We start from the raw sequence: 56,640 nt of genomic DNA on the forward strand, positions 1-56,640 counted from the left end.
TCGGCGGTAGAACAGCAGATGAACGAACTGCTGGCAGAATACCTGCTGGAAAACCCAACCGACGCGAAAATCGTGGTCGGCAAAATCATTGATGCCGCTCGTGCGCGTGAAGCTGCGCGTCGCGCCCGTGAAATGACCCGTCGTAAAGGCGCGCTGGACTTAGCTGGCCTGCCGGGCAAACTGGCGGACTGTCAGGAGCGCGACCCGGCGCTTTCCGAACTGTACCTTGTGGAAGGGGACTCTGCGGGCGGCTCTGCGAAGCAGGGGCGTAACCGCAAGAACCAGGCGATTCTGCCGCTGAAGGGTAAAATCCTCAACGTTGAGAAAGCCCGTTTCGATAAGATGCTTGCTTCCCAGGAAGTGGCGACGCTTATCACCGCACTTGGTTGTGGTATTGGTCGTGACGAATACAATCCGGACAAACTGCGTTATCACAGCATCATTATCATGACCGATGCGGACGTCGACGGCTCGCACATTCGTACATTGCTGTTGACCTTCTTCTATCGTCAGATGCCGGAAATCATCGAACGCGGTCATGTCTACATTGCTCAGCCGCCGCTGTACAAAGTGAAGAAAGGCAAGCAGGAGCAGTACATTAAAGACGATGAAGCGATGGATCAGTACCAAATTTCTATCGCTCTGGATGGTGCATCTTTGCATACCAACGCCAGTGCACCAGCTTTAGCTGGTGAAGCGTTAGAAAAACTGGTGTCGGAGTACAATGCGGCGCAGAAAATGATCGTTCGCATGGAACGTCGCTATCCGAAAGCAATGCTGAAAGAGCTTATCTATCAGCCGACGCTGACGGAAGCCGACCTCTCTGATGAGCAGACTGTTACCCGCTGGGTGAACGCGCTGGTCAGCGAACTGAACGACAAAGAACAGCACGGCAGCCAGTGGAAGTTTGATGTCCACACCAATGCCGAGAAAAACCTGTTCGAGCCGATTGTTCGCGTGCGTACCCACGGCGTGGATACTGACTATCCGCTGGATCACGAGTTTATCACCGGCGGCGAATATCGTCGTATCTGCACGCTGGGCGAGAAACTGCGCGGTCTGCTGGAAGATGATGCGTTTATCGAACGTGGCGAGCGTCGTCAGCCGGTAGCCAGCTTCGAACAGGCGCTGGACTGGCTGGTGAAAGAGTCCCGTCGCGGCCTCTCCATCCAGCGTTATAAAGGTTTGGGCGAGATGAACCCGGAACAGTTGTGGGAAACCACAATGGATCCGGAAAGCCGCCGTATGCTGCGCGTTACCGTTAAAGATGCGATTGCCGCCGACCAATTGTTCACCACGCTAATGGGCGACGCCGTAGAACCGCGCCGTGCGTTTATCGAAGAAAACGCCCTTAAAGCGGCGAATATCGATATTTAAAATGCGAGCGTGCCTGATGCGCTACGCTTATCAGGCCTACGAAACCTCTGCAATATATTGAATTTGCAATGTTTTGTGGGCCGGATAAGGCGTTCATGCCGCATCCGGCAAGAAGCTATAAGTAATAAAAGGGCGGAGATGATCTCCGCTCTTTTTATTTCTGCAATCCGCAATTATCATCCCGCAGAACTATACTTTTTGAGTCAACACGTAACGCTTTACAGGTGAATATCATGGGGCTTTTTGATGAAGTTGTCGGTGCCTTTCTGAAAGGCGATGCGGGAAAATATCAGGCGATTTTAAGTTGGGTTGAGGAACAGGGAGGCATCCAGGTGCTGCTGGAAAAACTGCAAAGTGGCGGTTTAGGTGCCATTCTCTCAACCTGGTTAAGTAATCAACAGGGCAATCAGCCGGTGAGCGGCGAGCAACTGGAGTCGGCGCTCGGCACAAACGCGGTGTCCGATCTCGGGCAAAAACTCGGCGTAGATACCCGTGCTGCTTCCAGCTTACTGGCGGAACAATTGCCGAAGATTATTGATGCTCTTTCACCGCAGGGTGAAGTGTCACCACAAGCCAATAACGATCTGCTTTCCGCAGGCATGGAGTTGCTGAAAGGGAAACTCTTCCGCTAAGCAAAAGGGGAGCACGCAACACGCGTTGCATCCCCCTTTTCCCTCGGGTGTTGTACTGATTTTTGAGCGGAATCGCGTTAGCATGAGTCAGGAACCAATCTACCTGGGGAACTCATGGCTATCAAACTCATTGCTATCGATATGGATGGCACCCTTCTGCTGCCCGATCACACCATTTCACCCGCCGTTAAAAATGCGATTGCCGCAGCTCGCGCCCGTGGCGTGAATGTCGTACTGACGACGGGGCGCCCTTATGCAGGCGTTCACAACTACCTGAAAGAACTGCATATGGAACAGCCGGGCGACTACTGCATTACTTACAATGGCGCGCTGGTGCAGAAAGCCGCTGATGGTAGCACCGTGGCGCAAACAGCCCTGAGCTATGATGACTACCGTTTCCTGGAAAAACTCTCTCGTGAAGTCGGTTCCCATTTCCACGCGCTGGATCGCACCACGCTGTACACCGCCAACCGTGACATCAGCTATTACACGGTGCACGAATCATTTGTTGCCACCATTCCGCTGGTGTTCTGCGAGGCGGAGAAAATGAACCCTGACACCCAGTTCCTGAAAGTGATGATGATTGATGAACCCGCCATCCTCGACCAGGCCATCGCGCGCATTCCGCAGGAAGTAAAAGAGAAATACACCGTGCTGAAAAGTGCGCCGTACTTCCTCGAAATCCTCGATAAACGCGTCAATAAAGGCACTGGCGTGAAATCGCTGGCGGAAGTGCTTGGCATTAAACCGGAAGAAATTATGGCGATTGGCGATCAGGAAAACGACATCGCAATGATTGAATACGCAGGCGTTGGTGTGGCGATGGATAACGCTATTCCTTCGGTGAAAGAAGTGGCGAACTTTGTCACTAAATCCAACCTTGAAGATGGCGTGGCGTTTGCAATCGAAAAGTATGTGCTGAATTAATCTGTGGGCGGGCAAACAGCATAAACGCGTTTGCCCGCTTACTGATTATTGGTTTACTGCATATACAACCAGAAATTGCAGCGGTGCAGTAATGATGTCCAGCGTAACAGTCACTGGCAGTAATGCTGCGGAAACACCATCCGGAATGCCTCTGGGTGAATAGTATTCATAAAATCGCACTTTAAATGGATGGTAGAACGCCATCACCTTTGAGTAATCCATGTTTTTATTTTTCTCATGGATTGTGCCTTTTAGGTTTTCCAGTGACCTGGTACAGTGTTGAACACCACAGGCAAAATCATAATGCGTTGCCAGTGCCTTTTCTTCTTCGTTATTCCAGTAGTAGTAAAGCGATATTGTGCCGGTAAATTTCTTTTTCCCCGCATTTAAAACAAATCTTGCGTCATCAGCAACCTGAATATTGTGCCGGTTAAGTGCTGGATCATTGAGCATCTTAACGATGTCATCGGCACCATCAGTGATAAGGTAATCCAGCGATTCCCCTACAAAAACATAGCCTTTTGTTCCATTACTATCCTTTGCCTGCGATAGCCCCGTGATGGTGTCTGACTGCGATTGATACTTTCCTGAAGTACCCTTTGCGGTATGGGAAACCAGGGCATACGAGATACAGCCCGAAAGCATCAGCGCCAGTGGGAATAAACCGGCAGCCTTAAAAAATCCCTTAAAATTCAAATTCATGATTAATCCTTTAAACAAGATCGCTAAGCCGTTGAAAGCATACTCTTCTTTCCCTCCTGTTTAGCGCCTGATCTCCCTTTTCAGATTTCTGCCCGATATAAGACCTTTTCTTATGAGGTGTTTTTTTGTGGACTAATATCTGTTGCAAGGCTATGGCTTCGCACCTGCACTGGTTTATATCTCCGCCGTCGCGTTGATTGGCGCGCTCTCTTACATCCTGCTGGTGGGCGATGTGAAGCGCGTTGGATAATCTTTCAACTGTGAAATATGCGCCACACCACTGCGCATAATCCACTTTCTTAAAGCCGGTGCGGTCAGGCATCGGCTTTTTACTATCTTGCCGAAGAGTTTTAAACGCAGTTTGCGGGTGGCGCGCCAGTAAGCGGCGTTGCTCTTCTCCGGCTGCTTCAGTAACACCGAACGCAGAATCTCTGCGCTATCCAGCGCATAGCTAATCCCCTCCAGCGAGCTGGCGCTGATAAATCCCGCCGCTTCGCCAATCAGAAAGGCGTTGTCCTTACCGCAGACAAAATCCTGCCAGCGCGAGGGAAACAGCACCGTGCATTTTTCGCTTTTCACCGCCTTACCAAACTGGAACTGAAAGGCGTTCATTTTCTCTTTCAGCGCCGCGAAACGCGCCTGACCGTCTTTCATCGGATAGGCACCGCCAAAGATAAAATAACCGTCTTTGCTGATACTCCATGAATAACAGTCCGTTATCGCATTATCAAAGATGCAGGAGTAGAACGGCACCGGATGCTTCTCTGCGAACCACTGCTGGATAGCGACATATTTACGAATCTGATGATCCGGATAAAGATGTCGCCGCACCATCGAGTTTGCGCCATCGGCACCCACCAGATAACGGGCGGTAATATGCTGCTCCCAGCCGTCTGCGCGAAAAATGACATGCCATTTATCATCCTCATGCCAGATTTTTCGACACAGGCTGTCGTGGTAAACCTCAACGCTGGCGGGGATCAGCGACTTCATCCACAAGTCGAAGGCATGGCGATTAATATTGATATAGCTCCGCTGGTAGTTACGCGTGAGCGATGCGGCGACGTCGACGGTTTTGACGCTAAAAATCTGCGGATTGGCGATCACATCGACAGGAAGCGTCAGTCCATCGCGAATAAAAGAACGCTGCGCGTCCGGTGCCAGCAGACCACCACAAGGCTTGCTGAAACCTTCAGTACCGCACTGGTGCTTTTTATCCAGCGCGATCACCTGCATTTTGCCTGCTAACTGCCGCGCCAACGCCGACCCCGCCGGGCCGAGGCCAATAATCGCCACGTCGAAATGTTCCATCTTTTTACTCACATTCATCACGATGGCAAAAGACTATTGTCTGAAAGTGAAGTCCTTGTGAAGTATGATGGCGGGAAACGTTTTGTATCAGGATCACGCCATGAAACAACTCACCAACGCTTCACGAAATCACCTGCTCACCAATACCAATACCTGGACACCCGACAGCCAGTGGCTGGTGTTTGATGTGCGTCCTTCTGGCGCGTCGTTTACCGGCGAGACCATTGAGCGCGTGAATATCCATACCGGCGAGGTCGAGGTTATCTACCGGGCGTCACAGGGCGCACACGTCGGCGTGGTGACCGTTCATCCGAAGTCAGAGAAATATGTCTTCATCCACGGCCCTGAAAATCCTGATGAAACATGGCATTACGATTTCCATCACCGCCGTGGCGTGATTGTTGTGAGTGGAAAGGTGAGTAATCTCGATGCAATGGATATTACCGTTCCGTACACCCCAGGGGCGCTACGCGGCGGCAGCCATGTGCATGTTTTTAGCCCGAACGGTGAAATGGTGAGTTTTACCTATAACGACCATGTAATGCATGAACTCGATTCGGCGCTGGATTTGCGAAACGTCGGGGTTGCCGTACCGTTTGGCCCGGTCAACGTACAAAAGCAGCATCCGCGTGAATACAGCGGTAGCCACTGGTGCGTGCTGGTGAGTAAAACTACGCCCGCGCCGCAGCCTGGCAGTGATGAAATCAATCGCGCTTATGAAGAGGGATGGGTAGGAAATCACGCGCTGGCGTTTATTGGCGACACGCTTTCGCCAAAGGGCGAGAAAGTACCGGAGCTGTTTATCGTTGAGTTACCGCAAGATGAAGCTGGCTGGAAAGCAGCTGGTGGTGCGCCGTTAAGCGGAACGGAAACAACCCTGCCCGCGCCGCCGCGTGGCGTCGTGCAGCGACGTTTAACCTTTACACACCATCGGACTTATCCGGGGTTAGTCAACGTCCCGCGCCACTGGGTGCGCTGTAGTCCACAGGGTACGCAAATCGCGTTTTTAATGCGTGATGATAACGGCATTGTGCAACTGTGGCTTATCTCGCCACAGGGAGGCGAGCCGCGCCAGTTAACCCATAACAAAACGGATATCCAGTCTGCATTTAACTGGCATCCATCAGGAGAGTGGCTGGGAGTTGTGCTGGATAACCGCATTGCCTGCGTACATGCGCAAAGCGGTGAAGTTGAGTATTTAACTGATAATCACGCCAACCCACCTTCGGCAGACGCCGTGGTCTTCTCGCCGGACGGTAAATGGCTGGCGTGGATGGAAGCAGGTCAGCTGTGGATCACCGAAACGGGTCGCTAGTCAGTTCGCTGGCATTCTGGCTGGTGGAATAACGGCATTGATGGCTTGCGCGTCGGCTTCGCTTTTTTCCACGCGCGAGCGCACCGAACTGTCTTTGCGGAACGCATCCCACGGCAGCAAAAGTGTGTCCATGACTGCGGTAAATGGCATATCGAGAATCGCCAGCGATTTGGTTCCCCAGTTTGTTGTGTCATCGCCAATCATGGTGACACTGGCGCGGGTGCCGGGATACGTTCCCTCCTTACCTCCGGTATGGGACATTACGCTGGAGCATCCTCCGAGTAATGTCATTCCGCTGCATATCATGGACGCTAACAACACATTTCTTATCATAATAAATTCATCTGTTAATCGTGGGTGTTGGCATGATGTGTTATAGCGATCCCTTGCCGAAAATAACATCATCATCATGTCGCACTGTGGCGGCTATCGCACTTTAACGTTTCGTGCTGTCCTCCAGTCTATGCAATAGACCACAAACTGCAAAAAAAAGTCCGTTGGAAAGGCTTGAAAAGTGCATATCCAGACCCATTTTTATACCGTAGCTGATGAGAACGCGCCTGATGGGTGTTCTGGCTACCCGACCTGTCCATTGTGGAAGGTCTTATATTCTCGCTGATTTCAGGAGCTATTGATTATGCGTAACTTTGATTTATCCCCGCTTTATCGTTCTGCTATTGGATTTGACCGTTTGTTTAACCACTTAGAAAACAACCAGAGCCAGAGTAATGGTGGCTACCCTCCGTATAACGTTGAGCTGGTAGACGAAAACCATTACCGCATTGCTATCGCTGTCGCGGGGTTTGCTGAGAGTGAACTGGAAATTACCGCCCAGGACAATCTGTTGGTGGTGAAAGGTGCCCATGCTGACGAACAAAAAGAGCGCACCTATCTGTACCAGGGCATCGCAGAACGCAACTTCGAACGCAAATTCCAGTTAGCCGAGAACATTCATGTTCGTGGCGCTAACCTGGTGAACGGGCTGCTGTATATCGATCTTGAACGCGTGATTCCGGAAGCGAAAAAACCGCGCCGTATCGAAATCAACTAATTCTCTAAGGCCGCCAGGCGCGGCCTGACATTTCTATGCTCGCCGTCAGGGAGCATATGCGAATCTTCGGATTTGCAGGTACTTACTCGCTTCTTAGAAGGAGAAATGACTATGCGTAACTTCGATTTATCCCCATTGATGCGTCAATGGATCGGTTTTGACAAACTGGCTAACGCATTGCAAAACGCCGGTGAAAGCCAGAGCTTCCCGCCGTACAACATTGAGAAAAGCGACGATAACCACTACCGCATTACCCTGGCGTTGGCTGGTTTCCGTCAGGAAGATTTAGAGATTCAACTGGAAGGTACGCGCCTGAGCGTAAAAGGCACGCCTGAGCAGCCAAAAGAAGAGAAAAAATGGTTGCATCAAGGGCTTATGAATCAGCCATTTAGTCTGAGCTTTACGCTGGCTGAAAATATGGAAGTCTCTGGCGCAACCTTCGTTAATGGTTTGCTGCATATTGATTTAATTCGTAATGAGCCTGAACCCATCGCTGCGCAGCGTATCGCTATCAGCGAACGTCCCGCGTTAAATAGCTAATTAGCTATTCTTTTTGCCCCGCCAGCCTGGTGGGGCTTTTTTTATCAACCATCTTCAACTCTGTATTAATTTTCGTCAGGTTAAGATGTTCCGGCACTCTCTTTCCCGTGATAATGTGCGCCATAAGGCAAATCTGCTTCACCGATTCAGCCATAATCCCTGGTAATTAAAATGTTATTTCAAGAGAAATGGACGATGAGTGATATAGCATTAACAGTCAGTATTCTGGCTTTGGTGGCGGTCGTCGGTTTGTTTATCGGCAACGTCAAGTTTCGCGGCATAGGATTAGGCATTGGCGGCGTGCTGTTTGGTGGGATCATCGTTGGCCATTTCGTTTCTCAGGCTGGGATGACATTAAGTAGCGATATGCTGCATGTTATCCAGGAATTTGGCCTGATCCTGTTTGTTTATACCATCGGGATTCAGGTGGGGCCGGGCTTCTTTGCCTCATTGCGCGTCTCCGGGTTACGCCTCAACTTGTTTGCTGTTCTGATAGTCATTATCGGCGGTCTGGTTACCGCAATCTTGCATAAACTTTTCGATATTCCACTGCCTGTGGTGCTGGGGATTTTCTCTGGCGCGGTCACCAATACGCCAGCATTGGGGGCAGGTCAGCAAATCTTACGCGACCTCGGCACACCGATGGAGATGGTCGATCAGATGGGGATGAGTTACGCGATGGCGTATCCATTCGGCATTTGTGGGATTTTGTTCACCATGTGGATGCTGCGGGTTATTTTCCGCGTCAATGTTGAGACTGAGGCCCAGCAGCACGAGTCCACGCGAACCAACGGCGGTGCGCTAATCAGGACGATTAACATCCGTGTTGAAAACCCTAATTTGCATAATTTAGCCATTAAAGATGTGCCAATTCTTAATGGCGATAAAGTTATCTGCTCACGATTGAAACGAGAAGAAACCCTAAAAGTACCTTCGCCAGATACCATTATCCAACTTGGCGATTTGCTGCATCTGGTGGGACAGCCTGCGGATTTGCATAATGCACAGTTGGTGATTGGTCAGGAGGTGGATACTTCGCTATCAACGAAAGGCACCGATTTGCGCGTCGAACGCGTGGTGGTCACCAATGAAAATGTGCTCGGTAAACGTATTCGCGACCTGCACTTTAAAGAACGCTATGACGTTGTTATCTCGCGCCTGAACCGTGCCGGGGTTGAACTGGTCGCCAGTGGCGATATTAGCCTGCAATTTGGCGATATCCTCAACCTGGTGGGGCGGCCTTCTGCTATTGATGCCGTTGCCAATGTATTAGGTAATGCGCAGCAAAAACTGCAACAGGTTCAGATGTTACCGGTGTTTATTGGTATCGGTCTTGGCGTGTTGTTAGGCTCCATTCCCGTGTTTGTGCCTGGATTCCCGGCGGCATTGAAGCTGGGGCTGGCGGGGGGGCCGCTGATTATGGCGCTGATCCTTGGGCGTATTGGCAGTATCGGCAAGCTGTACTGGTTTATGCCACCAAGCGCCAACCTCGCGCTGCGGGAGCTGGGGATCGTACTGTTCCTCTCGGTAGTGGGTCTGAAATCCGGTGGGAATTTTGTCGATACCCTGGTCAATGGCGAAGGACTAAGCTGGATTGGTTATGGTGCCCTGATCACCGCTGTTCCGCTGATTACAGTCGGCATTCTGGCGCGGATGTTAGCCAAAATGAATTATCTCTCGATGTGCGGAATGTTGGCTGGCTCTATGACCGATCCTCCGGCGCTGGCGTTTGCCAATAATCTTCATCCTACCAGCGGTGCGGCGGCGCTCTCTTACGCCACGGTCTATCCGTTAGTCATGTTCCTGCGTATTATCACCCCCCAATTACTGGCGGTGCTCTTCTGGAGTATCGGTTAACTCTTTTCCGGGTGGAGTCGCCGTAAATGGCACTCCACCTGGTATTTCTGAACATCATCGAGTCATTTACACTCTCACCATTTTGGTTGTGACTGGTTTGTATTCTTCAGTACGGCTGACGGTGCATAACCAAATTTATGCTTAAAGGCTTTGCTAAAATGAAAGGAGTCGAAGAAGTTGAGTGTATCAGCGACTTCGCCAACCGAGTTCCCTTCTTGCTTTAAGAGTGAGAGCGCCAGATCCAGACGCGCATCAAGGTAATATTCTTTCGGTGTCTTACCGGTGTAACGTAAAAACAGGCGACGCAACCAGGTCTCGCTACAGGGGATGGTGGCGGCCATATCGGCAACACTCCAGCGTTGTTGCAGGCTGGCATGTAAAGTGGCAATTAATTTTTCAATTTGCCGCCGTTGCGGATCTTTTTTGCCGTCCGCGTACATAAGACAAATCCACTGATAAATAATTTTCGTCAGAAAAGCGACCGCCAGATTATTTTTTATTGTTTCTGGTGAAGTAATTAACTCAGCAACTTCGGTGAGTTCCTGATTATAAAATTCGCCATTATAAATAATGCTCTGCTGGCCGACGGGAATATCCATCATGCTGGTGGGGGTAAATTCCATCCAGTACTGTTCCCAGACTAAACCTTCACAGTGATAAGAGTGAATATCCATCGGCTTTAAAAATATAATACAGTTGCCATGCAGTGTTATTTGCTCACCATTCTTTAAAAGAATTTTTCCACATCCTTGCACGGTATACACCGCCACCCAGGAGTTGGCGATAAGCGGTTTCTTCTTGTCTCGCGGCCAGATTACGCGGTAATGCTCATCGGCATAGGTGTGCCAGAGTGAGATTAGAGAAATTCCGCTGGAGATCACATTTTCGTTAATCAATAAGGGAATATTGTATGGAGTATCGTTTTTTACATCCGAACTTTGCAATTTTCCATTCATTTTAATATCCCTCCGTCGAATTATGCTCACAACCTGAACTTAACAGAAAACAATCCGTTCAGGGATATGACGTTTGTATTTTAAGAATCTGACTGCCTGACCCGACGCATTTTACCTCTCCCTATATTCATGCGTCCGGGACATAAACATAAATAAGGGCTATGAGATGAATTCGTTACAAATCTTGAGTTTTGTCGGTTTTACGCTGCTGGTGGCGGTTATCACCTGGTGGAAAGTTCGTAAAACGGATACCGGATCGCAACAAGGCTATTTTCTTGCAGGGCGATCGCTAAAAGCACCGGTTATTGCCGCTTCGTTAATGTTAACCAACCTTTCCACGGAACAACTGGTCGGCCTTTCCGGGCAAGCCTACAAAAGCGGCATGTCGGTGATGGGTTGGGAAGTCACTTCTGCGGTGACGCTGCTCTTCCTCGCGCTGATCTTTTTGCCACGCTACCTGAAGCGCGGCATTGCTACCATCCCCGATTTCCTTGAGGAGCGTTATGATAAAACTACGCGCATTATCATCGACTTCTGTTTCCTCATTGCCACCGGCGTCTGCTTTCTGCCGATTGTTCTCTACTCCGGCGCGTTGGCGCTCAACAGCCTGTTTCACGTGGGTGAATCGCTACAACTTTCCGATGGCGCGGCTATCTGGTTACTGGTGATTTTGCTCGGTCTGGCGGGGATTCTGTATGCGGTGATTGGTGGGCTGCGCGCAATGGCGGTGGCGGACTCCATCAACGGTATTGGGCTGGTTATCGGCGGTTTGATGGTGCCAGTATTCGGCCTGATCGCGATGGGTAAGGGCAGCTTTTTGCAAGGTATTGAACAACTCACCACCGTTCACGCCGAGAAATTAAACTCAGTAGGCGGCCCGACCGATCCTTTGCCGATAGGTGCCGCATTTACCGGTTTGATTCTGGTAAATACCTTTTACTGGTGTACTAATCAGGGCATCGTGCAACGCACGCTGGCGTCAAAAAGCCTGGCGGAAGGGCAAAAGGGGGCGCTGTTAACGGCGGTGCTGAAAATGCTCGACCCGCTGGTACTGGTGCTGCCAGGGTTGATTGCGTTTCATCTGTATCAGGATCTACCGAAAGCCGACATGGCCTACCCGACGCTGGTCAATAACGTTCTGCCAGTGCCACTGGTGGGTTTCTTCGGCGCGGTGTTATTTGGTGCGGTGATCAGTACCTTCAACGGCTTTCTGAATAGCGCCAGTACGTTATTCAGTATGGGTATTTACCGGCGCATCATTAACCAGAATGCCGAGCCGCAGCAGCTGGTCACCGTCGGGCGCAAATTTGGTTTCTTTATCGCCATCGTTTCGGTGCTGGTCGCGCCGTGGATCGCCAACGCGCCGCAGGGGCTGTATAGCTGGATGAAACAGCTCAACGGTATTTACAACGTGCCGCTGGTTACCATCATCATTATGGGCTTTTTCTTCCCGCGCATTCCGGCGCTGGCGGCAAAAGTGGCGATGGGGATTGGCATAATCAGCTACATCACCATCAACTATCTGGTGAAGTTCGACTTCCATTTCCTCTATGTGCTGGCCTGTACGTTCTGTATCAACGTGGTGGTGATGTTGGTGATCGGTTTCATTAAACCTCGCGCTACGCCATTTACTTTCAAAGATGCATTCGCAGTGGACATGAAGCCGTGGAAAAACGTCAAGATCGCCTCATTTGGCATCCTGTTCGCGATGATTGGCGTCTATGCCGGGCTGGCTGAATTCGGCGGCTACGGTACGCGCTGGTTAGCGATGATCAGTTATTTCATTGCCGCCGTAGTGATTGTCTACCTGATTTTTGACAGCTGGCGGCATCGTCACGACCCAGCCGTAACCTTTACTCCCGACGCGAAGGATAGCCTATGAAACGCCCCAATTTTCTGTTCATCATGACCGATACCCAGGCCACCAATATGGTCGGTTGCTATAGTGGTAAGCCGCTGAATACGAAAAATATTGATAGCCTGGCGGCGGAGGGGATTCGCTTTAACTCCGCCTACACCTGTTCGCCGGTTTGTACACCTGCGCGCGCCGGACTGTTTACTGGCATCTACGCTAACCAGTCCGGGCCGTGGACCAACAACGTCGCGCCGGGCAAAAACATCTCCACCATGGGGCGCTACTTTAAGGATGCTGGCTATCACACTTGTTATATCGGCAAATGGCATCTCGACGGTCATGATTATTTCGGCACTGGCGAATGTCCGCCGGAATGGGACGCCGATTACTGGTATGACGGGGCGAACTACCTTAGCGAACTGACCGAAAGAGAGATCAGCCTGTGGCGTAATGGCTTAAACAGCGTCGAAGATTTAAAGGTGAACCATATCGACGAAACCTTTACCTGGGCGCATCGCATCAGCAACCGGGCAGTGGATTTTCTGCAACAGCCCGCGCGCGCCGAGGAACCTTTCCTGATGGTGGTTTCGTATGACGAGCCGCATCACCCGTTCACCTGTCCGGTGGAGTATTTAGAGAAATACGCTGATTTTTACTACGAACTTGGCGAGAAATCACAGGATGACCTGGCGAACAAACCGGAACATCACCGCTTATGGTCGCAGGCGATGCCCTCGCCAGTCGGTGATGACGGGCTTTATCACCATCCGCTCTATTTTGCCTGCAATGACTTTGTTGATGACCAAATCGGACGAGTCATCAATGCCTTAACGCCAGAACAACGTGAAAATACGTGGGTCATTTATACCTCCGATCACGGTGAAATGATGGGCGCACATAAGCTCATTAGCAAAGGCGCGGCGATGTATGACGACATTACTCGCATCCCGCTGATTATCCGCTCGCCACAAGGAGAGTCGCGACAGGTTGATATGCCTGTCAGCCATATTGATTTACTACCGACAATGATGGCGCTGGCGGATATTGAAAAACCTGACATATTGCCAGGGGAAAATATCCTCACAGCGAAAGAGCCACGCGGCGTGATGGTGGAATTTAACCGCTACGAGATTGAGCATGACAGCTTTGGCGGCTTTATTCCGGTGCGTTGCTGGGTGACGGATGACTTTAAACTGGTGCTCAACCTCTTCACCAGTGATGAACTTTACGATCGCCGTAATGACCCAAATGAAATGCATAACCTGATCGATGATATTCGTTTTGCCGACGTTCGCAGCAAAATGCATGACGCCTTATTGGGTTACATGGACAAAATTCGCGATCCGTTCCGCAGTTACCAATGGAGCCTCCGTCCGTGGCGCAAAGATGCGCAACCGCGCTGGATGGGGGCGTTCCGCCCTCGCCCACAGGATGGTTATTCTCCAGTGGTACGCGACTATGACACCGGTTTACCGACGCAAGGGGTGAAAGTCGAGGATAAAAAACAGAAGTTCTGACGATGATGCCCGCTGGCGGAAACCTGGCGGGCAATATTCAGGCTGCTTAAACCAGTGAACTGCCAGTCAGGAAAGAAAAAATCAGGAATATCAGTAGAAGGCTGCACACGATGCCGATACCAAAAAGCAAGGTATGGAAAGCCAGCGTCCCGCCGCCAAATACCAGAGCGCCGCGAATGCTCCAGCGATTTTCCTTACGCATACCGCCAACAAATGCGCAAAGTAGCGCAGCAATGGCCAGTGCGATACCGCCTTGATCGAGGATTTTATCGACATCAGGCGTTTCTTTTTTTTCCACGGTGGTAATTTTTTCGCCTTTTATTCCGGCGAGAAGACCTCTTTTAATTTCAGCCGTTTTGTCCGCCACGATGCTTTCAAGCGTTAGCGGTGGCGCGGAAAAAGGGCCGAATGAAAAGTGGATAATCCCCATCATTAAGGCGATGGCACCGAACAGCATGCCCAATGAACTGATTTTATTTTGCGCTATGATACCCATCTGACCTCCTTGTAGCGGATGGCAAAAGCATATCAAGAAAACATCAACCGAAATTCCTAAAAAGAGACGGATAAAACATCGCTATTGTGAAATTGCAAAGGAGCAACAATGAAAATTTCCCGCCTCGGAGAAGCGCCTGATTACCGCTTTTCGTTGGCTAATGAACGTACATTTCTGGCGTGGATCCGTACTGCACTAGGATTTCTGGCAGCAGGTGTGGGGCTGGATCAACTTGCGCCAGACTTCGCCACGCCCGTCATTCGCGAGCTGCTGGCGTTATTGCTATGCTTATTTTCTGGCGGACTGGCAATGTATGGCTACCTGCGCTGGTTACGCAATGAAAAAGCGATGCGTCTGAAAGAAGATTTACCCTACACAAACAGCTTATTAATCATCAGTTTAATATTGATGATCGTGGCGGTGATCGTTATGGGACTGGTGTTGTATGCCGGATAGCCGCAAAGCCAGACGGATTGCCGACCCAGGCCTTCAGCCGGAACGCACATCGCTGGCATGGTTTCGTACCATGCTGGGCTACGGTGCGTTGATGGCGCTGGCAATCAAACATAACTGGCACCAGTCAGGCATATTGTTCTGGATTTCTATTGGCATCCTCGCCCTTGTGGCACTAATCCTCTGGCGCTATACACGAAATCGTAATTTAATGGATGTGGCTAATAGCGATTTTTCCCAAATTTGCGTAATCCGTGACAAATTTATGATCTCCCTCGCGGTGTTATCTCTCGCAATACTGTTTGCTGTTACGCATATACACCAACTTATCGTATTAATTGAGAGAATCACATGACAGGAAGTCAGGTTATAGATGCTAAAGAGGACAGGCATAAACTGGTTGTAGAGTATAAAGATACATTACAACCAGGTGATTTTTATAAGAATTTAAAACAGAGGGGCATCCGCGCCGTGCAACTCATTCCCCATATAGAATTTAATGACCGAGGCGAGCTGACGGCAGCGTCGGTGACAACCGAGTTATGGGGACAATTTTTAATCGCCCTGTTCGAGTGTTGGGTGCGGACAGATATCAGTCGTATATCAATCGAGCTTTTTGATGTCACGCTGCAAAAATGGTGCGGGAACGAAAGCCAACAACCACAGAGGGGGTGTCAGGAGTGTGACTGGTATCTCCTTTGCCCTCATGCCGGGGATGGTCAGCCGGATAAGGTACTTTGTGCTGGCTATCAGGCTTTTTATTCCCACTCCGCGCCGCACATGCGGGTAATGCGCGACTTGATAAAGCAGCATCGTTCTCCTGTGGAGCTGATGACGATGCTGTGGTGACGTAAGTTAAACGGGCTGTCCCTGCTGCGACATCCGCGTCGCCAGCGGCAGCCAGCACAGCACAATTAACATTCCCATTAAGGTCATCAATAGCCCCAGGCTTCCCTGGCCGGTTTGCGGCAGCATCGCGGAGAGCGACGCCAGCACGCCGGAACCAATGTTTTGCAGACCGCCGACCAGTGCGCCAGCCGTGCCCGCCAGGAAGGGGAAAGGCTCCATCGCGCCGCTAGTTGCCAGCGGAAACAGCATCCCGGCACCGAAAAAGAACAATGCTGCGGGAACGAGCAGTGTCCAGACACTCATTACGCCAAACCAGCTGGGGATCCACATCATCAGTCCTGCCAGCAGGCAACAGATAACGGACTGCCACATTAACGAAGAGAACCGTTTATTCGGGCGTCCGGCAAACCATGCACCGAAAAATGCCGCCGGAATTGGCAGAATAAACAAAATACTGACTGTCATACTGCTCAGCCCTAATACTGCGCCCATCAGCACCCCAGAACAGGCTTCGAAAGCGGCAATCCCTGCCAGACCGCCAATCAGCATCAGTAAATAGCAGTTAAAACCGCCATTTCCAAAGAGCGTTTTATAGCTGGTGAGCAGACGCGTACGCGGTGCATCGACAGGGCGCGTTTCTGGCATCCAGCGTGCCATACTGAAGGTCACACCAGCACAAAGCACCAGTAAAAACAGGTAACAGGCTCGCCAGTTCCACATGGTATCCAGTAGACCGCCAATGAGTGGTGCGAGCAAAGGGCTGACGAGAATACCCATATTTAACATGCTATTAGCGTGGCGTAGCTGTGTCCGTTCATACAAATCACGCGGCAATGTACGCGCCATCACACCACCAACACCGGTTCCCATCCCTTGCATTGCGCTGGCAGTAATCAATACCGTCAGGCTGGAGGTGGTGACCGCAACCAGCGTTGCTAACATAAAAATGGACATTCCGATGAGGATCACCGGGCGGCGACCTACCCTGTCGGAAATTGGGCCATAAAATAGTTGTGAGACACCGTAGGTCAGCAGATAAGCGCCCATTACGCTCTGCACCGCCCCTTCACGGACGTTGAGATCGCGCGCCATATCGGCAATAGCAGGAATATAAATAGTTTGCGCCATCTGACCGACGGCCACGAGTAATACCAACATCAATAATAAATTGACGTTTCTATGCCTTTTCATTATCACAGACGCTTATAAAAATATATTTAGAATAAGTTACTACGCATTCGAATAAATGCGGGAGAGAAATCTATCACATTGATAAATGTTAGCCAGATATATATGAGGAATAGTAATAAGAAAAACGGCAGAATATATAAACAAAAGCGGCAATAAATGTTGCCGGAATAGGGATAAAACCTTAACGCCACATCCGCCAGCATCGCATCCGACACCCATTTGCAAGCAGAATATAAAAGGGGAGCGGTTTCCCGCTCCCCTTTAGTGCGGCTTGAATCTGAATTACTTAAGATATTTCAGAACAGCATCAAGCAGTTGCAGTGCTGCAACAATGAGTTTGAGGATAAGAATGGCGATATCCACCAGGCTCATACGCGTCTCCTGTGGTTCAGGAGCACTACCAGCCGACGTACCTTTCCGCTGCCTGTTGCCAGCTGTTGTGCACGCGGTCTCTCAAGGAGAAACGTTGTGCTGTTGACATAACACAGTGTGCTCACGCGGGGTTAAGGCGCTGACGGCACCACCCGTTTCAGCCAGGACTTAGTGCGCCGGGTAACGATGCGGCCCCGCATAACACATTGCGTACAGTGATATTATAGAAACGCACTGTATAAATAAACAGTAATTTTTGGACAAATTGCAAACTGTGATCGATACTCGACTATGCGTTAAAAAAGTCAAAATTCGTGCCGAAATTGCGTGTTCTATGCGGAACACGTATACTTTCAGTGTTGACATAATACAGTGTGCTTTGCGGTTACCAGCCGCGAGCGGCTGACGAAACCTCGCTCCGGCGGGGTTTTTTGTTACCTGCGATTCAGTACAAAACGTGATCAATCCCTCAATTTTCCTTTGATGAAAAATTTTCCATTGTCTCCCCTGTAAACCTGTGCTTGTATAAATATTGTTAAACACAAAACCAACAAGGTTCCCAATGACTATTTCCATGCTCAACGCAAAACTACTACCAACTGCGCCATCCGCCGCAGTGGTCGTCGTGCGTGTGGTGGTGGTCGTCGGCAATGCGCCGTAGGGACTGGAACAACACACGATTCCAAAACCCCGCCGGCGCAAACCGGGCGGGGTTTTTCGTTTAAGCGCCCCCGGAAAGTCGGCTCAGAAGAAAAGGACTGGAGTATGGCAAGTTCGGGCATAATATCGACACGCAAGCGTTTTACTGGCGCAGAATTTATCGTTCATTTTCTGGAACAGCAGGGCATTAAGATTGTGACGGGGATACCTGGCGGCTCGATTCTCCCTGTCTATGACGCCTTAAGCCAAAGCACGCAAATCCGCCATATTCTGGCTCGTCACGAACAAGGCGCGGGATTTATCGCCCAGGGGATGGCGCGTACCGACGGCAAACCCGCAGTTTGCATGGCCTGTAGTGGGCCGGGGGCGACTAATCTGGTGACTGCCATTGCCGATGCGCGGCTGGACTCTATCCCGCTGATTTGCATCACCGGTCAGGTTCCTGCCTCAATGATTGGCACCGACGCTTTCCAGGAAGTCGATACCTACGGCATCTCTATCCCCATCACCAAACATAACTATCTGGTCAGACATATCGAAGAACTCCCGCAGGTCATGAGCGATGCCTTCCGCATTGCGCAATCAGGCCGTCCTGGCCCGGTGTGGATAGACATTCCTAAGGATGTGCAAACAGCGGTTTTTGAGATTGAAGAACAACCTGTTATGGCAGAAAAAGCCGCCGCCCCCACCTTTAGTGAAGAAAGCGTTCGTGACGCTGCGGCAATGATTAACGCCGCCAAACGCCCGGTGCTTTATCTGGGGGGCGGTGTCATTAACGCGCCTGCACGGGTGCGTGAACTGGCAGAGAAAGCCCGGTTGCCCACCACCATGACCTTAATGGCGCTGGGCATGTTGCCGAAAGCGCATCCACTGTCGCTGGGTATGCTGGGGATGCACGGTGTGCGCAGCACCAACTATATCTTGCAGGAGGCGGATCTGCTGATTGTTCTCGGAGCACGTTTTGATGACCGGGCGATTGGCAAAACGGAGGAGTTCTGTCCGAACGCCAAAATCATCCATGTGGATATTGACCGCGCAGAGCTGGGTAAAGTGAAGCAACCGCATGTGGCGATACAGGCGGATGTCGATGACGTGCTGGCGCAACTGATCCCGCAGGTGGAAGCCCAGCCACGAGCAGAGTGGCATCAACTGGTGGCTGATTTACAGCGCGAATACCCGTGTCCAATTCCAAAAGCGTGCGATCCGTTAACACATTACGGCCTGATTAATGCCGTTGCCGCCTGCGTGGATGACAACGCGATTATTACCACTGATGTTGGTCAGCATCAGATGTGGACGGCGCAGGCCTATCCGCTCAATCGCCCACGTCAGTGGCTGACCTCCGGTGGGCTGGGTACGATGGGCTTCGGCCTGCCTGCGGCGATTGGCGCGGCGCTGGCGAACCCCGATCGCAAAGTGTTGTGTTTTTCCGGTGACGGCAGTCTGATGATGAATATTCAGGAGATGGCCACCGCCAGCGAAAACCAGCTTGATGTCAAAATCATTCTGATGAACAACGAAGCTCTGGGGCTGGTGCATCAGCAACAAAGTCTGTTCTACAAGCAGGGTGTTTTTGCTGCCACTTATCCGGGCAAAATCAACTTTATGCAGATTGCCGCCGGATTCGGCCTCGAAACGTGTGATTTGAATAACGAAGCCGATCCGCAGGCCGCATTGCAGGAAATGATTAATCGCCCTGGTCCGGCACTGATCCATGTACGGATTGATGCGGAAGAAAAAGTTTACCCGATGGTGCCGCCAGGTGCGGCGAATACTGAAATGGTGGGGGAATAAACCATGCAAAATACAACTCATGACAACGTGATTCTGGAACTCACCGTTCGCAACCATCCTGGTGTAATGACCCACGTTTGTGGGCTTTTTGCCCGCCGCGCCTTTAACGTTGAGGGCATTCTCTGTCTGCCTGTTCAGGACAGCGACAAAAGCCATATCTGGCTACTGGTGAATGATGATCAGCGGCTGGAGCAGATGATAAGCCAGATAGACAAACTGGAAGATGTGGTAAAAGTGCAGCGTAATCAGTCCGACCCGACCATGTTTAACAAGATTGCTGTGTTCTTTCAGTAACCGCTCAAGGCTTGAACAGCGGCGCGCTTATCGTTAAGGTAAGCGCGTTTTTTTTACCCGCCAGGACAAGACCATGATAACCGTTGCCCTTATAGACGATCACCTTATCGTCCGCTCCGGCTTTGCGCAGTTGCTGGGGCTGGAACCTGATTTGCAGGTAGTTGCCGAGTTTGGTTCGGGGCGCGAGGCGCTGGCCGGGTTGCCAGGGCGCGGTGTGCAGGTGTGTATTTGCGACATCTCTATGCCGGATATTTCCGGTCTGGAGCTGCTAAGCCAACTACCGAAAGGCATGGCGACAATTATGCTCTCCGTTCACGACAGTCCGGCGCTGGTTGAACAGGCGCTCAATGCGGGGGCACGCGGCTTTCTCTCCAAACGCTGTAGCCCGGACGAACTGATCGCTGCGGTGCATACCGTTGCCACGGGCGGCTGTTATCTGACGCCAGATATCGCCATTAAACTGGCATCCGGTCGTCAGGATCCGCTGACCAAACGCGAACGTCAGGTAGCGGAAAAGCTGGCGCAAGGGATGGCGGTGAAAGAGATTGCCGCCGAACTGGGCTTGTCGCCGAAAACTGTGCACGTACATCGCGCTAATCTGATGGACAAACTGGGCGTCAGTAACGATGTTGAACTGGCTCGCCGCATGTTTGATGGCTGGTGATGAAGACATTTTTCTCCCGCTTAAATACTGTAATTTCCTGCTTTTTTATCTTCTCTGCCGCATGGTTTTGCCTGTGGAGTATTAGCCTGCATCTGGTTGAACGACCGGATCTGGCGGTATTGCTGTTTCCGTTTGGTCTGCGACTGGGGCTGATGTTGCAATGCCCGCGCGGATACTGGCCGGTGTTGCTGGGCGCGGAATGGCTGCTGATTTACTGGCTGACGCAGGCTGTCGGGTTAATGCATTTTCCGTTATTGATGATCGGTAGTTTCTTGACGTTACTGCCTGTGGCGTTGATTTCCCGCTTTCGCCATCAGCGCGACTGGCGCACATTGTTGTTACAGGGGGCAGCGTTGACGGCGGCAGCGTTGTTACAGTCGCTGCCCTGGCTTTGGCACGGGTATGGTAACGAATCGTGGAACGCGCTGTTATTAACCTTAACTGGTGGTCTGACGCTGGCTCCTGTTTGCCTTGTGTTCTGGCACTACCTGGCTAATAACACCTGGCTGCCGCTAGGGCCGTCGCTGGTTTCTCAGCCGATAAACTGGCGCGGGCGGCATCTGATTTGGTACTTGCTGCTGTTTGTTATCAGCCTCTGGCTGCAATTGGGACTGCCGAACGAACTGTCGCGTTTTACGCCATTCTGCCTGGCGCTGCCGATTATCGCTCTGGCCTGGCACTATGGTTGGCAAGGGGCGCTGATTGCGACGTTGATGAACGCCATTGCGCTGATTGCCAGCCAGACATGGCGCGATCATCCGGTAGATTTATTGCTCTCGCTTTTGGTGCAAAGTCTGACAGGGCTGTTACTGGGCGCAGGCATCCAGCGACTGCGTGAGCTTAACCAGTCGCTACAAAAGGAACTGGCGCGCAATCAGCATCTCGCTGAACGGTTGCTGGAAACCGAAGAGAGCGTGCGCCGCGATGTGGCGCGTGAACTGCACGACGATATCGGTCAGACCATCACCGCCATTCGTACTCAGGCGGGTATTGTTCAGCGGCTGGCGGCAGATAACGCCAGCGTGAAGCAGAGCGGGCAGTTAATCGAACAACTGTCGCTGGGCGTTTACGACGCGGTGCGCCGCTTATTAGGACGGTTACGTCCGCGCCAGTTGGATGATCTCACCCTGGAGCAGGCTATCCGTTCATTGATGCGAGAAATGGAGCTGGAAGGTCGCGGCATTGTCAGTCATCTTGAATGGCGGATAGATGAATCAGCATTAAGTGAAAACCAGCGTGTGACGCTGTTTCGTGTCTGCCAGGAAGGGCTGAACAACATTGTGAAACATGCCGATGCCAGTGCGGTCACGCTGCAAGGCTGGCAGCAGGATGAGCGATTAATGCTGGTGATTGACGACGATGGTAGCGGTTTGCCGCCAGATTCAGGGCAACACGGTTTTGGTCTCACCGGAATGCGTGAGCGCGTAACGGCGTTGGGCGGCACCTTGACCATATCCTGTCTGCACGGCACGCGCGTCAGTGTCTCTCTACCCCAACGTTATGTGTAAGGCTTGATGATGTTGCAGTTCCTGAAAGCACCTGCCGACGCGCCGCTGATAAGCGATAAACGTGAAATTGATGCCCGCTATCGTTACTGGCGTCGGCATATTTTGCTGACAATCTGGTTGGGCTATGCGCTTTTTTATTTCACGCGTAAGAGTTTTAACGCCGCTATGCCAGAAATCCTTGCCACTGGCGTGCTAAGTCGTAGCGATATCGGCCTGTTAGCAACCCTGTTTTACATCACCTACGGCTTGTCGAAGTTTGTTTCCGGCATTGTCAGCGACCGCTCAAATGCGCGTTATTTTATGGGGATGGGGCTTATTGCGACTGGCATCATCAACATTCTGTTTGGATTTTCCACTTCGCTATGGGCGTTTGCCGTGCTCTGGGTGTTGAACGCTTTTTTCCAGGGCTGGGGTTCGCCGGTTTGTGCGCGGCTGTTAACCGCCTGGTATTCACGTACCGAGCGCGGCGGTTGGTGGGCGTTATGGAACACGGCGCATAACGTTGGCGGCGCGTTGATCCCTATTGTGATGGCGGCAGTTGCGCTGCATTACAGCTGGCGTATCGGGATGATGGTTGCCGGTTGTATGGCGATAGTCGTGGGGATTTTTCTTTGCTGGCGACTGCGCGATCGCCCGCAGGCATTAGGTTTACCGGCGGTCGGCGAATGGCGGCACGACGCGCTGGAGGTCGCCCAGCAGCAGGAAGGCGCAGGGCTGACGCGTAAAGAGATCCTCACCAAATATGTGTTGCTGAATCCGTATATCTGGTTGCTTTCGTTCTGCTACGTGCTGGTCTACGTGGTTCGCGCAGCGATCAACGACTGGGGCAACTTGTACATGTCCGAGACGCTGGGCGTCGATCTGGTCACGGCGAATACGGCGGTGACGATGTTTGAACTGGGCGGATTTATCGGTGCGCTGGTTGCCGGTTGGGGTTCGGACAAACTGTTTAACGGCAACCGTGGGCCGATGAATTTGATTTTCGCCGCCGGGATTTTGCTATCAGTCGGCTCGCTGTGGCTAATGCCGTTTGCCAGCTACGTGATGCAGGCGACTTGCTTCTTCACCATTGGTTTTTTTGTTTTTGGCCCACAGATGTTAATCGGTATGGCGGCAGCAGAGTGTTCCCACAAAGAAGCGGCAGGGGCGGCGACGGGGTTTGTCGGCTTGTTTGCTTACCTGGGGGCGTCGCTTGCTGGTTGGCCGCTGGCGAAAGTGCTCGATACCTGGCACTGGAGCGGTTTTTTTGTGGTTATCTCCATTGCCGCCGGGATCTCGGCCTTGCTATTACTGCCCTTTTTGAATGCTCAGGCACCGCGCGAAGCGTGATACATCTCACCTTTTTACCTCATATCCGGCAAAACTAAGAAATTTTCCAGGTTTTGCCTGGACACTATCTCAGGCCTGATTGGCTGCTGATTTTTACAATGCCATCATTCATTAATTCTTTCCCCAATTAATTCAAGTTGCAGGAATACATGCAGCTAAAGCACCTGCGGCTTGAAGAATGATGGGAAATCAGGAGTAACCCATGCTGGCTTTCCTCAACCAGGTTCGCAAGCCGACTCTGGATCTTCCGCTCGAAGTGCGGCGCAAAATGTGGTTCAAACCGTTCATGCAATCCTACCTGGTGGTCTTTATTGGCTACCTGACGATGTATCTGATTCGCAAGAACTTTAACATTGCGCAGAACGACATGATCTCCACTTACGGGTTGAGCATGACGCAGTTGGGGATGATCGGCCTGGGCTTCTCCATCACTTATGGCGTGGGTAAAACGCTGGTCTCCTACTACGCCGACGGCAAAAACACCAAACAGTTCCTGCCTTTCATGCTGATCCTCTCTGCTATTTGTATGCTGGGCTTCAGCGCCAGTATGGGCAGCGGCTCGGTTAGCCTGTTCCTGATGATTGCGTTTTACGCCTTAAGCGGCTTTTTCCAGAGTACTGGCGGCTCATGCAGTTATTCCACCATCACCAAATGGACGCCGCGTCGTAAGCGCGGGACGTTTCTCGGTTTCTGGAACATTTCCCACAACCTCGGCGGTGCGGGCGCGGCGGGTGTGGCGCTGTTCGGCGCAAATTACCTGTTCGACGGTCATGTGATCGGCATGTTTATTTTCCCGTCGATTATCGCGCTGATTGTCGGTTTTATCGGCCTGCGTTACGGCAGTGACTCCCCTGAAGCGTATGGCCTCGGTAAAGCCGAAGAACTGTTTGGTGAAGAGATCAGCGAAGAGGACAAAGAGACGGAATCCACGGATATGACCAAGTGGCAGATCTTTGTTGAGTATGTGCTGAAAAACAAAGTGATCTGGCTGCTGTGCTTCGCCAACATCTTCCTGTACGTGGTGCGTATTGGTATCGACCAGTGGTCAACCGTGTACGCGTTCCAGGAACTGAAACTCTCTAAAGCGGTGGCGATTCAGGGCTTTACGCTGTTTGAAGCAGGCGCACTGGTCGGTACTCTGCTGTGGGGCTGGCTCTCTGACCTGGCGAACGGTCGCCGTGGCCTGGTAGCCTGCATCGCGCTGGCGCTGATTATCGCGACACTCGGTGTGTATCAGCACGCCAGCAATCAATATATCTACCTGGCTTCTCTCTTTGCATTAGGTTTCCTGGTATTTGGTCCGCAACTGTTGATTGGCGTGGCGGCTGTTGGCTTTGTACCGAAAAAAGCGATCGGCGCTGCCGACGGGATTAAAGGCACCTTCGCCTATCTGATTGGTGACAGCTTTGCCAAGTTAGGTCTGGGGATGATTGCCGATGGTACTCCGGTATTCGGCCTCACCGGCTGGGCTGGAACCTTCGCCGCGCTGGATATCGCCGCAATTGGCTGTATCTGTCTGATGGCGATAGTCGCGGTGATGGAAGAACGCAAAATTCGCCGCGAGAAAAAAATTCAGCAGTTGACAGTGGCATAAACGTAACTGGTGACTTTTGCCCGGCATGACGCCGGGCATTTTTTTATTCCGCAATTTCCAGCGTAGTGAAGGCAAACTTCTCGCCATCAAACAACCCCTGGCTGGTCAGTTTCAACGCGGGGATCACTGGCAGGGAAAGAAACGCCATCTGAATAAACGGTTCATCCGGTAACGAACCACATTTGCGGGCGGCAACTTTCAGGGCGTCAATTTGCTCCGCCAGCGACTGCGCCGTGTCGGTGCTCATCAGGCCGGCAATGGGCAACGGTAGATGGCTCTGCACCTGACCGTCACGCACTACACACAGCCCGCCGCCATCCTGAATCACCTGATTTACCGCCAGCGCCATCTCTTCCGTACTACGACCGATCACCACAATGTTATGGCTGTCATGGCTAACCGTCGCAGCCAGTGCACCTTCATTCAGACCAAAGCCCCCAAGCAAACCACAGGCCGGAGCCAGTCGTTGCCCGTAACGCTCAAGCACGGCAATAAAGCACACATCATCGCGATCAAAACCATTTTCGCTATAGACGCTGGAGCGGGAGTGCGTAATCAGCTCATTATGGATAACGTCAATGACCCGATAGCGTTTTCCGGGCGTAAATTGTAGGGCAAAGTCGCTGGCGGAAACCGGCTGGCGAGCAATAGTATTGCCATACGGTGGGGCGGATTGCGCCAGTCTCGCCGACTCTTGTGCTTGCAAGGTTTGCGCGTCAATCGGTTCGCCTTTCACCAGTACCTGCTGCACCGTGACCTTACGCGCATCACTTAACAGGACGATATCGGCCTGCTTGCCGGGCGCCAGTAAACCGAGATGATTAAGACCAAAATGGCGCGCTGTTGACCAACTGGCGACGCGATATGCCACATGCAGCGGCACATTGTGCTGTTCGATCAGGCGGCGAATTAAGGCATCGATATGCCCTTCATGGGCGATTTCCCACGGGTTACGGTCATCGGTACAGAGCATACATTGCGGGCTATTAAATTCGTTGATTAACGGAGCCAGCGCGTTGAGGTTGCGGGCAGCGGATCCTTCGCGGATCATCAACGACATGCCGAGTTGTAATTTCCGACGGCCTTCTTCCAGCAAATAGCTCTCATGGCAGTTTTCAATACCGGCAGCAATATAGGCGTTAAGTTCTTTACCGCCTAAACCGGGGCAGTGACCGTCCAGCGTCAGATAGCGAAACGCGTCCAGTTTATCGAGCAGCGCATCCTGCCCGCTAATTACGCCAGGATAGTCCATCATTTCCGCGAGACCGGTAACCTGCGGGTGATCTCGCCAGGCGAGCATCTGTTCGAGAGTAAAACTGGCGCCGTTTACATCGCAGCCTTCCAGTGCGGGTACGCAAGAGCTGACTTGCAAATACTGATTCTGCTTTGCCTGTTCTGCGCAGCGAGCAAACCAGGCGAATCCGGATTCGCCCATGACATTGACGATTTCATGGGGATCGCAAATAACAGTTGTCAGGCCGCGTGGCAGGGTGGCGGTTTCAAAGGTGACTGGCGTCATCATGCTGGATTCAATATGCAGGTGAGCATCAATAAATCCTGGTACTGCCGTTGCGCCGTTAGCATCAATTCGGTGCAAAGCCGGAGCGTTGACGTATTCTGCGCCAACACCAGCAATGTAACGCCCTTTAATCACAATCGGGCCGGAAATTTCTCCGCCATTGATCAGATCCAAAATAGAGACATTATCAATAATATAATCGGCAACGGCTTCGCCACGGGATACGGCTAACAATTCCTGGTATTCGCTCCGACTAATGTAATGAAATTTATGGCTAATAGAATTATTCATGTTTTTCTCATTTTGATTTTATCAAATTGATTATTATTTATCATAAAGAAACGTCGCGAGATTATTAAAGAATATCCATTAATGTGCAATTGAAATGTGATAATTATCACTGAACCAGTGTTGTCATTTGTTTTACAAAAGCAAGGATTTAAATTTCCTTCAATGGACAAAAAAATGAATAATGACAATACCGATTACGTGAGTAATGAATCAGGGACGCTTTCGCGATTATTTAAACTTCCTCAACATGGAACCACCGTCCGCACAGAATTGATTGCGGGGATGACTACTTTTTTAACCATGGTGTACATCGTTTTTGTTAACCCGCAAATCCTTGGCGCGGCACAAATGGACCCGAAAGTGGTATTTGTCACCACCTGTTTAATTGCCGGTATTGGCAGTATTGCGATGGGGATATTTGCTAACTTACCCGTGGCGCTGGCACCGGCAATGGGGCTGAACGCCTTCTTCGCGTTCGTGGTTGTGGGGGCGATGGGGATCTCCTGGCAGACCGGGATGGGAGCCATATTCTGGGGCGCAATCGGACTGTTTTTGCTCACGCTCTTTCGTATCCGTTACTGGATGATTTCCAACATTCCATTAAGTTTACGTATTGGTATCACCAGTGGTATCGGGTTATTTATTGCCTTGATGGGATTAAAAAATACCGGTGTTATTGTCGCCAATAAAGATACGCTGGTTATGATTGGCGATTTAAGTTCTCACGGCGTGTTGTTAGGTATTTTAGGTTTTTTTATTATAACCGTGTTGTCATCACGTAATTTTCATGCGGCGGTGTTGGTTTCTATTGTTGTTACTTCCTGCTGTGGATTATTTTTCGGTGATGTTCATTTTAGCGGCATCTATTCCATTCCACCCGATATTAGTGGTGTCATTGGTGAAGTCGATTTGAGCGGCGCGTTGTCGCTTGAACTTGCCGGTATCATTTTCTCCTTTATGCTGATCAACCTATTTGATTCATCAGGAACATTAATTGGGGTAACTGATAAAGCTGGCTTAATAGATAGTAACGGTAAATTCCCCAATATGAATAAGGCGCTGTATGTCGATAGCGTCAGTTCGGTGGCGGGTGCGTTTATCGGCACCTCGTCTGTTACCGCCTATATTGAAAGTACTTCTGGTGTGGCGGTCGGTGGCCGCACGGGGCTGACTGCGGTTGTGGTCGGCGTTATGTTCCTGTTGGTTATGTTCTTCTCACCGCTGGTGGCAATGGTTCCACCCTATGCGACTGCCGGGGCGCTCATCTTCGTGGGCGTGTTAATGACCTCAAGTCTGGCGCGCGTTAACTGGGATGATTTTACCGAATCGGTGCCCGCATTTATTACTACGGTGATGATGCCCTTTACTTTCTCGATCACTGAAGGTATCGCGCTGGGCTTTATGTCGTACTGCATTATGAAAGTTTGTACCGGACGATGGCGCGATCTGAACCTGTGTGTGGTGGTTGTAGCGGCGCTGTTTGCGCTGAAAATCATCCTGGTGGATTAGTATCTGATAAGTGTTTCCAGATATCATGAGGGCCGGTTACGCAGGAGAACTCATGATCTGGATAATGCTCGCTACGATGGCGGTGGTGTTTGTGATTGGTTTTCGGGTGCTGACATCCGGAGCCAGAAAGGCGATTCGCCGTCTCAGCGATCGGCTGAATATTGATGTCGTACCCATCGAATCGATGGTCGATCAGATGGGAAAGTCAGCGGGTGACGAATTTTTACGTTACCTGCATCGCCCGGATGAGTCGCACCTGCAAAACGCCGCGCAGGTGTTGCTCATCTGGCAAATTGTCATTGTCGATGGTAGCGAACAGAACCTGTTGCAATGGCATCGAATTTTACAAAAAGCCCGCCTTGCCGCGCCGATTACCGACGCTCAGGTCAGGCTGGCGCTGGGTTTTCTGCGCGAAACAGAACCTGAAATGCAGGAGATTAACGCTTTCCAGATGCGCTATAACGCGTTCTTTCAGCCTGCCGAGGGCGTTCACTGGCTGCATTAAAACTGCTTTGCCTGATGCGACGCTGGCGCGTCTTATCATGCCTACATACCCACGTCTAACCTGTAGGGCAAATAAGGCGTTCACGCCGTATCCGCTATGGGATCTGACAGTAGGCGGACGCATTCCTACGTTCTATTTACAGCAGCACCTCTAACCCGTGTTTTTGCACAATACTAAGCAGTTTTAATGACATACCGCTGGGGCGCTTAGCGCCGCTTTCCCATTTTTGTACAGTTGAAACGCTAGTATTGAGATAGTGAGCGAAGACGGGTTGACTCACTTTTAATTTTTCCCGCAGTGCTTTTATCTCAACAGGTTGTAAGTCTGGCACGCTGGTCAGGCAGGTTTTGTCAAAAGTACGCATTGTTTCGGCAGAAATGACATCAACGCGGGACAATCCAGCAGCCGCGCTGTGAATGGCCTCAAATGCAGGACTTTTGAATTTAGTTTTTGCAGTCATAGCAAATCTCTGTCAGTTCTTTACTGTTAATCATGACCGTCAGTTGGGCTTTCGTCAGGAAGGCATAATGCTTTGCGAGTTCACGAAATCCAGACAGTTCCTGACTATTGATGTTCGACATATCCTGTTTTGCATATAAAAACGTGTAAAACCAATTGCTAACCCCTTTCGCCAGAATAATTGCACGCTCACGATTTTGGTGAAGGCGCTTTTTAAAAACGCTACCACCAAGCGCATCAGCTTTACCCTGATCTGTTTCTAAAATGGCCTGGCACAACTCTTCATCTGTTATTGCATGAGACTTCGCTTCCCTTGCAAACCATTTAGTTTTAAACACACGCATATCGTTGAGGTACGGTTATTAAAGTGTATCACTAAGTGCGATACTTTATCCCTTGTTCCCAACTAAATCGCGTAAATGCATATCACCTTGCCATATGATTTTTATTTCCTCGAGCAGCCTCGAATTTTTCTCACGACACCGTAAAGGTTGCAAAAACGTTAAATGCGTCACACATTTCAATGCTAGACTGACCGGCTTTTCCCCTGAAACATGCCACGGGTAACACCATGAGTGAACATATCGAAGAAAACTGTGGCGCGGATGCCATCACCCGACCGAACTGGTCAGCCGTTTTCTCGGTGGCGTTTTGCGTCGCCTGCCTGATTATCGTTGAGTTTTTACCTGTCAGTTTGCTGACGCCGATGGCGCAGGATTTAGGCATTTCGGAAGGGCTTGCCGGGCAATCGGTGACCGTGACCGCCTTTGTGGCGATGTTTGCCAGTTTGTTTATTACCCAGACAATTCAGGCCACCGACCGCCGCTACGTTGTTATTTTGTTCGCCGTTTTGCTGACGCTCTCTTGCTTACTGGTTTCCTTTGCCAGCTCGTTCAGAATGTTATTAATCGGTCGAGCCTGTCTGGGGCTGGCGCTGGGCGGATTCTGGGCGATGTCAGCGTCACTGACCATGCGTCTGGTGCCGCCTCGTACGGTGCCGAAGGCGCTGTCGGTGATCTTCGGCGCGGTTTCTATTGCGCTGGTGATTGCCGCGCCGTTAGGCAGCTTTTTAGGCGAGCTTATCGGCTGGCGCAATGTCTTTAATGCGGCAGCGGTGATGGGCGTGCTGTGTATTATCTGCATTATCAAATCATTGCCTTCGCTGCCTGGCGAACCCTCGCATCAGAAACAAAATACCTTCCGTCTGTTGCAGCGTCCGGGGGTGATGGCCGGGATGATCGCTATCTTTATGTCCTTTGCGGGGCAATTCGCTTTCTTCACCTATATTCGACCGGTATATATGAATCTGGCGGGATTCGGCGTAGATGGCTTAACGCTGGTGCTGTTGAGTTTTGGTATCGCCAGTTTTGTCGGTACGTCGCTTTCGTCGATCATTCTTAAACGTTCAGTAAAACTGGCCTTAGCGGGAGCACCGTTAGTGCTTGCTCTTAGTGCACTGGTACTGACGTTGTGGGGAAGCGATAAAATTATTGCTACCGGTGTGGCGATTATCTGGGGGCTGACCTTTGCTTTAATTCCCGTGGGCTGGTCAACGTGGATCACCCGCTCATTAGCCGATCAGGCAGAAAAGGCGGGATCTATTCAGGTGGCTGTTATTCAGCTTGCCAATACCTGCGGCGCGGCAATTGGTGGTTATGCACTGGATAACATTGGTCTGACTTCGCCGTTAATATTGTCCGGCACGTTGATGTTGCTTACCGCGCTGTTGGTTACTGCAAAAGTGAAAATGAAGAAATCCTGATATCAGGTTAAAGAAGTGTTGGTCAGTGGCTGTTGCCGCTCTTACATATCCGGGCATTCTACCCTGCCCAACGCTTCCCAGTAGTTACTCTGATTATTACGCTCCATCGCCACGATGGCTTCGCGTATGTGTTGTTTATTGCTTTCATCAGACAACATTAACTTTTCCCACGCTTCATCTGATAACGATGCCTGCGGGGTACAAATTTTTCGCAAATCCTGTAATACCGTATTTTTCTCTTTCGCCGATTGTAACGAGCTAAAAGGCGACTCGGCATACACCATACCCGGCATCGCGAAAACAGCGAAAATAAGAAGCAGCGTCGTTGGTTTCATGAGTTCTACCTTTTTACAAATGGCATCGAATGAAGCATAAGTGTAGTTTGTTTTCATAGCTCTAATCATGCTGTACGAAACGCGTTTTAGTATTCAGTAAGAAGTGCCAGACCTTATATTCCTCTTTTATTCCTTTTTCTTCTTATCGATAGCATTTCGTTTTTTAACCGCAGCGACCTTACCGCTATAGTCAGGTCATCATTAATAAAAGGATAAAAAATGAAACTGACAACACATCATCTACGAACAGGAGCAGCGTTATTACTGGCAGGAATACTACTGGTAGGCTGCGACCAGCAAAGCAGCGATACCAAACACATTAAAGTTGGCGTCATAAACGGTGCCGAACAAGATGTGGCGGAAGTCGCAAAAAAAGTGGCTAAAGAGAAGTATGGCCTTGAGGTTGAACTGATTGGATTTAGCGGTTCATTGCTGCCGAACGATGCAACAGATCATGGTGAACTGGATGCCAATGTATTCCAGCATCGCCCTTTTCTTGAACAGGATAATCAGGCGCACGGTTATAAACTGGTGGCGGTGGGAAATACCTTTGTATTCCCCATGGCGGGATATTCGAAAAAAATTAAAACGGTCGATCAGCTAAAAGATGGGGCGACAGTGGCGATTCCGAATGATCCGACCAACCTTGGGCGGGCGCTGTTACTTTTGCAAAAAGAGAAACTGATTACGTTGAAAGAAGGGAAAGGTTTACTGCCAACGGCATTGGATATTACCGATAACCCGCGTCATTTGCAGATAATGGAACTGGAGGGGGCACAGTTGCCGCGTGTACTGGACGACCCGAAAGTGGATGTGGCGATTATCAGCACGACTTATATTCAGCAAACCGGGCTTTCCCCGGTGCATGACAGCGTATTTATTGAAGATAAAAATTCGCCGTATGTGAACATTCTGGTGGCGCGGGAAGATAACAAGGATGCAGAAAACGTGAAGGAATTTTTGCAATCTTATCAATCACCAGAAGTTGCTAAAGCGGCAGAAACTATCTTTAACGGTGGCGCGGTGCCGGGCTGGTAATTATCAACCGCGCCGCGCCAGACGATCACATTTTTCTGGCGCGGCGGCGGGAATCCATTGAAATCAAAATCACCGATGACAGAATCAGCAGCGTTCCCAGCCAGTCAGGTAATGTGAAAGTGATCCCCAGCAACAGCAAAGAGAGCAGCGCGCTACTTAATGGTTCTGCACAGCTCAAAATGCTGGCTTTTGGCCCGCCAATTAACTGTGCGCCTTTCAGATACAGACTAAAGGTTAGCGAAGTTCCAATTACCACCAGATAGAAAAATGCCAGAATCAGGCTGCCATTAACCACGAAATTTGTTCCTTGTCCGGCATAAAAGGGCAACAGGATCAGACCACCAATGAGCATACTCCAGCCGACCACTGGCAACGTGCCGTAACGGGAAATGAGCGTTGAGGGGTATGTTGTATAGAATGCGGCAGCAAATGCCGAGGCGATACCCCAGAATAACGCAGCAGGAGAGATCGATAATGACGTCGGATTACCGTGCGTCACCAATAAAAACGTACCAATCAGCGATGTCAGAATGGCGCAAAAAACCAGGATGCCGGGGCGTGATTTACGTACCAGTGAGAACCATGCCACGATAATCGTTGGTGATAAAAATTGCAGCACCGTTGCTGTAGCAGCATTGGATTTTTCAATTGTCAGTAAGAAAGTAAGCTGGACGGTCAGTGCGCCAACAACGGAAAAAATCAGCAGGCTGATGGCATCTTTATGATTTTTAATGATTGAGAAGACTTTATCGCCGTGGACAAAGGAGAGCGTTAGCAGAATAAAACCGGCAAATATCAGTCGCGTCATAGTCAGAAACTGCGATGACATCTGGCTTTGCTCCATGATGTATTGTGCGCAGACACCTGAACTTCCCCACAATACGGCGGCAATTAGAACGTTCAGCATCCCCTTTCTGGTGGAACCCATTTTTCCCCTCTACATACGGTTTTGTCATTTATGTATGCAGGCATGATAGCAAAAATGGCAAGGATGGCTCTGTTCATATAAGGCATATTTATGTTGCTTTTCAGCAATAGTTACGCATCTTGAGCAATTACAGGCAGGCCATTGATACGTCTGACATTATTATCGCCATCCAGAAGCAGTCTAAAAATAAAATCGACCGTAAGGCTTTTATATTATTCTCGTCGGAACCATGAATATTCTTCTCATAAGTATCCTTCATAGTTTGCGTAGGTCGTTATTCAAAAGCATCGAAATTTCTTATCACGTCGTAACGAAATATTTTGCATTAGCGTCGCTGACAAATAGCGTGGGTAATTTGATGAGGCCGAGCATTATTCTTTATCTTTATGAAACGCGTGAAATGCTTATTAAACCGTCATGTTATGGCGTTATCATTTTTTTCTGACAGCATGTTACTGTTCGCTTTTTAAACGCGAAGAATGTTATGCAAATCCATAAAGTGATCAAACCCGAGTTTGTGAAGAAGTTTTCCTGTGTCGGACCTGACTGCCTGATTTCCTGTTGTCAGGGATGGCAAATAGATATCGACAAGAAAACTCATCATGATTACCTCAACGCACACCATCCGGAAATCTCCAGCCTGGCGAAAGAGAATTTGATGCTGGTGCGAAAAGGTAAACAAAGATATTCGAGAATTAAGCTGGACGCGCAGGGGCAGTGTCCGTTTCTCGACGAAAATAAACTCTGCCTGGTTCATCGCGAGCTGGGAGGCAACGCGCTTTCAGTTACCTGTTCTACTTATCCACGTTGTAAAAAGCACTACGCGGATACAACTCGTTATTCGATGACGCTTTCATGTCCAGAAGTAGCCCGGCTGGTATTGTTCGATGCCGACAGCATGTTAGTGCATGAACAAGATGAGCTGCTGGCGAAGGCGAAAAACAATATCATCGCCCGGCAGCAGCCGGTTAATCAGATCCAACAGATTGTGCATCTCTTTGCCTGGCACCTTCTACAGGCGCCATCGTTGAACGTTGAAGAGAACCTGATGGCGCTGGCACAGTTTATGGTTTACTTGCAACGCATTGAGTTCGATCTGCATCGCCATTTTGCGCAGGCCGAACAGTATCATCAGGAACTATTAAGCGAGCTGGCGGCAGGTATAAGTTTGATTCATCGCTCAACGTCAACGGAGTCGGTTGGATTGAAGGTGCGCGCGCTGTCGGCATTGGGTTCACTTATCGCGAATGAAGGCGCCAGGGATAACATTATCGCTGGGGTGCATCGGAAGATGGCGGCGTATTTAAATATTACAGCCAGCACGGATAAGCAGGATCTGGTCGATAAGTTTGCAGTTCTGGATAAGCAATGGCAGCAGCTTTGCCAGGATTCTATCCTCAGCGCCCCGCATGTATTGCGCAATTTACTGACCTACAAAATTTACCACTGTCATTTTCCGGATGCTGATTTCTCAACGATCATGCGCCAGGTTTACCGTTTAATCCTCGATTATTTCTATATAAAGCATTTGTTGAGTGTGACATCGCTGGAAGCAACTCCTGATGAGGCAACGGTGCTGAAGATTGTGGCGAGCCTTGCCGAGAAAACCTTGCATTCGCCAATTATCAATCAGCGGATGGATAAAGCGATTGACATGATCAATGCCGGGGACGATCTCTCCTGCCTGCTGTTGATTTGTTAAAAGACAGGCGCATTCAACGAAGTGTCTGCGCCTTTTTATTTTGACTCTTTCAAACTTTAGCTTGTTACGACTTACCTGGCGGCTACCTTCCTGTTGAACTTGTAAGTAAGACTTACAGGTTGCGTTTTGGTCAAGCTCGCTTGCTTCATAGATCGCTTTAATGTGCTGTGTGACGGCCTGAGGAGTGATCTGATAAAGGTTTGTGATAGTAGCCTAAGGGAGCCAGAGTGTTTCTTGATCAAAGCGACATTCAACGCGCACTGCACCGTCACCGCTGGCAAACATAATAAATTCGCCTGCCGGGGACTGGGTTAAGTCTTTGTCTGACATGTCGCCGCCATTGCAATAAATGTTAAGAAAGAACTCGGTTAAGCCGATTGAATCATGAACAGAAGAAAATGTCTGGTTTTAATCGTATTACAAGGGATTGGCGAACGTCAGTAGAGGCATTTTGGCGGAAGATCACAGGAGTCGAACCTGCCCGGGACCGCTGGCGGCCCCAACTGGATTTGAAGTCCAGCCGCCTCACCGGAGACGACGATCTTCCGCGCCTCGATTGCTACATGGAGGCGGGGCGCATTATAGCTAGTTCCTCGCCTTATCACATCCCCCATCACACTTTTTTCCGTATCGTTTCGTCTTGCCATGATCCCTTTCACAGAAACCTTCAGCAAATCCATAAGTTACATTTTGGCGCTACCGCGATCACAGAAAACAAGAAACGTAAGTTGATAACAAAAAATAGCAATATCCGCACTCTTAAGGATGGTTTACTTTCGGGCTGTCTGACTGGCGCCTTCTTCACTTGTCATGCATGCGGTAACTAAAATTTCAGAACGAAAGGAACGGATTATGAAAATCAGCGATGGAAACTGGCTTATTCAACCTGGTCTTAATTTGATTCACCCCATCCAGGTTTTTGATGTTGAGCACCGGGGAAAGGAGATGGTGGTTTATGCCGCGCCGCGTGATGTGCGGGAGCGTACCTGGCAGTTGGATACGCCGCTGTTTACGCTGCGCTTTTTTTCACCTCAGGAAGGTGTGGTTGGCGTGCGGATTGAGCATTTTCAAGGGGCGCTGGATAGCGGTCCGCATTACCCGATTAATGTGTTGCATGACGTTCCGGTGGAGATGCAAAACACGAGTGAATATGCCGAGCTGAAGAGCGGTAATTTGAGTGTTCGCGTTACCAAAGGGGAATTCTGGTCGCTTGATTTTCTGCGCAATGGTGTGCGTATTACCGGTAGCCAGTTGAAAAATAACGGCTATATACAGGATACCAACACCAACCGTAGCTACATGTTTGAGCGGTTGGATCTCGGTGTCGGTGAAACGGTATACGGTCTGGGGGAACGCTTCACTGCGCTGGTGCGTAACGGTCAGACGGTGGAAACCTGGAACCGTGATGGCGGAACCAGCACCGAACAGGCGTACAAAAACATCCCGTTCTATATCACCAACCGTGGCTACGGTGTGCTGGTTAATCATCCGCAGTGCGTCTCGTTTGAAGTGGGATCGGAGAAAGTCTCCAAAGTACAGTTCAGCGTTGAGGGTGAATATCTCGAATACTTTGTTATCGATGGCCCGACGCCGAAAGCGGTGCTCGATCGTTATACCCGTTTTACCGGGCGTCCGGCGTTGCCGCCAGCATGGTCCTTTGGTTTGTGGTTAACGACTTCATTTACCACTAATTATGATGAAGCAACGGTAAACAGCTTTATCGACGGCATGGCGGAACGGAATCTGCCGCTACATGTTTTCCACTTCGACTGTTTCTGGATGAAAGCTTTCCAGTGGTGCGATTTTGAGTGGGATCCGGTAACTTTCCCTGACCCGGAAGGGATGATCCGCCGCCTGAAAGCGAAAGGGCTGAAAATCTGCGTCTGGATTAACCCCTATATAGGGCAAAAATCCCCGGTATTTAAAGAGTTGCAAGAGAAAGGATATTTACTCAAACGCCCGGACGGCTCGTTATGGCAATGGGATAAATGGCAGCCAGGTCTGGCGATTTATGACTTTACCAACCCAGATGCCTGCAAATGGTACGCCGATAAACTGAAAGGCCTGGTAGCGATGGGCGTCGATTGCTTTAAGACCGACTTTGGCGAACGTATTCCAACAGACGTTCAGTGGTTTGACGGTTCCAATCCGCAGAAAATGCATAACCATTATGCATACATCTACAACGAACTGGTGTGGAACGTGCTCAAGGAAACCGTCGGCGAGGAAGAAGCCGTCTTGTTTGCCCGCTCGGCCTCCGTCGGTGCGCAGAAATTCCCGGTACACTGGGGCGGCGACTGTTACGCTAACTACGAATCAATGGCGGAAAGCCTGCGCGGTGGTTTATCTATCGGCCTTTCTGGGTTTGGTTTCTGGAGCCACGATATCGGTGGCTTTGAGAACACCGCTCCGGCGCACGTTTACAAACGCTGGTGCGCATTTGGTTTGCTCTCCAGCCATAGCCGTTTACATGGCAGCAAATCTTATCGTGTGCCGTGGGCTTATGATGATGAATCCTGCGATGTCGTGCGCCATTTCACTCAGCTTAAATGCCGTATGATGCCGTATCTGTACCGCGAAGCCGCTCGTGCTAACGCGCTGGGTACGCCGATGATGCGCGCAATGGTGATGGAGTTCCCGGACGATCCGGCCTGTGATTATCTTGACCGTCAATACATGTTGGGCGACAGCGTGATGGTTGCGCCAGTGTTCTCTGAAGTGGGCGATGTACAGTTTTATCTGCCAGAAGGTCGCTGGACGCATCTGTGGCATAACGATGAAACAGAAGGCAGCCGTTGGCATAAACAGCAGCATGATTTTCTTAGTTTGCCGGTTTACGTGCGTGACAACACCTTACTGGCGCTGGGGAACAATGACCAACGCCCCGACTACGCGTGGCATGAAGGCACGGCTTTCCAGCTTTTTAATCTGCAAGACGGGCATGAAGCTGTCTGTGAAGTGCCCGCCGCCGATGGTTCGGTGATCTTCACCCTGAAAGCGGCGCGTACTGGCAATACGATTACCGTGACAGGCGCGGGCGAGGCGAAGAACTGGACACTGTGCTTGCGTAATATTGCGAAAGTAAATGGTTTGCAAGGCGGTTCGCAGACCGAAACTGAGTTGGGTGTGGTGGTGTCGCCAGTGGGTAACTCACTGACAATTATGCTGTAATTTGTTGAAAAAATGCCGGGTACGGCTATGTCGTGCCCGGCGAGATTGATTTTTACCGCACTGGCTCCGTTGACGTGACTTCGCCACTGGAAACTACGCCAGCATTCATGGTTTGGGTTACCTGCTGCTTTTCAGCGTTCACAGCATGGAGTTGTCCGTTAACCGTGGGTTTTAGCGGTACATCGGTCTGGATATCGCCGCTGGCGGTGAGCTGAATATTGCCATCGCCCGTAATAGGTAACTCTGGCCATCCCCACTGTTGCAAAATGTTCATCGGCACACCGCGTCCGTTCAGGCTGATATGGGTCTGGCGCTGCGGCGTTTGTGAGACACTGGCAGTGGCTTCAAGAATGCCTTTCTCGGTAAACGCGCTAAGTTCGCTGATATTCACCGTGCTGCTATTGGCGGTTAGCGCCAGCGACGGACGACGAACGTCGACACGATTGAACGTTGCGGCGGCGGCATTCAGGTTCGCCGTGCCACTCCACACCCCCCACTTATGCTCGGCAACCAGCGTCAGATTCGCGCCATAACCATCCAGCGCGGTGAGCTGCCACGGAAAGTCAGGGTCGATATCAATGATCAGGTTGCGGCTGGCGCTAAATCTCTTCAGTTGCAGAGTGTTTAACCAGGCGGGAGTTTGCTGCATCCACAACTGTTGCCAGTTTTTCGGCAAGGTAAATTCCAGCCCGACAATCGCTGCGTCGTCGAGGAGCAGCGTTTTTCCATCGCGTTGCCAGTTCCCTGACGTTCGTACCATTCCGCCTTCCCAGCGGCTGGTGAACTGGCGAAGCGCGACGCCCTGTGGGGAAAACTCCGCGTTCATAATGGGGTCAAATAAATGCAGCGAACCATAAATAAACTCGCTGGCGTTCATTGACAGCTTGCCTTCCTGCGTCTGCCAGTCATCTTTAATGAAGGTCATGTTGCGCAAGCTGAGATCGAGGTCGGTCACCGCCCAGTCCGGACCTTGCAGGCGAGCGTCGATCACTTCAAGGCGGCCAATCTGCAACGACGGGACAGAGCGCAAAGGTGCAAAGAAATCGGTCAGAGATTTTTCGCTTTGCAGACGGATATCGGCCAGGCGCAGATTTTCTACCTGCCAGCTACCATCGGCATTACGCTGCGCATTACCAGTTAATGAACCACGGGCGATATCGGCGCCCAGATTCGTAAGCGTGACGCGATCGTTATCAATAGTGCCTTCAATCAGTACATTGGTAGCAGCAACATCGTTGAGTGACAGAGAGCCGGCACTGAACTGAATTTGAGCCTTCGTGCCCAGGACTTTACCGGCTTCCGGCGACCACGGGACGACGCCGCCATTTACTCGCTGTGCGCTGAGATTCCACTCGCTATTGGGACTGTTAAACGCCATATCACGCAGTTGCAGCCGATCCGCTTTAAACGGTAACGGCGCGGTCTGGTCGGTGAGATTCAACGTCCCGTTTTCCAGCAGGATAGTATCGACATGGCGTGGTTCGCTCAGTTGCCGACTACTTAGCGCAATATCGACACTTTTCGCCACCAGAGTGGCGGGTTGACCATCGCGACCGAATGTGACGTTCTCCAGCACGATATGAGATGGTGCGGAAAACCGGTGATCCATCGCTCCGAAGGTCAAATGATAGTCGCTATTCCTGGAAATCCATGCGCTGATATGCTCTGCTCCCCAGCGGGTTTGCAGCAGGAAATAGAGGCCAGCGATCGCCACGAATAGCGCGATGAAAATGTAGAGAAGCAGCTTCCCAATAAATTTCATGGTCTTCCATCCCGTGAAATGCACATAAGGGAGTTATGCACGATTTACGCGCATTCCTCAAGGCGGGAATGGAGAAAGCGAGTGGCTACGGCGGTAAAGAATTTTACCGCCGTGAGTGGGTTACTGTTTTTCTGGCGGGAAAATCAGGTTCAGCACAATGGCAGTGATACCGCCAGCGGCGATCCCGGAGGAGAGCAGGTTTTTCAGCCAGTCAGGGGCAAACTGCAAAATCAGCGGCTGCTGAGAAACGCCCAGACCGACCGCCAGCGACAGCGCGATAATCAGAATGGCCCGACGATTCAGCGGTTCACGAGAAACGATACGCACACCTGATGCGGCGATAGTACCAAACATCACCAGCGTAGCGCCGCCAAGTACCGGTTCCGGAATATGCTGCACAAAACCGCTCACAGCCGGGAACAGGCCGAGCACAATCAGCATCAGTGCGACGACAAAACCGACATAACGGCTGGCAACACCGGTCAACTGGATCACACCGTTGTTCTGCCCGAAGCAGGAGTTCGGGAAAGTGTTAAACACCGCCGATACAAACGAGTTCAGGCCGTTTGCCAGTACGCCGCCTTTCAGGCGTTTCATGTACAGCGGACCGGAAACCGGTTGTTCGGAAACGTCGGAGGTGGCGGTGATATCGCCAATAGTTTCCAGCGAGGTGATCATAAAGACCAGCATCAGCGGCAACAGCAAACTCCATTCAATACCAAGCCCGTAATAGAGCGGTGTTGGCACCATAATCAGTTCTTGCGTCATCGGCTCGTTGCTTTCTGGCAACATGCCCATAAACCACGCCAGCGCATATCCGGCTGCCATCGCAATCACCAGCGAGGCCACGCGTAAGTAAGGGTTACGTTGACGGTTAAGCAGAATGATTAAAGCTAAGACCACGCCCGCCAGCAGCAAATTTTTCGGCGCGCCAAAGGTGTTATCGTTCATGGCCGCATAACCGCCGCCAATGGACGTTAACCCAACCTGTATTAGCGACAGGCCGATAATCATTACTACGACGCCAGAAACCAGAGGCGTAATAATGCGGCGCGCCAGATGTAAAACGCGGGAGATTACCATTTCGGTGCAACTTGCCAGCATCAGTGTGCCGAAGAGCGCCGCCATCATGGTAGGAACATCGGCGCCACCGGTCTTCAGTGCCGTTCCGCCCATAATTAGCGGAGCAACGAAGTTAAAGCTGGTGCCCTGAATAGACAATAACCCGGAACCAACCGGCCCCCAGGCTTTAATCTGAATAATCGACGCCACACCGGAAGCAAACAGCGACATACTAATAATGTGTTGCGTGTCCTGTGCTGGTAAACCCAGCGCCTGGCAAATTAACAGTGCTGGCGTGATTACCGCGACAAACATCGCCAGCAGATGCTGACAGGCGGCAAACAGAGTTTGAGCAAGCGGCGGACGATCTTCAAGACGATAAATCAGTTCGCTGTTTTGAGTCTGCGCAACCGGTTGCGCATTTTCTGACTCTAGGGTGGAAACAGACATCGAAAACAATCCCGTGGTGGCAAAGCGGGCATTTTAGCTGACCGAAAGGTAAAAGCAAACGTTTGCCATGCATTCTTCTAAATATTTAAATGCGATAAATGCACTTTTTTATATAACTTTTGGTTGTTTTCTGCTTAAAATCCATGCCATTTTTTTATTTTCAGCTGAGAATTCGAACCGGGATAGCATGACTCGATACTCGTCATATTTCGCCCTAATGCACATGCGCGATGAAGTATGACGAGTGTGAAAGAGTGGTGCGGACACAAAGGAGTAACTATGTTTCATCTCGATACTTTAGCAACGCTTGTTGCAGCAACCCTGACGTTGCTGCTCGGGCGCAAGTTGGTCCATTCCGTCTCCTTTCTGAAGAAATACACTATACCTGAACCGGTTGCCGGAGGGTTGCTGGTGGCACTGGCGCTGCTGGTGCTGAAAAAAAGTATGGGCTGGGAAGTTAATTTTGATATGTCCCTGCGCGATCCGTTGATGCTGGCATTCTTCGCAACCATTGGTCTGAATGCCAATATTGCCAGCCTGCGTGCCGGTGGGCGTGTGGTGGGGATTTTCCTCATCGTGGTTGTTGGCTTACTGGTGATGCAAAATGCCATCGGCATTGGGATGGCTAGCCTGTTAGGGCTTGATCCGCTGATGGGGCTGCTGGCCGGTTCTATTACGCTTTCCGGCGGCCACGGTACAGGTGCTGCGTGGAGTAAATTGTTCATTGAACGTTATGGCTTCACCAACGCGACGGAAGTGGCGATGGCTTGTGCAACGTTTGGTCTGGTGTTGGGCGGCTTGATTGGGGGGCCGGTGGCGCGGTATCTGGTGAAGCACTCCACCACGCCAAACGGTATTCCGGATGACCAGGAAGTCCCAACGGCGTTTGAAAAGCCGGACGTTGGGCGCATGATCACCTCGCTGGTGCTGATTGAAACCATCGCGCTGATTGCTATCTGTCTGACTGTGGGGAAAATTGTTGCGCAACTTTTGGCTGGCACAGCTTTTGAATTGCCAACCTTCGTTTGCGTGCTGTTTGTGGGTGTGATTCTGAGTAACGGTCTGTCAATGATGGGCTTTTACCGCGTCTTTGAGCGTGCGGTATCGGTGTTGGGTAACGTAAGTCTGTCGTTGTTCCTGGCGATGGCGTTGATGGGGCTGAAACTTTGGGAGCTGGCTTCGCTGGCGCTGCCGATGCTGGCGATTCTGGTCGCACAGACCATCTTCATGGCGTTGTACGCCATCTTTGTCACCTGGCGCATGATGGGCAAAAACTACGATGCGGCGGTGCTGGCTGCGGGTCACTGTGGTTTTGGCCTTGGTGCAACGCCCACGGCAATTGCCAACATGCAGGCGATTACCGAACGCTTTGGCCCGTCGCACATGGCCTTCCTGGTGGTGCCGATGGTCGGTGCGTTCTTTATCGATATCGTTAACGCGCTGGTGATTAAGCTGTATTTGATGTTGCCGATTTTTGCGGGGTAACCGATGAAGCGGCGGTATAAGTGCCGCCGCAACAAAGACAAATGCCTGATACGCTTCGCTTATCTGGCCTACGTAATAATTCTCAATTTATTGATTTTGTGAGTTTTTTGTAGGCCGGATAAGGCGTTCACGCCGCATCCGGCAGGAAGGTAGATCAATCTAAACGGCAGTCTTCTCTCCGCCGTCTTTATGCGTTCGAGTAGCGTTCCGTCTCCGGCATCCAGCGTTCTATCAGGGCTTTTGCCTGTTGTGGGTAACGTTCATGAATATGCCGTGCCAGGCGCTGAACTTCCGGGATCATGGCCTGATCGCGCAGTAAATCTGCCACTTTAAATTCGGCATTACCCGTCTGACGCGTACCTAACAGTTCGCCAGGACCGCGAATCTCTAAATCTTTCTGTGCAATCACAAATCCGTCGCTGCTGTCACGCAGCACTTGCAGGCGAATTTGCGCCGTTTTGGAGAGTGGCGTTTTGTAGAGCAGCACGCAGTGAGAAGCCACCGCGCCACGTCCCACGCGCCCGCGAAGCTGGTGTAACTGCGCCAGACCCAGACGCTCCGGGTTTTCGATAATCATCAGACTGGCGTTAGGCACATCAACACCGACTTCAATAACGGTAGTGGCAACCAGCAGGTGTAGCTCACCTTGTTTAAACGATGCCATCACCGCCTGCTTCTCGGCAGGTTTCATCCGCCCGTGTACCAGGCCAACGTTCAACTCTGGTAGCGCCAGTTTCAACTCTTCCCACGTGGCTTCGGCTGCCTGCGCTTCCAGTAATTCCGATTCTTCAATCAATGTACAAACCCAGTACGCCTGACGACCTTCAGTCATGCAGGCGTGACGCACGCGGTCAATGATGTCGTTACGACGCGTATCCGGGATTGCCACTGTCGTCACCGGGGTACGCCCTGGCGGCAGTTCATCAATGACCGAGGTATCGAGATCGGCATAGGCGGTCATTGCCAGCGTGCGGGGGATCGGCGTGGCGGTCATGATTAACTGATGCGGATGGAACCCTTGCTGCTGGCCTTTCTCCCATAACGCCAGGCGTTGATGCACACCAAAACGATGCTGTTCGTCGATAATCACCAGCGCCAGACCGTTAAATTGCACCTGTTCCTGGAAGATGGCGTGCGTACCAACAATCATCTGCACCTGACCGCTGGCGATGGCTTCTTGCTGAGCCAGTCGTGCTTTACCTTTCTGTTTACCGGCGAGCCAGCCCACTTCGATACCGAGCGGCTCAAACCAGTTGCGAAAGTTATTGGCGTGCTGTTCGGCGAGCAACTCGGTTGGTGCCATCAGCGCCACCTGTTTCCCGTGAGCAATTGCACGCAGCGCGGCAAGGGCAGCAACCAGCGTTTTACCGGAACCTACATCGCCTTGCACCAGACGCATCATCGGAACATCGAGCGCCATATCGCGCTCGATTTCCGCCACCACACGTGCCTGAGCACCCGTTGGTTTGAACGGTAAGGCGGCAAGGAGTTTATTTTTCAGCGAGTCATTGGCGCTAAGCGGTTGGGCATGAAAACGTTGTGCTCCAGCGCGTAACGCCAACATACTGAGGTTGTGCGCCAGCAGTTCTTCCAGAATCAGACGACGTTGTGCCGGATGCTGCCCGCTTTCCAGATCGCTAAGTTGCAGCGTCGGCGGCGGGCGATGCAGAGTTCTCAAGGCTTCCGGCAGCGTCATCATCCCCTGTGACAGTTCCGGCGGCAACAGTTCTTCAATAGCGCAGGTATCCAGCAGATCCAGCGCCTGGTCGGTTAATTTACGTAGCGTTGCCTGTTTAACGCCTTCAGTCGTTGGGTAAACCGGCGTGAGCGTTTCCTGTAGCTCCGGAGTACTGAGATCACCCTGTACGCGATATTCCGGATGGATCATCTCCGCGCCATATTTGCCGCGCTTTGCTTCGCCGTAGGCCAGCACACGTCGTCCCGTCGCCAGGCTATTTTTCATCGCCGCGCTGAAGTTGAAAAAGCGCATGGTGAGAATGCCGGAACCGTCGCTAATCTGGCAGGTCATCATCCGTCGACCGCCGAAGGAGATATTACAGTTCAGCACTTCGCCTTCAACCGTGGCATAAACGCCGGGTAGCAGCTCGCCAATGGGATAAAGATGGGTGCGATCTTCGTAGCGCAGGGGAAGGTGTAAGAGTAAATCCTGCACGGTATGCAGGTTGATTTTCGCCAGCTTGTTACTTTGTGCCGCGCCAACGCCCGTTAGGGAACTGAGCGGGACAGCATCTAACAGGCGACCTTTCATCGCACTTACCCTGCAGCCTGCATGGTGGCCCACCAGTCGGCATCAGCTTCGATCTCGCCTTGCTGATTGACGTGGGGGTAAGGCAGGCCTTTGCGTTTTGCGACTTTCGCCAGCACCGGATAGCCGCCTTCAAACAGCAGGCGTTGTTGTTCTGATTCCGGTAACATGCTGTTTTCACGAAGGTACATGCCTGCGTTTTGCCGCTGACGTTGGGCTTCGTAAAGAATGAGTGCCGATGCGACGGAGACGTTCAGCGACTGCACCATGCCGATCATCGGGATAATGATGTCCTGATCCGCCAGTGCTAACGCTTCCTGCGTGATGCCCGTTTTCTCCTGACCCATCAAAATACAGGTCGGGCGGGTGTAATCAATTTCGCGAAAATCGACGGCGTTATCAGAAAGATGTGTAGCCAGAATCTGCATTCCCTGGCCTTTCAGATGGGCGACGGCATCGCCAATGGTGCGGTGCGTTTTCACCTGTACCCAACTGTTGCTGCCAGCCGCAGCCGAAGCCATAGTGCGCATCCGGCTGCCAGGCCAGACGGCATGAACTTCATGTACGCCAACGGCATCTGCGGTACGAATAATCGCAGAAACGTTATGGGGTTTGTGAACCTGTTCCATGCAGACGGTCAGGTCAGGCTGCCGCCTGGCGAGCATTTCACAGATGCGTGCATAACGTGTTGGGTTCATAAAACATTAATTTCTGTTTCGGGTGACTTTAATCACGTCTGGCATCACACGGATTTTGCGCATGATATTTGCCAGATGTACGCGATCCCGGGCGGTCAGGCGAATAAAGGCACTATAGACGCGACCATCTTTCTCTTCCGTATTCAAACTTTGAATATTGGAATTGGTTGTGTTGATCGCCGCAGTCAGGTTTGCCAGCGCACCCTGATGGTTGAACATTTCCACCTTGATTTCAGTAATGAACTCCTGCGCCGTTTCTTTATCCCATTCTACAGCCATAAACTTCTCTGGCTCTTTCTGGTAGCCACGGATGTTACGGCAGGACTCATGGTGGATCACCAGACCTTTACCGGGGCTAACGTGGGCGATGATCGGGTCGCCGGGAATAGGGCGGCAGCATTTCGCAAAAGTGATCAACACGCCATCAGCGCCTTTAATCGGTAGATGCCCGTGGCTTTGGGTTGCTGGTGGAATGGAACCGTCTCCCTGCTGGAGATTCTTCGCTACCACTACGCTCATTGCATTGCCAAGACCGATTTCTGCCAGCAAATCGTCAAGTGTCGCCAGTTTCATGCGATCCAGTTCGCGCTGAATATTTTCCTGCGGGATTTCATTCAGCTTACGGCTGCCACCCAACGCGTGGTTGAGCAGGCGACGCCCCAGGCTAACGGAATCATCACGCTTGAGGTTTTTCAGCAACTGGCGGATTTTGGCGCGTGCTTTCGAGCTGACGACAAAGTTCAGCCAGGCGGCATTCGGGCGAGCGCCCGGCGCGGTAATGATTTCAACGGTTTGTCCGCTGGAGAGTGGCTGCGACAGCGGGTAAGGCTGGCGATCAACTCGCGCACCCACGCAGGCATGACCGATATCGGTATGCACCGCGTACGCGAAATCGACAGGCGTGGCACCGGCAGGCAGTTCGACAATGCGCCCTTCCGGTGTGAAAACGTAAATCTCATCCGGGAAGAGATCGGATTTAACGCTCTCGATAAATTCAAATGAGCTACCGGCGCTCTGTTGAAGCTCCAGCAGGCTCTGCATCCAACGCTGGGCGCGGATTTGCGCAGTGGTGCTGGTCTCGCCGTGCTCTTTATAAGCCCAGTGTGCGGCAACACCCATCTCCGCCATTTGATCCATATCTTCGGTACGGATCTGGACTTCAACCGGCACGCCGTGGGGGCCAATCATCGAGGTGTGCAAAGACTGATAGCCGTTCGCTTTTGGAATGGCGATATAGTCTTTCACGCGACCTGGACGCGGCTTATACAGGCTGTGCATCTGGCCGAGCACGCGATAACAGGTATCGGAATCATTGACGATCACGCGGAAGGCGTAGATATCCATGATTGAGTGAAAACGCTGCTCTTTGAGCACCATTTTGCAGTAAATCGAATAAAGATGTTTCTCGCGACCACTGACGCGGCACGGTATTCCCGCTTCCTGCAAGCGCCCTTCGATTTCTGAGAGGATTTTTTGGATCATCTCTTTACGGTTACCGCGCGCGGCTTTCACCACTTCTTTAATCACGCGGTAACGGTTGGGATACAGCGCCTCAAAACCCAACTCTTCGAGTTCGGTTTTAATGTGGTGGATACCTAAACGGTGTGCCAGCGGGCTGTATATTTCGAGAGTTTCACGGGCGATGCGGCGACGTTTGTCCGGGCGAAGTGAGCCCAGCGTGCGCATGTTGTGGGTACGGTCTGCGAGTTTGATGAGGATGACGCGGATATCCTGCACCATGGCCATAATCATCTTGCGAAAGTTTTCGGCCTGCGCCTCTTTCTTATCGCGGAACTTGAGTTTATCAAGTTTCGACACCCCCTCTACCAGCTCGGCGACGCTTTTGCCAAAAAGCTGTTCCATGTCCTGGTAGGTGGCGGGAGTATCTTCAATCACGTCATGAAGTAGCGCCGCCATTAGCGTTTCATAGTCGAGTTTCATCTCGGCCAGAATGCAGGCAACCGCTACCGGGTGCGTGATATAGGGTTCACCGCTTGAACGTGTTTGCCCCTCGTGAGCATCACGTGCAACGAGATACGCCTGCCGCAGACGCTTAATTTGGTCTTCTGGCAGGTAGTTTTGAATCAGTTGATTCAGGCTTTCAAACAGATACAAGGGCGACCCGCTTTGTGATTAACGACGACCTTCAGCAATAGCGGTAACGGCTTGAATTTCAGCGGCTTCCTGCTCTTGCTGTTCCTGGCGTTCGCGAACGTCGAGGATCTGGTTGTTGATCAGACCTTCTTCGATTTCGCGCAGCGCGATTACTGTGGTTTTATCGTTTTCTTCCGGTACTAGCGGATCCTTTCCGCCTACCTGCATCTGACGAGCGCGACGCGCGGCGACCAGTACCAGGTCAAAACGGTTACCAATTTTCTCTACAGCGTCCTGAACAGTTACGCGTGCCATACTTAAAAAGCTCCACAGGTGAAGAAATGACTGGGCATGATACTGAAAGAAGGTTCAGTCTGCCAACAATTTGCTGATTAAAGCGTCATGACGTTGCTTTTGGCGACTCATGCGCAAGCGTTCGGCGCGAATAATGGTCTTCAGATCACCCAGTGCGGTGTCAAAATCATCATTCACAATCAAATAATCATATTCGGCGTAATGGCTCATTTCTGCAACTGCTTGCGCCATACGCTTTGCAATGACCTCTTCGCTGTCCTGACCGCGACCGCGTAGACGGCGATCCAGCTCGATTTTGGACGGCGGTAAAATAAAGATACTACGCGCATGTGGCATCTTCTGGCGAATTTGTTGCGCGCCCTGCCAGTCGATATCCAGAAAAACATCTACGCCACTTGCCAGTACTTGCTCAATGGCTTCGCGCGAAGTGCCATAGTAATTACCGAACACTTCCGCGTGCTCAAGGAATGCATCTCTGCTAATCATCTCTTTAAATTCATCATGATTAACAAAGAAGTAATGCTCACCGTGTACTTCACCTGGACGCGGTGCGCGCGTGGTGTGTGAAACAGAAACCTGGGTGTCATACAACGGTTGGGTTTTTAATAAAGCCTGAATCAGGCTGGATTTACCCGCGCCACTGGGGGCAGAAACAATATAAAGCGTGCCTTGAGCCATGAGTATCTTTCGTATGTGATTAGCGAAATAAAGCCTACATACGAGCTTATTATACACGGCGCGGTCACGTGACGTAGCCCTCGCTCATACTTTTTGCGCAAAGTTGTTGCGTTTTGCGTAGCTGTTTCCGCAATTCCCTGTCATTTACTGCAATCAGAACGATTCTCTGGAAGCGTCCTCGCACACTTCGTTTTTGCCACTCGGATTTACATTCACCACGTTGTATACCTGCCCGCCTGACTACAGCGGAGGTGATGATGAAAGTATGGATAGCGGTATTAATGGGGATTTTGTGCTGGCAATCATCGGCGCAGGCGGTCTGCCCAGCCTGGTCGCCCGCCAGAGCGCATGAAGAAATTTCCCGCCTGCAACAACAAATAAAACAGTGGGACGATGATTACTGGAGAGTAGGAAAAAGTGATGTGGAAGACAGTGTTTACGATCAGATAAGTGCCCGTCTTACGCAGTGGCAACGTTGTTTTGGTGAAGAGACGCATCGTGACGCCATGATGCCGCTTTTAAACGGCACGGTTATCCATCCGGTTGCGCATACGGGCGTACGTAAAATGGCGGATAAAAATGCGTTAAGACTGTGGATGCGTGAACGCAGCGATCTTTGGGTGCAACCAAAAGTTGATGGTGTTGCGGTAACTCTGGTCTACCGTGAGGGAAAACTGATTAAAGCGATCAGTCGTGGTAATGGCCTGAAGGGCGAAGACTGGACGCAGAAAGTTCGCTCGATTCCTTCTGTACCACAATCCGTCAGCGGACCTTTAGCCAACAGTACGCTGCAGGGCGAAATATTTCTCCAGCGTGAGGGGCATATCCAACAACAAATGGGGGGAATGAATGCGCGCTCGAAAGTCGCGGGCATGATGATGCGGCAGAACAATACTGACGCGCTAAATTCACTTGGCGTGTTTATCTGGGCGTGGCCGGATGGACCGCAGTTAATGACCGAGCGATTGCAACAGCTTGCAACCGCAGGGTTTAGTCTGACGCAGATGTACACTCGCGCAGTCAAAAATGCTGATGAGGTTGAGCGGATACGTAATGAGTGGTGGAAAACAGCGTTACCCTTTGTTACCGATGGTGTCGTTGTACGAGCGGCGAAAGAACCCGAATCCATCCATTGGCTACCGGGTCAGGCGAATTGGTTGGTGGCGTGGAAATATCAACCCGTGGCACAGGTTGCCGAAGTGAATGCGATTCAGTTTGCGGTGGGTAAGAGCGGCAAAATATCGGTGGTGGCGTCACTCGCGCCTGTCATGCTGGATGATAAAAAAGTTCAGCGGGTGAATATTGGTTCCGTCAGGCGCTGGCAGGAATGGGATATTGCGCCTGGCGATCAAATTCTCGTTAGTCTTGCCGGTCAGGGTATTCCACGCATTGACGATGTGGTCTGGCGCGGAACGGAACGTACTAAACCAATGCCGCCAGAAAACCGCTTTAATTCGTTGACCTGCTACTTTGCTTCTGATGTTTGTCAGGAGCAATTCATTTCACGGCTAGTCTGGCTGGGGTCAAAACAGGTTTTGGGGCTGGACGGCATTGGTGAAGCTGGCTGGCGTGCGCTGCATCAGACTCATCACCTTGAGCATATCTTTTCCTGGCTTCAGTTAACGCCAGAGCAATTGCAGAACACGCCGGGGATAGCGAAAAGCAAAAGCGAGCAGTTATGGCATCAGTTTAATCTGGCACGTAAGCAGCCTTTTACCCGCTGGGTGATGGCAATGGGAATACCCTTAACCCAGGCGGCGCTTAACGCCAGCGATTCCAGCACCTGGGAGCAAGTTTTGCAGAGAAGCGAACAGCATTGGCGGCAACTGCCAGAGACAGGACCTCGTCGTGCCAGCCAGGTTATTGAATGGAAAGATAATGGGCAAATCAAGATGCTGGGCAACTGGCTGGCTGCCCAGCAGGTCACAGGTTTTGTGCCTTAGTGACCTTCGTGGCTGTAGTAAAAGACGGGTAAACCCAGCTTAAGACGTAGCGCCAGCAAGCGAGCGAAAAAGCCAAACACCAGAGTGGAAATAATCACCACATCATGGTTAGAGACGTAGTGTTGCAACGCGATATAGAGTACGGCGGAGGCAAATGAAACCCCAGCATACAGCTCTTTCTGAAAGACCAGCGGGATGCGTTTACAGAACATGTCTCGCAAAACGCCGCCAAACACGCCGGTCGTCACCGCTGCGACAACGGCAATGATCGGACCGTGCCCCATATCCAGCGCGACTTGTGCACCAATAATAGAAAAAACTACCAGCCCGAGCGCATCAAGCACCAGAAAGACTTTGCGCAGATAAGGCATCACCGGGGCAACAATAGTGGTCAGTACGGCGGCTGTGGCAACAATAATCACATATTCCGGATGCTTGACCCAACCGAGCGGATAGTGGCCTAAAAGAATATCCCGCACTGAGCCACCACCGATTGCGGTGGCGGTCGCAATGATAATTACGCCAAATGTATCCATTCGGCGTCGCCCAGCCGCCAGCGCCCCCGTCATGGCTTCGGCGGTAATACCAACCAAATACAAAATGTGTAACAGCATGGTTCTCTCCCTAAAAATCTGTCTGGCAGGGTAGCGATTTGTGTGCATCGTCACGATTGAGATTTTTTAAGGTGAGTTTGGATTGATAATTTATAGTTATGTGAAATAGGTGCTTTCTGCAAAGCTAATGCATTTTTCTGATGTTGTGTTAAGAAAAATGCATTAGAAAAAGTATGGGATTTTTGACGTTTTTTAGGTAGATGTATGTAGAGCCGCTGAAATTAACAATGGCCTACAATGCGATGTCGCTTACTCGATATTCTGGATCTGTTCGCGCATCTGCTCAATCAACACCTTCAACTCAATCGCGGAGTTCGTCACTTCGGCATTGATAGATTTCGAAGCAAGAGTGTTCGACTCGCGGTTGAACTCTTGCATCATAAAGTCCAGACGACGACCAACGGCTTCTTTTTTCTTGAGAATGTTGTAGGTCTCTTTGACATGCGCTTCGAGGCGATCCAGTTCTTCGGCAACATCAATTCGTTGCGCCAGCAGCACCAGCTCTTGCTCCAGACGATTGTTCTCCAGCTGAACCTGAGCATCTTCCAGCTTCGCGACCAGACGTTCACGCTGCCATTGCAGAATTTCCGGCATATGGGCGCGCACTTTAGCTACTTCGGTGGTGACGCCTTCCAGACGCTGCTCGATCAACGCTTTCAGCGCCTGACCTTCGGTTTCGCGCGCGACGATAAAGTCGTCCAGCGTACCATCAAGAGCAGCAAGAATTTCAGCGGCAATAGCGTCGAGATCCTGTTCCTGGGCTGCCATTACGCCCGGCCAGCGCAGAATATCAACCGGGTTTATTTCCCCTTCGTCGCTCTGCATTTTTACCCAGTTCGCAGCAGTTACCAGCTGTTTAGCCAGTTTTTCGTTGAGAATCAGTTCTCCTTGTGCGCTGACATCTGGCTCATAGCGCAGGGTACATTCCACTTTACCGCGCGTCAGGCGAGAACGAATACGCTCGCGAACGACAGGTTCCAGGCTACGGAACTGCTCCGGCAGACGAAAGTAAGTTTCCAGATAACGCTGGTTTACCGAGCGCATTTCCCAGGTTGCGCTCCCCCATTCACCCTTGATTTCACGCCGGGCGTAGGCGGTCATACTGCGGATCATAGACGTTCCTGTTTATAAAAGGAGAGGTGGAAGGATTATAGCCATCGATGCCTTGTCAGGATAGGAATAACCGCCGGAAGTCCGTATAATGCGCAGCCACATTTGTTTCAAGCCGGAGATTTCAATATGCGTCCAGCAGGCCGTAGCAATAATCAGGTGCGCCCCGTTACCCTGACTCGTAACTATACAAAACATGCAGAAGGCTCGGTGCTGGTCGAATTTGGCGATACCAAAGTGTTGTGTACCGCCTCTATTGAAGAAGGCGTGCCTCGTTTCCTGAAAGGTCAGGGGCAAGGCTGGATCACCGCAGAATACGGTATGCTGCCGCGCTCTACCCACACTCGTAACGCTCGTGAAGCGGCGAAAGGTAAGCAGGGCGGACGCACGATGGAAATCCAGCGTCTGATTGCCCGTGCATTGCGTGCGGCGGTTGATTTGAAAGCGTTGGGTGAGTTCACCATTACGCTGGATTGCGACGTACTTCAGGCCGATGGCGGCACGCGCACTGCTTCAATCACTGGTGCCTGCGTGGCGCTGGCAGATGCACTGAATAAGCTGGTTGAGAATGGCAAACTGAAAACCAATCCGATGAAAGGCATGGTGGCAGCGGTTTCGGTGGGTATCGTTAACGGCGAAGCGATTTGCGATCTGGAATACGTCGAAGACTCTGCCGCAGAAACGGATATGAACGTAGTGATGACCGAAGATGGGCGCATCATTGAGGTTCAGGGTACGGCGGAAGGCGAGCCGTTCACTCACGAAGAACTCCTCACCTTGTTGGCGTTGGCCCGAGGGGGAATCGAATCCATTGTAGCGACGCAGAAAGCGGCGCTGGCAAACTGATTTTTAAGGCGACTGATGAGTCGCCTTTTTTTTGTCTGTAGAAAAGTAAGATGAGGAGCGAAGGCATGAAACCATATCAGCGCCAGTTTATTGAATTTGCGCTTGGCAAACAGGTATTAAAGTTTGGCGAGTTTACGCTGAAATCCGGGCGCAAAAGCCCCTATTTCTTCAACGCCGGGCTGTTTAATACCGGGCGCGATCTGGCACTGTTAGGCCGTTTTTACGCTGAAGCGTTGGTGGATTCTGGCATTGAGTTCGATCTGCTGTTTGGCCCGGCTTACAAAGGGATTCCGATTGCCACCACTACCGCTGTGGCGCTGGCGGAGCATCATGACCTTGACCTGCCATACTGCTTTAACCGCAAAGAAGCAAAAGACCACGGTGAGGGCGGCAATCTGGTCGGTAGCGCGTTACAAGGGCGCGTAATGCTGGTGGATGATGTGATCACCGCCGGGACGGCGATTCGCGAATCGATGGAAATTATTCAGGCCAATGGCGCTACGCTTGCTGGCGTGTTGATTTCGCTCGATCGTCAGGAACGTGGTCGCGGTGAAATTTCCGCGATTCAGGAAGTTGAGCGTGATTACAACTGCAAAGTGATCTCTATCCTCACTCTGAAAGACCTGATTGCTTACCTCGAAGAGAAGCCGGAAATGGCGGAGCATCTGGCGGCGGTTAAGGCTTATCGCGAAGAGTACGGGGTTTGATAAGAAACGCCGGATGGTAAGTCATCCGGCGTTATATTACTGCAACTGCGCGGCAATCAGCGGCCAGCGGGCGTCAAAGTCATCCGTCGGGCGATATTTAAACTCGCTACGAACAAAACGAGACAGCATACCTTCGCAAAACGCCAGAAGTTGGCTTGCCAGCAACGTTTCATCGGTGGTGTAACCTTCACCCTCACGCATTCTCTTTTCACGCAATACCTGACGCAGCTGCGCTTCGATACGCTCGAACAGTTGGTTGATGCGCCCTTGCAGGCGATCCTGTTCGAACATTAGCGCATGACCAGTGAGGATGCGGGTCAGGCCTGGATTACGTTCGCCGAAACCGAGAAGCAGCAACACAATCAGGCGCAGGCGCGCAGTAGTGTCCTTTTCATCTTTCAGAATCAGGTTAATACGAGTAATCAGGCTATCTTCGATAAACTCAATCAGGCTATCGAACATGCGGGTTTTACTGGGGAAGTGGCGATACAGAGCCGCTTCGGAAACGCCGACAGAGGCGGCCAGTTTCGCCGTCGTGATACGCTGGCTTCCATCGCTGGATTCCAACATCAACGCCAGAGACTGAAGTATTTCTTCGCGACGGTTCCTTTTCGCAGTTTGTTTTTCTGCCATGTTACAAAATACCCCTGAAAATAAGCACTTACCAGGCGGCACCCACGCTATGACCGCAAACGAAATGTTTGCGGCGATGTTATGACGTTATTTGGATGCGTATGCGTTACTGACGACCAGAGTGACCAAAGCCGCCTTCACCCCGATCAGTGGCGTCAAAATCTTCCACCAGATTAAATTCGGCCTGTACCACCGGAACAAAAATCATCTGCGCGATACGTTCGCCAGGTTGAATGGTGAAACTGTCCTGACCACGGTTCCACACGGAGATCATCAGCTGACCCTGATAGTCGGAATCGATCAATCCCACCAGGTTACCGAGCACGATACCGTGCTTATGGCCCAGCCCGGAGCGCGGCAGCATCATCGCCGCCAGTGAAGGGTCGGCAATATGAATCGCCAGTCCGGTCGGCACTAGTGTAGTGTCGCCCGGTGCCAGTTCTACGGCGTCGTCGAGACAGGCACGCAGGTCAAGTCCGGCAGAACCAGAAGTGGCATAAGTCGGGAGTGGAAATTCCTTCCCAACGCGCGGGTCCAGAATCTTAACGTCGATTTTCTTCATCATAACGGGTCACAATCTCGTCGAGTAATAATTGGCCAAGGAGCTCTTTTCGCTCAAGCGGTAAGATTTTATCGCCATCCTGCCAGAAAAGGTGTAATGCGTTTTTGTCGCTATTAAATCCCTGATTTTTTCTGGAAACATCGTTAGCGCAGATCAGATCAAGGTTTTTGCGGATACGTTTTTGCCGGGCGTATTCTTCCACATTATTTGTTTCGGCGGCAAATCCAACAACATAAGGCCTATGGTCTTTTAATGCGGCAACACCGGCGACGATATCGGGGTTTTTAACCATTTTTATTGTTAATTCATCACCCGGTGTGGCCTGCTTTTTGATTTTTTCGCTGGCAACGGTGGCTGCACGGTAATCCGCGACGGCGGCACAACCGATAAAGATATTTTGCTGTTGCACGGATGCCTTCACGGCGGCTTCCATCTCCAGTGCGGTTACCACATCAACACGTTTAACAAACGGTGGCGTCGGTAGTGAAACCGGGCCAGAAATCAGCGTGACGTTCGCGCCACGACGTGCAGCGGCTGCGGCAATGGCGAATCCCATCTTGCCGGAGCTGTGATTAGAGATATAACGCACCGGATCGAGCGGTTCACGTGTCGGGCCTGCGGTAATCATAATGTTCAGATGTTTCAAGTCGTTGACGGGCGAAAAATGGGCGACCGCCATATCAACAATGGTTAACGGATCGAGCATTCGCCCAGGGCCGACATCACCACAGGCCTGGCTGCCGCTATCGGGCCCCCAGATCAGCAAACCGCGCGAGGCAAGCACCTCTAAATTATGCTGGGTGGCAGCAGCACGATACATCTGTTGGTTCATCGCTGGCAGCACGGCAACAGGCGCAGGAGTCGCAAGGCAAATCGTCGATACCAAATCATTCGCCATACCGGCAGCAACGCGGGCAATCAAATCCGCCGTGGCTGGGGCAAGAATCACTAA

General features: G+C 51.2%; 54 protein-coding genes, 1 tRNA gene, 2 pseudogenes and 1 other annotated feature (2 of these 58 running past the window's edge). Of the genes and pseudogenes, 30 read left to right on the forward strand and 27 right to left on the reverse strand.

What is annotated here, in order from left to right; translation table 11 throughout:
- The 3 genes from gyrB to yidA form a co-directional block, all read left to right on the forward strand.
- A protein-coding gene (gene gyrB / locus A7098_RS13795; protein ID WP_000072054.1) for a DNA topoisomerase (ATP-hydrolyzing) subunit B crosses the window boundary here: on the forward strand, positions 1-1,377 show its 3' portion. The gene continues 1,038 nt to the left of window position 1, outside the view; 1,377 of the gene's 2,415 nt are visible here — the last part of the coding sequence; the start codon falls outside the window, past its left edge; it ends in the stop codon at positions 1,375-1,377.
- A gap of 233 nt (positions 1,378-1,610) precedes the next feature.
- Entirely contained in the window at positions 1,611-2,009 is a 399-nt protein-coding gene (locus A7098_RS13800) for a YidB family protein (RefSeq protein ID WP_000522198.1), read from the forward strand.
- Positions 2,010-2,123: 114 nt separating this feature from the next.
- Complete coding sequence (gene yidA, locus A7098_RS13805) at positions 2,124-2,936, forward strand: sugar-phosphatase (RefSeq protein WP_000985555.1); 813 nt, start codon at positions 2,124-2,126, stop codon at positions 2,934-2,936.
- 45 nt (positions 2,937-2,981) lie between these two features.
- Here yidA and yidX read toward each other — a convergent pair whose 3' ends face one another.
- The gene (gene yidX / locus A7098_RS13810; RefSeq protein WP_024212585.1) at positions 2,982-3,638 is read right to left on the reverse strand and encodes a protein YidX; all 657 of its coding nucleotides are present in this window, start codon (positions 3,636-3,638) and stop codon (positions 2,982-2,984) included.
- 136 nt (positions 3,639-3,774) lie between these two features.
- On the opposite strand from yidX, the pseudogene A7098_RS24250 reads away from it, so the two are divergent.
- Positions 3,775-3,888 (forward strand): annotated as a pseudogene (locus A7098_RS24250) (hypothetical protein); the annotation flags it as partial.
- Here the strand turns inward: A7098_RS24250 and cbrA are convergent.
- The gene (cbrA, locus tag A7098_RS13815; RefSeq protein ID WP_105280973.1) at positions 3,849-4,949 is read right to left on the reverse strand and encodes a colicin M resistance lipid reductase CbrA; all 1,101 of its coding nucleotides are present in this window, start codon (positions 4,947-4,949) and stop codon (positions 3,849-3,851) included. The pseudogene A7098_RS24250 and the gene cbrA overlap by 40 nt on opposite strands.
- Before the next feature lie 100 nt (positions 4,950-5,049).
- Between cbrA and A7098_RS13820 the strand changes: the two genes are divergently transcribed.
- Entirely contained in the window at positions 5,050-6,264 is a 1,215-nt protein-coding gene (locus A7098_RS13820) for a DUF3748 domain-containing protein (protein ID WP_198599196.1), read from the forward strand.
- Here A7098_RS13820 and A7098_RS13825 read toward each other — a convergent pair whose 3' ends face one another.
- Positions 6,265-6,597: a YceK/YidQ family lipoprotein gene (locus A7098_RS13825; RefSeq protein ID WP_064732606.1), complete on the reverse strand. Its 333-nt coding sequence runs from the start codon at positions 6,595-6,597 to the stop codon at positions 6,265-6,267.
- Positions 6,598-6,835: 238 nt separating this feature from the next.
- Positions 6,836-6,908, forward strand: a sequence feature (ROSE (Repression Of Heat Shock gene Expression) occurs in the 5'-region of heat shock genes and acts as an RNA thermometer to modulate expression.).
- On the opposite strand from A7098_RS13825, the gene ibpA reads away from it, so the two are divergent.
- Positions 6,902-7,315: a small heat shock chaperone IbpA gene (gene ibpA / locus A7098_RS13830; protein WP_001243437.1), complete on the forward strand. Its 414-nt coding sequence runs from the start codon at positions 6,902-6,904 to the stop codon at positions 7,313-7,315. (Overlaps the previous feature by 7 nt.)
- A 111-nt stretch (positions 7,316-7,426) precedes the next feature.
- The gene (gene ibpB / locus A7098_RS13835) at positions 7,427-7,855 is read left to right on the forward strand and encodes a small heat shock chaperone IbpB (protein WP_001243431.1); all 429 of its coding nucleotides are present in this window, start codon (positions 7,427-7,429) and stop codon (positions 7,853-7,855) included.
- A gap of 4 nt (positions 7,856-7,859) precedes the next feature.
- Here the strand turns inward: ibpB and A7098_RS23850 are convergent, their stop codons facing one another.
- Positions 7,860-8,009 carry a hypothetical protein gene (locus A7098_RS23850; protein WP_024165178.1) on the reverse strand — a complete coding sequence of 50 codons (150 nt, stop codon included), beginning with the start codon at positions 8,007-8,009 and terminating at the stop codon, positions 7,860-7,862.
- Positions 8,010-8,050: 41 nt separating this feature from the next.
- On the opposite strand from A7098_RS23850, the gene A7098_RS13840 reads away from it, so the two are divergent.
- Positions 8,051-9,712: a putative transporter gene (locus A7098_RS13840; RefSeq protein WP_024165177.1), complete on the forward strand. Its 1,662-nt coding sequence runs from the start codon at positions 8,051-8,053 to the stop codon at positions 9,710-9,712.
- A 74-nt stretch (positions 9,713-9,786) separates the two neighbouring features.
- On the opposite strand, the gene A7098_RS13845 is transcribed toward A7098_RS13840, so the two are convergent.
- Entirely contained in the window at positions 9,787-10,668 is an 882-nt protein-coding gene (locus tag A7098_RS13845; RefSeq protein WP_024212588.1) for an AraC family transcriptional regulator, read from the reverse strand.
- A gap of 166 nt (positions 10,669-10,834) precedes the next feature.
- Here A7098_RS13845 and A7098_RS13850 point away from each other — a divergent pair, with 166 nt between their 5' ends.
- Together A7098_RS13850 and A7098_RS13855 are read left to right on the forward strand one after the other, a co-directional pair.
- The gene (locus tag A7098_RS13850) at positions 10,835-12,550 is read left to right on the forward strand and encodes a solute:sodium symporter family transporter (protein WP_085461483.1); all 1,716 of its coding nucleotides are present in this window, start codon (positions 10,835-10,837) and stop codon (positions 12,548-12,550) included.
- A complete protein-coding gene (locus A7098_RS13855; protein ID WP_105280960.1) occupies positions 12,547-14,040 on the forward strand; it encodes a sulfatase-like hydrolase/transferase in 1,494 nt (497 codons plus the stop codon). Before A7098_RS13850 ends, A7098_RS13855 begins: the two co-directional genes overlap by 4 nt.
- A gap of 46 nt (positions 14,041-14,086) precedes the next feature.
- On the opposite strand, the gene yidI is transcribed toward A7098_RS13855, so the two are convergent.
- Positions 14,087-14,536 (reverse strand): protein YidI, encoded by a 450-nt coding sequence (yidI, locus tag A7098_RS13860; RefSeq protein ID WP_105280961.1) that lies wholly within the window; start codon positions 14,534-14,536, stop codon positions 14,087-14,089.
- Positions 14,537-14,644: 108 nt separating this feature from the next.
- Here yidI and A7098_RS13865 point away from each other — a divergent pair, with 108 nt between their 5' ends.
- Genes A7098_RS13865 through A7098_RS13875 form a run of 3 tightly spaced genes read left to right on the forward strand, consistent with a single transcriptional unit; the run spans position 14,645 to position 15,838 of the window.
- Complete coding sequence (locus A7098_RS13865) at positions 14,645-14,992, forward strand: YidH family protein (protein ID WP_000703955.1); 348 nt, start codon at positions 14,645-14,647, stop codon at positions 14,990-14,992.
- A complete protein-coding gene (locus A7098_RS13870) occupies positions 14,982-15,344 on the forward strand; it encodes a DUF202 domain-containing protein (protein ID WP_001113440.1) in 363 nt (120 codons plus the stop codon). Before A7098_RS13865 ends, A7098_RS13870 begins: the two co-directional genes overlap by 11 nt.
- A complete protein-coding gene (locus A7098_RS13875; RefSeq protein ID WP_000148080.1) occupies positions 15,341-15,838 on the forward strand; it encodes a radical SAM protein in 498 nt (165 codons plus the stop codon). Before A7098_RS13870 ends, A7098_RS13875 begins: the two co-directional genes overlap by 4 nt.
- 6 nt (positions 15,839-15,844) lie before the next feature.
- On the opposite strand, the gene emrD is transcribed toward A7098_RS13875, so the two are convergent.
- Together emrD and tisB are read right to left on the reverse strand one after the other, a co-directional pair.
- The gene (gene emrD / locus A7098_RS13880; RefSeq protein ID WP_024212485.1) at positions 15,845-17,029 is read right to left on the reverse strand and encodes a multidrug efflux MFS transporter EmrD; all 1,185 of its coding nucleotides are present in this window, start codon (positions 17,027-17,029) and stop codon (positions 15,845-15,847) included.
- A 282-nt stretch (positions 17,030-17,311) separates the two neighbouring features.
- Complete coding sequence (gene tisB / locus A7098_RS13890) at positions 17,312-17,401, reverse strand: type I toxin-antitoxin system toxin TisB (protein WP_000060506.1); 90 nt, start codon at positions 17,399-17,401, stop codon at positions 17,312-17,314.
- Positions 17,402-17,963: 562 nt separating this feature from the next.
- Here tisB and ivbL point away from each other — a divergent pair.
- From ivbL to uhpT, 7 genes are all read left to right on the forward strand, one after another.
- A complete protein-coding gene (gene ivbL / locus A7098_RS13910) occupies positions 17,964-18,062 on the forward strand; it encodes an ilvB operon leader peptide IvbL (RefSeq protein WP_016159932.1) in 99 nt (32 codons plus the stop codon).
- Between the two features lie 104 nt (positions 18,063-18,166).
- Complete coding sequence (gene ilvB, locus A7098_RS13915; RefSeq protein WP_105280962.1) at positions 18,167-19,855, forward strand: acetolactate synthase large subunit; 1,689 nt, start codon at positions 18,167-18,169, stop codon at positions 19,853-19,855.
- Positions 19,856-19,858: 3 nt separating this feature from the next.
- Positions 19,859-20,149, forward strand: coding sequence for an acetolactate synthase small subunit (ilvN, locus tag A7098_RS13920; protein ID WP_001181709.1), 291 nt, complete (start codon positions 19,859-19,861; stop codon positions 20,147-20,149).
- 73 nt (positions 20,150-20,222) lie between these two features.
- Complete coding sequence (uhpA, locus tag A7098_RS13925; RefSeq protein ID WP_000633666.1) at positions 20,223-20,813, forward strand: transcriptional regulator UhpA; 591 nt, start codon at positions 20,223-20,225, stop codon at positions 20,811-20,813.
- Positions 20,813-22,321, forward strand: coding sequence for a signal transduction histidine-protein kinase/phosphatase UhpB (gene uhpB, locus A7098_RS13930; RefSeq protein ID WP_105280963.1), 1,509 nt, complete (start codon positions 20,813-20,815; stop codon positions 22,319-22,321). The genes uhpA and uhpB overlap by 1 nt, the downstream gene beginning before the upstream one ends.
- A 9-nt stretch (positions 22,322-22,330) precedes the next feature.
- Positions 22,331-23,650 (forward strand): MFS transporter family glucose-6-phosphate receptor UhpC, encoded by a 1,320-nt coding sequence (gene uhpC / locus A7098_RS13935; protein WP_010350496.1) that lies wholly within the window; start codon positions 22,331-22,333, stop codon positions 23,648-23,650.
- A gap of 202 nt (positions 23,651-23,852) precedes the next feature.
- Positions 23,853-25,244, forward strand: coding sequence for a hexose-6-phosphate:phosphate antiporter (gene uhpT, locus A7098_RS13940; protein ID WP_000879190.1), 1,392 nt, complete (start codon positions 23,853-23,855; stop codon positions 25,242-25,244).
- A 43-nt stretch (positions 25,245-25,287) separates the two neighbouring features.
- Here uhpT and adeD read toward each other — a convergent pair whose 3' ends face one another.
- The gene (gene adeD, locus A7098_RS13945; protein WP_105280964.1) at positions 25,288-27,054 is read right to left on the reverse strand and encodes an adenine deaminase; all 1,767 of its coding nucleotides are present in this window, start codon (positions 27,052-27,054) and stop codon (positions 25,288-25,290) included.
- A 174-nt stretch (positions 27,055-27,228) separates the two neighbouring features.
- Here adeD and adeQ point away from each other — a divergent pair, with 174 nt between their 5' ends.
- Both adeQ and A7098_RS13955 read left to right on the forward strand, forming a co-directional pair.
- Positions 27,229-28,563 carry an adenine permease AdeQ gene (gene adeQ / locus A7098_RS13950; RefSeq protein ID WP_016159934.1) on the forward strand — a complete coding sequence of 445 codons (1,335 nt, stop codon included), beginning with the start codon at positions 27,229-27,231 and terminating at the stop codon, positions 28,561-28,563.
- 52 nt (positions 28,564-28,615) lie between these two features.
- A complete protein-coding gene (locus A7098_RS13955) occupies positions 28,616-29,068 on the forward strand; it encodes a DUF1198 domain-containing protein (protein WP_085461478.1) in 453 nt (150 codons plus the stop codon).
- Positions 29,069-29,204: 136 nt separating this feature from the next.
- On the opposite strand, the gene A7098_RS13960 is transcribed toward A7098_RS13955, so the two are convergent.
- Together A7098_RS13960 and A7098_RS13965 are read right to left on the reverse strand one after the other, a co-directional pair.
- The gene (locus A7098_RS13960; protein WP_105280965.1) at positions 29,205-29,528 is read right to left on the reverse strand and encodes a DNA-binding transcriptional regulator; all 324 of its coding nucleotides are present in this window, start codon (positions 29,526-29,528) and stop codon (positions 29,205-29,207) included.
- Complete coding sequence (locus A7098_RS13965) at positions 29,512-29,865, reverse strand: type II toxin-antitoxin system RelE/ParE family toxin (RefSeq protein ID WP_123056760.1); 354 nt, start codon at positions 29,863-29,865, stop codon at positions 29,512-29,514. The genes A7098_RS13960 and A7098_RS13965 overlap by 17 nt, the downstream gene beginning before the upstream one ends.
- Before the next feature lie 233 nt (positions 29,866-30,098).
- On the opposite strand from A7098_RS13965, the gene nepI reads away from it, so the two are divergent.
- The gene (gene nepI, locus A7098_RS13975) at positions 30,099-31,289 is read left to right on the forward strand and encodes a purine ribonucleoside efflux pump NepI (protein WP_032226856.1); all 1,191 of its coding nucleotides are present in this window, start codon (positions 30,099-30,101) and stop codon (positions 31,287-31,289) included.
- Positions 31,290-31,330: 41 nt separating this feature from the next.
- Here nepI and yicS read toward each other — a convergent pair whose 3' ends face one another.
- Positions 31,331-31,624, reverse strand: coding sequence for a protein YicS (gene yicS, locus A7098_RS13980; RefSeq protein WP_010344417.1), 294 nt, complete (start codon positions 31,622-31,624; stop codon positions 31,331-31,333).
- 219 nt (positions 31,625-31,843) lie between these two features.
- On the opposite strand from yicS, the gene nlpA reads away from it, so the two are divergent.
- A complete protein-coding gene (nlpA, locus tag A7098_RS13985) occupies positions 31,844-32,662 on the forward strand; it encodes a lipoprotein NlpA (RefSeq protein ID WP_000779439.1) in 819 nt (272 codons plus the stop codon).
- 25 nt (positions 32,663-32,687) lie between these two features.
- Here the strand turns inward: nlpA and A7098_RS13990 are convergent, their stop codons facing one another.
- Positions 32,688-33,590 (reverse strand): carboxylate/amino acid/amine transporter, encoded by a 903-nt coding sequence (locus tag A7098_RS13990; RefSeq protein ID WP_000535939.1) that lies wholly within the window; start codon positions 33,588-33,590, stop codon positions 32,688-32,690.
- Between the two features lie 484 nt (positions 33,591-34,074).
- On the opposite strand from A7098_RS13990, the gene fliB reads away from it, so the two are divergent.
- A complete protein-coding gene (fliB, locus tag A7098_RS13995) occupies positions 34,075-35,292 on the forward strand; it encodes a flagellin lysine-N-methylase (RefSeq protein ID WP_032226854.1) in 1,218 nt (405 codons plus the stop codon).
- Positions 35,293-35,349: 57 nt separating this feature from the next.
- Here the strand turns inward: fliB and A7098_RS14000 are convergent.
- Together A7098_RS14000 and A7098_RS14005 are read right to left on the reverse strand one after the other, a co-directional pair.
- A pseudogene (locus tag A7098_RS14000) lies at positions 35,350-35,622 on the reverse strand (hydroxyacid dehydrogenase); the annotation flags it as partial.
- 122 nt (positions 35,623-35,744) lie between these two features.
- Positions 35,745-35,839: transfer RNA gene (locus tag A7098_RS14005), tRNA-Sec, on the reverse strand.
- Positions 35,840-36,144: 305 nt separating this feature from the next.
- Between A7098_RS14005 and yicI the strand changes: the two genes are divergently transcribed.
- Positions 36,145-38,463 (forward strand): alpha-xylosidase, encoded by a 2,319-nt coding sequence (yicI, locus tag A7098_RS14010; protein ID WP_105280966.1) that lies wholly within the window; start codon positions 36,145-36,147, stop codon positions 38,461-38,463.
- A 52-nt stretch (positions 38,464-38,515) separates the two neighbouring features.
- Here yicI and A7098_RS14015 read toward each other — a convergent pair whose 3' ends face one another.
- Positions 38,516-40,225 carry an AsmA family protein gene (locus tag A7098_RS14015; RefSeq protein WP_105280967.1) on the reverse strand — a complete coding sequence of 570 codons (1,710 nt, stop codon included), beginning with the start codon at positions 40,223-40,225 and terminating at the stop codon, positions 38,516-38,518.
- A 120-nt stretch (positions 40,226-40,345) separates the two neighbouring features.
- The gene (gene xanP, locus A7098_RS14020; RefSeq protein WP_010352595.1) at positions 40,346-41,737 is read right to left on the reverse strand and encodes a xanthine/proton symporter XanP; all 1,392 of its coding nucleotides are present in this window, start codon (positions 41,735-41,737) and stop codon (positions 40,346-40,348) included.
- 279 nt (positions 41,738-42,016) lie between these two features.
- Between xanP and gltS the strand changes: the two genes are divergently transcribed.
- Complete coding sequence (gltS, locus tag A7098_RS14025) at positions 42,017-43,222, forward strand: sodium/glutamate symporter (RefSeq protein ID WP_000468835.1); 1,206 nt, start codon at positions 42,017-42,019, stop codon at positions 43,220-43,222.
- A 187-nt stretch (positions 43,223-43,409) separates the two neighbouring features.
- Here the strand turns inward: gltS and recG are convergent, their stop codons facing one another.
- The 5 genes from recG to gmk are packed head-to-tail and all read right to left on the reverse strand — an operon-like array spanning position 43,410 to position 49,273.
- Complete coding sequence (gene recG / locus A7098_RS14030) at positions 43,410-45,491, reverse strand: ATP-dependent DNA helicase RecG (RefSeq protein ID WP_032226836.1); 2,082 nt, start codon at positions 45,489-45,491, stop codon at positions 43,410-43,412.
- Positions 45,492-45,496: 5 nt separating this feature from the next.
- Entirely contained in the window at positions 45,497-46,186 is a 690-nt protein-coding gene (gene trmH, locus A7098_RS14035; protein WP_001070182.1) for a tRNA (guanosine(18)-2'-O)-methyltransferase TrmH, read from the reverse strand.
- A gap of 6 nt (positions 46,187-46,192) precedes the next feature.
- The gene (spoT, locus tag A7098_RS14040; protein WP_000280472.1) at positions 46,193-48,301 is read right to left on the reverse strand and encodes a bifunctional GTP diphosphokinase/guanosine-3',5'-bis pyrophosphate 3'-pyrophosphohydrolase; all 2,109 of its coding nucleotides are present in this window, start codon (positions 48,299-48,301) and stop codon (positions 46,193-46,195) included.
- A gap of 18 nt (positions 48,302-48,319) precedes the next feature.
- A complete protein-coding gene (rpoZ, locus tag A7098_RS14045) occupies positions 48,320-48,595 on the reverse strand; it encodes a DNA-directed RNA polymerase subunit omega (RefSeq protein WP_000135057.1) in 276 nt (91 codons plus the stop codon).
- A 54-nt stretch (positions 48,596-48,649) separates the two neighbouring features.
- Positions 48,650-49,273, reverse strand: coding sequence for a guanylate kinase (gene gmk / locus A7098_RS14050; protein ID WP_010344504.1), 624 nt, complete (start codon positions 49,271-49,273; stop codon positions 48,650-48,652).
- A gap of 257 nt (positions 49,274-49,530) precedes the next feature.
- Between gmk and ligB the strand changes: the two genes are divergently transcribed.
- Positions 49,531-51,216 (forward strand): NAD-dependent DNA ligase LigB, encoded by a 1,686-nt coding sequence (gene ligB / locus A7098_RS14060; RefSeq protein ID WP_105280968.1) that lies wholly within the window; start codon positions 49,531-49,533, stop codon positions 51,214-51,216.
- On the opposite strand, the gene A7098_RS14065 is transcribed toward ligB, so the two are convergent.
- On the reverse strand, positions 51,213-51,830 hold the full coding sequence (locus A7098_RS14065) for a trimeric intracellular cation channel family protein (RefSeq protein ID WP_000924289.1): 618 nt from the start codon (positions 51,828-51,830) through the stop codon (positions 51,213-51,215). The two genes, ligB and A7098_RS14065, sit on opposite strands and share 4 nt — an antisense overlap.
- A 249-nt stretch (positions 51,831-52,079) precedes the next feature.
- Positions 52,080-52,943 (reverse strand): YicC/YloC family endoribonuclease, encoded by an 864-nt coding sequence (locus tag A7098_RS14070; RefSeq protein ID WP_105280969.1) that lies wholly within the window; start codon positions 52,941-52,943, stop codon positions 52,080-52,082.
- A 126-nt stretch (positions 52,944-53,069) separates the two neighbouring features.
- Between A7098_RS14070 and rph the strand changes: the two genes are divergently transcribed.
- A complete protein-coding gene (gene rph, locus A7098_RS14080; protein WP_001247086.1) occupies positions 53,070-53,786 on the forward strand; it encodes a ribonuclease PH in 717 nt (238 codons plus the stop codon).
- Positions 53,787-53,851: 65 nt separating this feature from the next.
- Positions 53,852-54,493: an orotate phosphoribosyltransferase gene (gene pyrE / locus A7098_RS14085; protein ID WP_105280970.1), complete on the forward strand. Its 642-nt coding sequence runs from the start codon at positions 53,852-53,854 to the stop codon at positions 54,491-54,493.
- A gap of 36 nt (positions 54,494-54,529) precedes the next feature.
- Here pyrE and slmA read toward each other — a convergent pair whose 3' ends face one another.
- From slmA to coaBC, 3 genes are all read right to left on the reverse strand, one after another.
- Positions 54,530-55,126 (reverse strand): nucleoid occlusion factor SlmA, encoded by a 597-nt coding sequence (gene slmA, locus A7098_RS14090; RefSeq protein ID WP_000818603.1) that lies wholly within the window; start codon positions 55,124-55,126, stop codon positions 54,530-54,532.
- 106 nt (positions 55,127-55,232) lie between these two features.
- A complete protein-coding gene (gene dut / locus A7098_RS14095) occupies positions 55,233-55,691 on the reverse strand; it encodes a dUTP diphosphatase (RefSeq protein WP_000976070.1) in 459 nt (152 codons plus the stop codon).
- A protein-coding gene (gene coaBC, locus A7098_RS14100) for a bifunctional phosphopantothenoylcysteine decarboxylase/phosphopantothenate--cysteine ligase CoaBC (protein ID WP_105280971.1) crosses the window boundary here: on the reverse strand, positions 55,669-56,640 show its 3' portion. It continues 249 nt past the right edge of the window; only the last 972 of its 1,221 coding nucleotides appear in the window; its start codon lies off the right edge, out of view — the gene reads right to left on this strand; the stop codon is at positions 55,669-55,671. Before coaBC ends, dut begins: the two co-directional genes overlap by 23 nt.

The organism is Escherichia sp. MOD1-EC7011 (assembly GCF_002965005.1).
Taxonomy (GTDB): domain Bacteria; phylum Pseudomonadota; class Gammaproteobacteria; order Enterobacterales; family Enterobacteriaceae; genus Escherichia; species Escherichia ruysiae.

Coding starts and splice junctions, on each gene's coding strand:
- A7098_RS13990 (WP_000535939.1), bottom strand. CDS start 33,590: ATGGGTTCCACCAGAAAGGGGATGCTGAACGTTCTAATTGCCGCCGTA.
- ilvN (WP_001181709.1), top strand. CDS start 19,859: ATGCAAAATACAACTCATGACAACGTGATTCTGGAACTCACCGTTCGC.
- xanP (WP_010352595.1), bottom strand. CDS start 41,737: ATGTCTGTTTCCACCCTAGAGTCAGAAAATGCGCAACCGGTTGCGCAG.
- dut (WP_000976070.1), bottom strand. CDS start 55,691: ATGATGAAGAAAATCGACGTTAAGATTCTGGACCCGCGCGTTGGGAAG.
- adeQ (WP_016159934.1), top strand. CDS start 27,229: ATGAATAATGACAATACCGATTACGTGAGTAATGAATCAGGGACGCTT.
- uhpA (WP_000633666.1), top strand. CDS start 20,223: ATGATAACCGTTGCCCTTATAGACGATCACCTTATCGTCCGCTCCGGC.
- ivbL (WP_016159932.1), top strand. CDS start 17,964: ATGACTATTTCCATGCTCAACGCAAAACTACTACCAACTGCGCCATCC.
- uhpC (WP_010350496.1), top strand. CDS start 22,331: ATGTTGCAGTTCCTGAAAGCACCTGCCGACGCGCCGCTGATAAGCGAT.
- A7098_RS14070 (WP_105280969.1), bottom strand. CDS start 52,943: ATGATCCGCAGTATGACCGCCTACGCCCGGCGTGAAATCAAGGGTGAA.
- A7098_RS13875 (WP_000148080.1), top strand. CDS start 15,341: ATGACAGGAAGTCAGGTTATAGATGCTAAAGAGGACAGGCATAAACTG.
- A7098_RS13850 (WP_085461483.1), top strand. CDS start 10,835: ATGAATTCGTTACAAATCTTGAGTTTTGTCGGTTTTACGCTGCTGGTG.
- nlpA (WP_000779439.1), top strand. CDS start 31,844: ATGAAACTGACAACACATCATCTACGAACAGGAGCAGCGTTATTACTG.
- A7098_RS13820 (WP_198599196.1), top strand. CDS start 5,050: ATGAAACAACTCACCAACGCTTCACGAAATCACCTGCTCACCAATACC.
- uhpT (WP_000879190.1), top strand. CDS start 23,853: ATGCTGGCTTTCCTCAACCAGGTTCGCAAGCCGACTCTGGATCTTCCG.
- ibpA (WP_001243437.1), top strand. CDS start 6,902: ATGCGTAACTTTGATTTATCCCCGCTTTATCGTTCTGCTATTGGATTT.
- yidI (WP_105280961.1), bottom strand. CDS start 14,536: ATGGGTATCATAGCGCAAAATAAAATCAGTTCATTGGGCATGCTGTTC.
- nepI (WP_032226856.1), top strand. CDS start 30,099: ATGAGTGAACATATCGAAGAAAACTGTGGCGCGGATGCCATCACCCGA.
- rpoZ (WP_000135057.1), bottom strand. CDS start 48,595: ATGGCACGCGTAACTGTTCAGGACGCTGTAGAGAAAATTGGTAACCGT.
- fliB (WP_032226854.1), top strand. CDS start 34,075: ATGCAAATCCATAAAGTGATCAAACCCGAGTTTGTGAAGAAGTTTTCC.
- gltS (WP_000468835.1), top strand. CDS start 42,017: ATGTTTCATCTCGATACTTTAGCAACGCTTGTTGCAGCAACCCTGACG.
- A7098_RS13865 (WP_000703955.1), top strand. CDS start 14,645: ATGAAAATTTCCCGCCTCGGAGAAGCGCCTGATTACCGCTTTTCGTTG.
- A7098_RS13855 (WP_105280960.1), top strand. CDS start 12,547: ATGAAACGCCCCAATTTTCTGTTCATCATGACCGATACCCAGGCCACC.
- adeD (WP_105280964.1), bottom strand. CDS start 27,054: ATGAATAATTCTATTAGCCATAAATTTCATTACATTAGTCGGAGCGAA.
- pyrE (WP_105280970.1), top strand. CDS start 53,852: ATGAAACCATATCAGCGCCAGTTTATTGAATTTGCGCTTGGCAAACAG.
- yicS (WP_010344417.1), bottom strand. CDS start 31,624: ATGAAACCAACGACGCTGCTTCTTATTTTCGCTGTTTTCGCGATGCCG.
- rph (WP_001247086.1), top strand. CDS start 53,070: ATGCGTCCAGCAGGCCGTAGCAATAATCAGGTGCGCCCCGTTACCCTG.
- yidX (WP_024212585.1), bottom strand. CDS start 3,638: ATGAATTTGAATTTTAAGGGATTTTTTAAGGCTGCCGGTTTATTCCCA.
- A7098_RS14015 (WP_105280967.1), bottom strand. CDS start 40,225: ATGAAATTTATTGGGAAGCTGCTTCTCTACATTTTCATCGCGCTATTC.
- A7098_RS23850 (WP_024165178.1), bottom strand. CDS start 8,009: ATGGCTGAATCGGTGAAGCAGATTTGCCTTATGGCGCACATTATCACG.
- cbrA (WP_105280973.1), bottom strand. CDS start 4,949: ATGGAACATTTCGACGTGGCGATTATTGGCCTCGGCCCGGCGGGGTCG.
- slmA (WP_000818603.1), bottom strand. CDS start 55,126: ATGGCAGAAAAACAAACTGCGAAAAGGAACCGTCGCGAAGAAATACTT.
- gmk (WP_010344504.1), bottom strand. CDS start 49,273: ATGGCTCAAGGCACGCTTTATATTGTTTCTGCCCCCAGTGGCGCGGGT.
- A7098_RS13825 (WP_064732606.1), bottom strand. CDS start 6,597: ATGATAAGAAATGTGTTGTTAGCGTCCATGATATGCAGCGGAATGACA.
- A7098_RS13870 (WP_001113440.1), top strand. CDS start 14,982: ATGCCGGATAGCCGCAAAGCCAGACGGATTGCCGACCCAGGCCTTCAG.
- trmH (WP_001070182.1), bottom strand. CDS start 46,186: ATGAACCCAACACGTTATGCACGCATCTGTGAAATGCTCGCCAGGCGG.
- tisB (WP_000060506.1), bottom strand. CDS start 17,401: ATGAGCCTGGTGGATATCGCCATTCTTATCCTCAAACTCATTGTTGCA.
- A7098_RS13845 (WP_024212588.1), bottom strand. CDS start 10,668: ATGAATGGAAAATTGCAAAGTTCGGATGTAAAAAACGATACTCCATAC.
- A7098_RS13840 (WP_024165177.1), top strand. CDS start 8,051: ATGAGTGATATAGCATTAACAGTCAGTATTCTGGCTTTGGTGGCGGTC.
- emrD (WP_024212485.1), bottom strand. CDS start 17,029: ATGAAAAGGCATAGAAACGTCAATTTATTATTGATGTTGGTATTACTC.
- A7098_RS13955 (WP_085461478.1), top strand. CDS start 28,616: ATGATCTGGATAATGCTCGCTACGATGGCGGTGGTGTTTGTGATTGGT.
- A7098_RS14065 (WP_000924289.1), bottom strand. CDS start 51,830: ATGCTGTTACACATTTTGTATTTGGTTGGTATTACCGCCGAAGCCATG.
- ligB (WP_105280968.1), top strand. CDS start 49,531: ATGAAAGTATGGATAGCGGTATTAATGGGGATTTTGTGCTGGCAATCA.
- uhpB (WP_105280963.1), top strand. CDS start 20,813: ATGAAGACATTTTTCTCCCGCTTAAATACTGTAATTTCCTGCTTTTTT.
- A7098_RS13960 (WP_105280965.1), bottom strand. CDS start 29,528: ATGACTGCAAAAACTAAATTCAAAAGTCCTGCATTTGAGGCCATTCAC.
- yidA (WP_000985555.1), top strand. CDS start 2,124: ATGGCTATCAAACTCATTGCTATCGATATGGATGGCACCCTTCTGCTG.
- A7098_RS13800 (WP_000522198.1), top strand. CDS start 1,611: ATGGGGCTTTTTGATGAAGTTGTCGGTGCCTTTCTGAAAGGCGATGCG.
- ibpB (WP_001243431.1), top strand. CDS start 7,427: ATGCGTAACTTCGATTTATCCCCATTGATGCGTCAATGGATCGGTTTT.
- recG (WP_032226836.1), bottom strand. CDS start 45,491: ATGAAAGGTCGCCTGTTAGATGCTGTCCCGCTCAGTTCCCTAACGGGC.
- yicI (WP_105280966.1), top strand. CDS start 36,145: ATGAAAATCAGCGATGGAAACTGGCTTATTCAACCTGGTCTTAATTTG.
- ilvB (WP_105280962.1), top strand. CDS start 18,167: ATGGCAAGTTCGGGCATAATATCGACACGCAAGCGTTTTACTGGCGCA.